Annotated in this window: 25 protein-coding genes and 1 pseudogene; 14 read left to right on the top strand and 12 right to left on the bottom strand. The window is 61.5% G+C overall.

The window, feature by feature from the left end; all coding sequences use genetic code 11:
* Positions 1-139: 139 nt before the first annotated feature.
* A complete protein-coding gene (locus U9J41_RS27420; protein ID WP_425261218.1) occupies positions 140-1,165 on the top strand; it encodes an ABC transporter permease in 1,026 nt (341 codons plus the stop codon).
* On the top strand, positions 1,162-2,517 hold the full coding sequence (locus U9J41_RS27415) for an FGGY-family carbohydrate kinase (protein WP_322405336.1): 1,356 nt from the start codon (positions 1,162-1,164) through the stop codon (positions 2,515-2,517). The genes U9J41_RS27420 and U9J41_RS27415 overlap by 4 nt, the downstream gene beginning before the upstream one ends.
* A gap of 203 nt (positions 2,518-2,720) precedes the next feature.
* Here U9J41_RS27415 and U9J41_RS27410 read toward each other — a convergent pair whose 3' ends face one another.
* A complete protein-coding gene (locus U9J41_RS27410) occupies positions 2,721-4,016 on the bottom strand; it encodes a sugar MFS transporter (RefSeq protein WP_425261215.1) in 1,296 nt (431 codons plus the stop codon).
* 615 nt (positions 4,017-4,631) lie between these two features.
* Between U9J41_RS27410 and U9J41_RS27405 the strand changes: the two genes are divergently transcribed.
* The 5 genes from U9J41_RS27405 (at position 4,632) to U9J41_RS27385 (ending at position 11,226) form a co-directional block, all read left to right on the top strand.
* Positions 4,632-5,495, top strand: coding sequence for a DeoR/GlpR family DNA-binding transcription regulator (locus U9J41_RS27405; protein ID WP_322405335.1), 864 nt, complete (start codon positions 4,632-4,634; stop codon positions 5,493-5,495).
* A 142-nt stretch (positions 5,496-5,637) separates the two neighbouring features.
* On the top strand, positions 5,638-6,330 hold the full coding sequence (locus U9J41_RS27400; RefSeq protein ID WP_322405334.1) for a TetR/AcrR family transcriptional regulator: 693 nt from the start codon (positions 5,638-5,640) through the stop codon (positions 6,328-6,330).
* A gap of 547 nt (positions 6,331-6,877) precedes the next feature.
* Positions 6,878-7,255, top strand: a complete 378-nt coding sequence (locus tag U9J41_RS27395; protein ID WP_322405333.1) for a hypothetical protein — start codon at positions 6,878-6,880, stop codon at positions 7,253-7,255.
* Between the two features lie 143 nt (positions 7,256-7,398).
* On the top strand, positions 7,399-9,744 hold the full coding sequence (locus U9J41_RS27390) for a TonB-dependent receptor (protein WP_322405332.1): 2,346 nt from the start codon (positions 7,399-7,401) through the stop codon (positions 9,742-9,744).
* A gap of 192 nt (positions 9,745-9,936) precedes the next feature.
* On the top strand, positions 9,937-11,226 hold the full coding sequence (locus U9J41_RS27385) for an alpha/beta hydrolase (protein ID WP_322405331.1): 1,290 nt from the start codon (positions 9,937-9,939) through the stop codon (positions 11,224-11,226).
* Positions 11,227-11,319: 93 nt separating this feature from the next.
* Here U9J41_RS27385 and U9J41_RS27380 read toward each other — a convergent pair whose 3' ends face one another.
* Positions 11,320-11,928: a TetR/AcrR family transcriptional regulator gene (locus tag U9J41_RS27380; protein ID WP_322405330.1), complete on the bottom strand. Its 609-nt coding sequence runs from the start codon at positions 11,926-11,928 to the stop codon at positions 11,320-11,322.
* 120 nt (positions 11,929-12,048) lie between these two features.
* Here U9J41_RS27380 and U9J41_RS27375 point away from each other — a divergent pair, with 120 nt between their 5' ends.
* The 4 genes from U9J41_RS27375 to U9J41_RS27360 all read left to right on the top strand — a co-directional run bounded on the left by U9J41_RS27375 (position 12,049) and on the right by U9J41_RS27360 (position 19,290).
* Positions 12,049-13,527, top strand: coding sequence for an efflux transporter outer membrane subunit (locus U9J41_RS27375; RefSeq protein ID WP_322405329.1), 1,479 nt, complete (start codon positions 12,049-12,051; stop codon positions 13,525-13,527).
* A complete protein-coding gene (locus tag U9J41_RS27370; RefSeq protein WP_322405328.1) occupies positions 13,524-14,636 on the top strand; it encodes an efflux RND transporter periplasmic adaptor subunit in 1,113 nt (370 codons plus the stop codon). The genes U9J41_RS27375 and U9J41_RS27370 overlap by 4 nt, the downstream gene beginning before the upstream one ends.
* Positions 14,633-17,728 carry an efflux RND transporter permease subunit gene (locus U9J41_RS27365; RefSeq protein ID WP_322405327.1) on the top strand — a complete coding sequence of 1,032 codons (3,096 nt, stop codon included), beginning with the start codon at positions 14,633-14,635 and terminating at the stop codon, positions 17,726-17,728. Before U9J41_RS27370 ends, U9J41_RS27365 begins: the two co-directional genes overlap by 4 nt.
* Before the next feature lie 128 nt (positions 17,729-17,856).
* The gene (locus U9J41_RS27360) at positions 17,857-19,290 is read left to right on the top strand and encodes a family 43 glycosylhydrolase (RefSeq protein WP_322405326.1); all 1,434 of its coding nucleotides are present in this window, start codon (positions 17,857-17,859) and stop codon (positions 19,288-19,290) included.
* Positions 19,291-19,367: 77 nt separating this feature from the next.
* On the opposite strand, the gene U9J41_RS27355 is transcribed toward U9J41_RS27360, so the two are convergent.
* From U9J41_RS27355 to U9J41_RS27330, 6 genes are all read right to left on the bottom strand, one after another.
* Positions 19,368-21,767 carry an alpha-L-rhamnosidase-related protein gene (locus tag U9J41_RS27355; protein WP_322405325.1) on the bottom strand — a complete coding sequence of 800 codons (2,400 nt, stop codon included), beginning with the start codon at positions 21,765-21,767 and terminating at the stop codon, positions 19,368-19,370.
* Positions 21,764-26,224 carry a glycosyl hydrolase gene (locus U9J41_RS27350; RefSeq protein ID WP_322405324.1) on the bottom strand — a complete coding sequence of 1,487 codons (4,461 nt, stop codon included), beginning with the start codon at positions 26,222-26,224 and terminating at the stop codon, positions 21,764-21,766. The genes U9J41_RS27355 and U9J41_RS27350 overlap by 4 nt, the downstream gene beginning before the upstream one ends.
* Before the next feature lie 290 nt (positions 26,225-26,514).
* The gene (locus U9J41_RS27345) at positions 26,515-28,740 is read right to left on the bottom strand and encodes a beta-glucosidase family protein (RefSeq protein ID WP_322405323.1); all 2,226 of its coding nucleotides are present in this window, start codon (positions 28,738-28,740) and stop codon (positions 26,515-26,517) included.
* Entirely contained in the window at positions 28,737-31,598 is a 2,862-nt protein-coding gene (locus tag U9J41_RS27340; RefSeq protein WP_322405322.1) for a glycosyl hydrolase, read from the bottom strand. Before U9J41_RS27340 ends, U9J41_RS27345 begins: the two co-directional genes overlap by 4 nt.
* Before the next feature lie 309 nt (positions 31,599-31,907).
* Entirely contained in the window at positions 31,908-34,253 is a 2,346-nt protein-coding gene (locus U9J41_RS27335) for a TonB-dependent receptor (protein WP_322405321.1), read from the bottom strand.
* A gap of 152 nt (positions 34,254-34,405) precedes the next feature.
* Positions 34,406-34,774: a hypothetical protein gene (locus tag U9J41_RS27330; RefSeq protein ID WP_322405320.1), complete on the bottom strand. Its 369-nt coding sequence runs from the start codon at positions 34,772-34,774 to the stop codon at positions 34,406-34,408.
* Positions 34,775-35,549: 775 nt separating this feature from the next.
* Here U9J41_RS27330 and U9J41_RS27325 point away from each other — a divergent pair.
* Entirely contained in the window at positions 35,550-36,191 is a 642-nt protein-coding gene (locus U9J41_RS27325) for a TetR/AcrR family transcriptional regulator (protein ID WP_322405319.1), read from the top strand.
* A 34-nt stretch (positions 36,192-36,225) separates the two neighbouring features.
* Here the strand turns inward: U9J41_RS27325 and U9J41_RS27320 are convergent, their stop codons facing one another.
* Both U9J41_RS27320 and U9J41_RS27315 read right to left on the bottom strand, forming a co-directional pair.
* A complete protein-coding gene (locus U9J41_RS27320; protein WP_322405337.1) occupies positions 36,226-36,498 on the bottom strand; it encodes a DUF2164 domain-containing protein in 273 nt (90 codons plus the stop codon).
* A gap of 385 nt (positions 36,499-36,883) precedes the next feature.
* The gene (locus U9J41_RS27315) at positions 36,884-38,605 is read right to left on the bottom strand and encodes a family 43 glycosylhydrolase (RefSeq protein WP_322405318.1); all 1,722 of its coding nucleotides are present in this window, start codon (positions 38,603-38,605) and stop codon (positions 36,884-36,886) included.
* 249 nt (positions 38,606-38,854) lie between these two features.
* Between U9J41_RS27315 and U9J41_RS27310 the strand changes: the two genes are divergently transcribed.
* Positions 38,855-39,946, top strand: coding sequence for a glucokinase (locus U9J41_RS27310; RefSeq protein WP_322405317.1), 1,092 nt, complete (start codon positions 38,855-38,857; stop codon positions 39,944-39,946).
* Between the two features lie 240 nt (positions 39,947-40,186).
* A complete protein-coding gene (bglX, locus tag U9J41_RS27305; protein ID WP_322405315.1) occupies positions 40,187-42,658 on the top strand; it encodes a beta-glucosidase BglX in 2,472 nt (823 codons plus the stop codon).
* A 57-nt stretch (positions 42,659-42,715) separates the two neighbouring features.
* Here the strand turns inward: bglX and U9J41_RS27300 are convergent, their stop codons facing one another.
* Both U9J41_RS27300 and U9J41_RS27295 read right to left on the bottom strand, forming a co-directional pair.
* Entirely contained in the window at positions 42,716-43,705 is a 990-nt protein-coding gene (locus U9J41_RS27300) for a flavin reductase (RefSeq protein WP_322405314.1), read from the bottom strand.
* 117 nt (positions 43,706-43,822) lie between these two features.
* Positions 43,823-43,928: pseudogene (locus tag U9J41_RS27295) on the bottom strand (IS5-like element ISDge16 family transposase); the annotation flags it as partial.

The following is a 43,928-nucleotide window of genomic DNA, read 5'->3' as shown; positions in this document are numbered from 1 at the left end:
TGTCGCCGTTCTGGCAGAGCGCCCTCACGGGCCTCGTCATCCTCGTCGCCGTCCTGATCAACGCCCGCGGCGCCGGCCGCCGCAGCCGCCAGATCCTGCCGCTGCACGGCACCGCCGCCCCAACCCACCGGAGTGCCGCGTGAACCCGACCACCACGATGCAAACTGAAAAAACCCCGGCCGCGACCTCGCGCTACACGATCCTCGACCGCGAAACGCCGCGCCTGAAGACCCTCCTTGGGCGCTGGGAAAGCCTGCTGGCGATGCTGTTCGTCGCCGTGTTCGTCGTCGACAGCATCGCGCTGCCGAACTTCCTCGACCTGTACAACCTGCTGGACGGCACCCAGAACTTCAGCGAAAAGGCGCTGATCGCGCTGCCGATGGCGCTGTTGATCATCTGCCGCGAGATCGACATCTCCGTCGCCGGCACGCTCGCGCTGTCGTCGGTCGCGATGGGTCTCGCGCAAGGCGCCGGCTTCCCGCCCGCAAGCCTGGCACTCGTCGCGCTGGCCACGGGCACGGCATGCGGCTTCCTGAACGGCGTGCTCGTCACGCGCTTCGCGCTGCCGTCGATCGTCGTCACCATCGGCACGGTGTCGCTGTTCCGCGGCCTCGCCAGCGTCGTCCTCGGCGACAAGGCGTTCACCGGCTATCCGCAATTGATGGCCGACTGGGGCCAGGGTTACTTCTTCGGCATCGTGCCGCGCGAATTCGTCGTGCTGCTCGTGTGCGCCGCGCTGTTCGCCGTGCTGCTGCACACGACGAGCTGGGGCCGCCGCATCTACGCCATCGGCAACAACCCGGAAGCGGCGCGCTTTTCCGGCATCGCCGTCGACCGCTACCGCCTCGCGCTGTTCATGCTGACCGGCGCGATGGCCGGCCTGGCCGCCTTCCTGCTGACGGGCCGCATCGGCAGCACGCGCCCGAACATCGCCACCGGCTGGGAGCTGGAAGTGATCACGATGGTGATCCTCGGCGGCGTGTCCATCGCCGGCGGCGCCGGCACGATCGCGGGCGTGATGCTGGCCGTGCTCACGATGGGCACCGTCACGTACGGACTGTCGCTCGCCAACATCCCCGGCATCTACATGACGATCGTCGTCGGCGTGCTGCTGCTGGTGACGATCGCGCTGCCGAAACTGCTGCGCATGCGGCGCGCGCGATGAGCGCCATGCACGACGCCCTGCTCGTCCTCGACATCGGCAAGACCAACGCCAAGCTGGCACTGATCGACGCGTACGGCACCGTCCTCGCCGAACGGCGCCGGCCGAACGCCGTGCTGGCGGACGGACCTTACGCCCACCACGACACCGACGGCCTGTGGGACTGGATGCTGGCCGCGTGCCGCGACTTCGCGACGCTGGCGCACGTCTCGGCCATCGTGCCGGTCACGCACGGCGCGACGGCCGCGCTGGTCGACGACGACGGCCTCGTGCTGCCCGTGCTCGACTACGAGGCGGCGCTGCCGGGCCTGGACTACGCCGCGCTGCGGCCGCCGTATGACGAGACGCTGTCGCCCGGCCTGCCGGCGGGCCTGAACCTGGGCCGCCAGCTCGCGTGGCTGCAGGCCCGCTTCCCGGCCGAATTCGGGCGCGCGCGCCACATCCTCATGTATCCGCAGTACTGGGCCTGGCGCCTGTGCGGCACGGCCGCGTCGGAAGCGACGTCGCTCGGCTGCCACACCGACCTGTGGAATCCGCGTCAGCAAACGTATTCGAGCCTCGTCGAGCGCATGGGCTGGACGGCCTTGATGCCGCCGCTGGCGCCGGCGCATGCGGCGCTCGGCCGGCTCCGTCCCGACATCGCGGCCGCCACCGGGCTGCCGGCCGACTGCGAGGTCTTGTGCGGCATCCACGACAGCAACGCGTCGCTGCTGCGCTACCTCGGCAACGAGACGGGCACCGTGCTGTCGACCGGCACGTGGCTGATCGCCGCCGCATTCGGCGCGCCCCTTGCCGGCTTGCGCGAGCAGGCCGACATGCTGGCCAACACGAACGCGCTGGGCCGGCCCGTGGCCTGCATGCGCTTCATGGGCGGGCGCGAATTCGGCGAGCTCGCCGGCGCGGCACCCGTGCCGTGCGGCTTCGACGACATCGAACGCCTCGTCGCGCAGGGCACGCTGGCGCTGCCCTGCTTCGCGGCGACGGGCGGTCCGTTCGCCGGCCGCGCGGGCACCATCGACGGCCCGCCGCCGGTCGACGCGCGCGAACGCTATGCGCTGGCCACGCTGTACTGCGTGCTGATGACGGATTACTGTCTCGATGCGCTGGGCGCCGCGGGGCCGCTCGCGGTCGAAGGCAGCTTCACGGCGAACCCGTGGTTCGGGCCCCTGCTGGCGGCGCTGCGGCCGCGGCAGCCCGTGTCGTATTCGGACGATGCGAGCGGCACCACGTGCGGCGGCTGGATGCTGCGCTACCGGAACGCGCTGCCGCCGGGAAGCGCCTCATCGATTGTCGCACAGGCCCCGGCGGGGTTCAGCGCCTACCGGGCGCGCTGGCTCGGCGCGCTCGATCGATAACCGTCCTGTCGTGCCCCGACCCGAGCGGCTTCATATGGCCGCTCGTTGCTTTTTATGGCGACCAACACAGCGTCTTCCCGGCCGCCTCGTGACCTGCAGAGGCATCCGGCGACCACGCGCGACGTTACGCTGGTCGGCAAGAATACGCGGCGGGGCCGGCTTGCCAAACCCGCGCCAACGTGGTGGAACGGCCGGTCGGCGCGTCAAGCCTCTCCGGTTTTGTCGGCATACAGGTTGGCATACTTCAGCCCGAAATAAAGGATGAACAGATAGCAGCCCGCAGGCACCAGGAACGACAGCTGCACGCCGGCGAAATCGGCCAACAGGCCCTGAACGAATGGCAGGACGGCCCCACCTACGATCGCCATACAGAGCAGCCCGGACCCCTGGCCGGTCGCAGGCCCCAACTTGTGCAGCGCCATGCTGAAAACGGTCGGGAACATGATCGAGTTGCACAGGCCGACAGCAAGCAGTGCCCACATCGCGAGGTGACCGTGGCCGGCGATCGCGGCAAGAATCAGCGTCATCGAACAGACGGCGTTGAATGCCAGCGCCCGCCCCGGGCTGACACGGCGCATCACGCCAAACCCGATAAATCGGCCCAGCATGGCGCCGCCCCAGTAATAGCTGACATAGGGCGCCGCCTCCGCGGGGTTCAGACCCGCGATTCGCCCATCGCCCATGAAGTTGATCAGGAAACTACCGATGCTGACCTCCCCGCCCACGTAGGCGAAGATACCGACTGCCCCAAGTACCAGGTGCCGATGAACGAATAGCGACCCCGTGGCGCCAGCGCTGTCCGGGACGCGCCGCGCAATTCGTGGCAACTTTGCGAGCGCGAAAAACAGGGCGAGCGCGAACAATGCGGCGCCCAGCGCCAGATAGGGTCCCTGCACCGCCGCGGCCTCGTTTACGCGGTATGCCAACTGTTCGGCTTCCGACAGACGTACGAGGTCGGCGGCCGCAGGCGTCGCGCCGGAGAGGATCAGCATGCCGCCCAACGCCGGTGCGACCGTCGTACCGAGTGAGTTAAAGGCTTGCGTCAGCGTGAGCCGGCTCGATGCGGTTGCCGGACTCCCAAGGACAGTGACATACGGGTTCGCCGCCACCTGCAGTACGGTAATGCCTGCCGCCAGAACGAAAAAAGCGAACAGGAACATCCCGTAGCCGCTGGTGGAGGCCGGGTAAAACAACAGGCATCCCAGCGCCGCGATGACGAGTCCCGTCACGACGCCCGATTGATAGCCGATACGCTTGATGAGCATCCCGGCCGGGATCGATACCAGAAAATAAGCGCCGAAAAAGCAAAACTGCACGAGCATCGCCTGGACATAGGTCAAGGTATATACCGCCTTGAGATGCGGGATCAGGACATCGTTCAGTGAGGTCAGCAATCCCCACATGAAGAAAAGAATCGTAATGATCACGAGCGCGCCGTTATTCTTGTCGGCTACGTCGGGAGTTCCGCTCACGTCCAGGGTTGGAGAAAAATTTGCCACGATTGTCCTTGCGCTAATAATTACAGTTGGCGTCGACGTGCCACAGCGTGCAACGCCGTCGCACGAACGTTAAATAGAAAGTGTAGTCAAGTAACTGGTCCATCATCCCGCCGTGGTTGGGAACCGCCGGTGGCGACTACGCGGATCTTGTTAATGCATGGCCGCTATCCGAACAGGAAACACTCAGATTGGCCCGACCAATTTGAAAAAACACAGCAGAAAATCAGTTGGATAACCGTGGCGTCAAGTCAATCATTCCTGTGAAAAATGTTTTCTTTTACGCCATTTTTACTCTGATTGTGTAATTGATCAAATTCTCCGGTTTTACATTGATTCGCTGCCGTTCGATCTGCCAGGCGTACATCCAAAGGTGCGGCCGCAGCCTCGGCATCGTGCGAATGAGGACCTCTGCCAGTGTCGAACGCTTCGGCTTCCGATGGTTAACAAGCAGCGAAATAATCATCGGCTTGCGACGAGTGATCGGCAAACTGAAATATCAGTTTGGAATAATCAAATTTTTGATTAGACCGATGATTGACGTAAGTTAAACGCTTGTTTAATCTCCACCTGACTACCCAACTATTCCAAAAACGACGGGCAAGTAAGGAGACAAAAATGGTCAGCCACAAGCGCCGTAAAGAACTGTTAAAAATGGTTATCGAGTGTGAAAAATTAACCATCAAGCAACTATCTGTTTTGCTAGACGCATCTCCAGCGACAGTCCGCCGCGACATCGATTGGTTGGCGGAGCGCAGCCTGCTCGTCAAAATGAAAGGCGGCGCACAAAATCCATCGCTCAGGATGCAACACCCGCTATCGGGTGAAACTTTTCAGAATGCGCTGCAATGCCACGCGACTAGCAAGCGGGCAATTGCGCGGCAGGCAGCGTCGATGTGTACCGACGGTGAAACAATCATCATTAATGGTGGCACAACCACCTTCATGATGGCCGATTTTCTCGCCGATCGACGCATGACGGTGCTGACCAATTCCTTTCTCATGGCCCAAAAATTACAGGTTTCAAGCGAGAACGAAATCTTCATACCCGGCGGCCGGGTCTATCGCGAACAGAATGTCATCCTGTCCCCTTTTGATAACGATATTACCCAGAGTCACTACGCATCCAAGATGTTCATGAGCGTACAGGGGCTTTCCACACTAGGCTTAATGGAATCAGATCCACTGTTGATTCAGGCCGAACAGCGTCTGATCAACCAGGCGGAAGAATTGGTTGTCTTGGCCGACAGTTCGAAATTTACGCGTAAAGCTGGCTTGATACTTTGCGGTCTCGAGCGCGTTTCCTGCGTAATCACCGATACGGACGTTTCCGAAACCGCAGTAAATATCCTGGAACAACACGGCATAAAGGTCATAACGGTGCAGGCAAACGAAGAACGGGCGCACGGCTACAACTCGTCACTCAATCGCCAATACACGATGGACGTGCCGGAATTCGGTCGGCTTACGCCGGCTCATTGATCCCGGGTTTGGCGGGAGGCACGGTTCAGTCGCGAATGTCTGCGCCCCGACGATCGGCCGAAAATCCGGTTTTTTGGCATAATGCGCTCTCCGACGCAAAACGGTCTTCCAAACCAGATCCTCCAGGCGCACGTCCGCACTCATGAACACCGACAATGAATCGCTTTCCAACAAACGTAAGCCGCGTACCGACGGCGCTCAGGCGCGTGCGCGAATACTGGACGTCGCCCTGCGCCTGTTCGTCGAAAAGGGGTTCAACGGTACGTCGGTCAGGGACATCGCCCAGGCCGCGGATGTCAACGTCGCTTCGATCGCATATTACTTTGGTGATAAGGCCGGCCTCTACCGTACAGTATTGTTCGAACCTCTCCATGGCAAAGGCGAAGGCAAGGATATTTTGCCTCCGGATGTCACGGATCTCGAATTCAAGACCGCGCTTTCGCGCTACATGGAACTTTATCTGACACCACTCGGACAAGGGAAGGCCGCACTGCAGAGCGTTCGTTTGCGCTTGCGGGAAGTCTTCGAGCCGACCGGAATGCTCGACGATGAAGATGCGACCCGCAAACTGATGCAGCGTCGTTTGGTCGATCTGCTTGCGCTCGAACTCGGGGTCTGCCCGCCAGACGTCGAAATCGAAAGGCTTGCGTATTCGATTTGGGCCCTGATTGTCCACGCCTACATCGGTCACGACGAAATGCAGCAGACTACGCCCGCTCTGTTCGATGTTCCCAACGCGGTCGAAACTTGGATCACACGCCTCACGGCCTTTGCGCTTGCGATGGTGGAGGCCGAGCGTATGCGGCGCGGCATGACGCCGTCCAACGTTAATTGACATCGTTCACCGGAGTAATAACCTCGGATCGACGCGCAGAAATCAGGATTGCCACGTGGGCGCTGAACCCGCCGCATCGACCACGCACGCCGGTATACCTGAGCAATCAGGGCAGTCCATCCAGGTAGCGCCGGAAGCATATCGATCCGGTTGAATCAACGGCAAACGCGCACGCTTCATATTATCGGCGTCCGTGGATGCCGATTCATCATCTCTGCATCCCGGCTTTACGCCAGATCAATGTCTCGGGCAGGCGTCCGCGCTGACGTCCACCGTTATCTCCGCACTTAAATGTGAACAATGTCGCGACCTCTGGCATTTCTGCAACAGCCGTTCCCATTGGTGTGACGTTTATCCGATTTATCCACGCTTTTTTTGCAAACCAGTGATTATTTACGCCATTTCTGAATGGCCTACGATTCGCATATTGACACCGAATGGCCAGTCCGTTTTACTTGAGCTGTAGCATTGCAGCAGAGATAAATAGACCAATTCGACTGGTTCGCCATCTCCGCGCAGACTCATAAATCCACGAACGGAGACAGAAATGGTAAGCGTTAAATTCGGCGCAGCGATCATTATTGCTGGCAGCTTGGTAATGGGCCACACATCGGCCCAGACTTCCAATTCGGAGAAAAATCCACCCGCCTCCGCGGCACCGGCACAAGCGAAACTGTCAAGCGACTCGACGGTTGGAGAGATCCTCGACAATCCCGCCGCAAAGGCAGTCCTTATAAAACATATTCCCGCGCTCGCACAGGATGACCAAATCGAGCTGGCGCGCAGTATGTCATTACGCTCGCTGCAACAGTATGCGCCCGATGATTTTAGCGATCAGGTATTGGCGGCACTGGATGCCGACCTGGCCAAACTCCCGGCAAATACGCCGCATACGCCGGCAAACGAAAACAGCACCACAAAATAATCTGCAGCAAACGGGGTGGTTGTATTTTCGTCGCCAGATCCGCTGGCGGCTTCGTACAGCACCGCAATATATAAAAAGACACGCACAGTTGGCCGAATAATCCACATGTCAACTGATAATGTCTGAATTGGAGATATAGCGTCATGAACAGGTTCAGCGGTTTCAGTCACAACTCCGGAATCAAGTTATCCCTCTGCGCAGCTGCCCTGGCTGTCGCGTTTCCGATCAAGGCGCAGGAAGTCGTAGCAAAACCCGGCGACATCCAGGAAGTTGTCATCACTGCGTCCAAGCGCAGAGAAAGCATCCAGTCCGTGGCGATGTCGGTGGATGCCGTGACGGCATCGGCGCTCCAGAAAATGAACGTTAACCAATTCGCTGACGTCGAGAAGTTGAGCCCCGGCCTGGTCCTGGACCCGGCGGACGGCAGGGGTCAAAACGTCTCGTTACGCGGTGTGTCATTTGATCCTGATACGGGGGCAAGCCCGACCGTACAGGTATATTGGAACGAAACGCCGATCGCCACCTCGGATGCCTTCCGCAGTCTTTTCGATATCGGCAGAATCGAAGTGCTACGCGGGCCGCAAGGAACGTTGCGGGGCCAGACCTCGCCTGCCGGTGCGATTACCGTCGCAACCCAACTGCCGAACGTCGACTCTGTCGAAGGAATGGTGAGCCAGACATGGGGAACGCATGACTTGTGGAACACACAGGCTGCCGTCAACGTTCCCTTAATCAAGGGCAAACTTGCCATTCGTGTCGCCGGCGTGTACGACCGCAACTCGAACGACGTGCACAATGTGGTGAACGGCAAGGACAATATCGACCGCGCACGCGGCGGTCGCGTATCGGTCCTCTATCGCCCATCCGAAAACCTCGAGCTTCAACTGGTTCACCAGGATCTTAGCGATAACAACCTGAATTATCCCGTAACGATAGGCGCGCCCGTGCCCGGACAGGCGAACGGTCCGGCACTGACCGCTGCCGACCGGAGTTCGGTAACCGAGGGAAATTATCAATTCCATAACCGCGCAAAACTGACGTCGCTGAACCTGTCCTGGAATCTCGGCTCCCACAAGCTGAGCTATATCGGCGGATTCCAGCAAAGCAAAGAGACGGACGATCGTGACCTCGACATCACCAATGTCATTGCGGGCTTCAGCTATCAACAGCTTGTGGAAATCAGTACCAGGCAGGTCACCCACGAACTGCGTTTCGAATCGACTGACAACGGTTTCTGGAATTACATGGTCGGCGCCTACTATGCCAAGAACGACGGCCCTTCGCATTTCACCCAGCCATTTGCGTACTTTTATCCCGCGCCATATGCGGCACCGATGACGGTCACGATCGAAGGATATAGTTCGCCGAACAGCTATAGTCGCGATACCGCCGTCTTCACCGACCACCGCTTTGCACTGAGCAAAAAAGACGACCTCGAGGTTGGCTTGCGGCTGCAGAAAAATCAGTCCTACTCCCAGCAGTTCCTCAACGTTTTCGGCGCTGTCACCGCGTCGTTACCGGAGGACATGGCGAATCTCGATACGAAACACTGGACCGGTTCGGCGAGCTACAAGCACAGTTTTACAAAAGATGTCATGGCTTACGCCAGCTATGCCGGTGGCTATCGCGCCGGTGGCGCCGTGGGATTTGTCACGGCCCCCGGACTCGACGCGCGCTACATCGCCTACAAGCCCGAAAAGACGAACTCGATCGAACTCGGCATCAAGTCCGCGCTCCTCGGCCACACGTTGACGTTGAACGCCGATATTTTTCAGCAAAATATGAAGGACTATATCGCACGCGCCAACGGCATCTACGTAAGAACCGCCGCAGTGCAAGGCGAACCGGCAGGTCCTGGCCCCGGAGGCACCTACCCGTCCGACGCCGGCACCGGCGCAATCAACCTCAACACCAATGGCGACGTCATCGCAAGAGGTGCGGAAGCCACGGCAATTTGGCGGATTCTGCCGGAATGGCGCGCGCAGCTTTCGGTCAGCTATGTCAATGCGCATTACAAGAATGCCATGCTCTACTGCAACGACAGCAATAACGACGGCATTCCGGATATTGACGCCACATCTGTGCAGCCCGGACGACAGATTTCGTTGTGCCGCAGTAGCCGTCCGCTAGCCGATGGCAATGGCAATGAAGCCGGAAAGCTCAGCATGACATTGCAGTCCGAGTACGCACGAGGCATCGGGAATATGGAAGGGTTCGTACGTGGCCTGATGCGTTATGCCGCGCCGGGTCGTAATCAGATCCTGAACAGAGATATCGCGTCGTTCACACCTGTCGACGTTTATGTCGGCGTCAGGGATCCGGAACAGCGATGGGAACTGAGCCTGTGGAGCCAGAACATCTTCGATCGTTCGCTTGATCGCGGCAGCTTCGTCATCTACCAGGGCGACCTGCGCGGCGGTTATCGATACATGCGTGCGCCGGAAGAACGCAAGGTCGGCGTCACGTTGCGGTACCACTTTGACGGCTGACGTCAGGCGCCAACGGTCGCCGGCCGGCATGGCCGGCGACGTTATCTGGACATGGTAGCGGCAACGATGCGCGGCGACCGATATGAGCCAGCAAGGAGTGAGGCACTGCGGCCATGTCCGTCGTACATGACAGCCTGGGCCATGTTTTAACCTCAGCGGCGAACCATCGCCCGCTTATTCGACCATTCCGAGATGAATCTGAAGTCTCTTCGACGAAATCGCATTTACACGCCACCGCAAGCGGGAACGACATCTGCGCGCCGTGGCACCCATGCGGCGCTTCTCGCCGCGGCCATCGCCGTGACGAAAAGCGCCGGGGTCGCGCTGTTCATCGCTTCCGCAGCCGTGAGCACATCCGTCATGGCCGCGCCGGAGCATGTCGCGCCGCGCACCGGCCCGCTCACCGTGGATGCCACCGTCGGCGAACTGCTCGGCAACGTGCCCGCACGCTCGGTGCTCGCTCGACAACTGCCGATCCTGGTCAAAAGCCCGGAGATTTCTCAGGCGAATTCGCTTAGTCTGCGCTCGCTGGCCCGATACATGCCGACGCTGCTGACCCCGGACAAGCTTCGCGACATCGACGCCGAACTGGCGCGCACCCCTGGTGCAGTCGCCTCGGCTAGCTCACCGCGTCCGATCGCGGCGATGGCGGATCCGCGCATCGCGCTCGACTTGCGCACCGTCCGCCTCTGGGAAGGCCGCGCGCCCGGCGCGACCGGCGATCGCCCCCAGGACGTGCCGACACTTACGATCGTCGGCACCGATGGCGTGCCCTCGTTCGGCACCGCCGTGATCGTTGCGCCTGGCGGCGGCTACAAGGGGCTTGCGACTGGACTCGAGGGGCGACAAGTCGCGGACTGGTTCGCCGCCCAGGGCGTGACGGCCTTTGTGCTCACCTATCGGCTGACGCCATTCGGCTATCGTTATCCATCCCAGCTCCTGGACGCACAACGAGCCATCCGATGGGTGCGCGCACATGCGGCTGACTATGGCGTCGATCCGCACCGTATCGGCATGATCGGCTTTTCGGCCGGCGGCCATTTGACCGCAATGGCCGAGACCCTGTTCGACGCCGGCGATCCGAACGCCGTCGACCCGATCGATCGAGAAAGCAGCCGCCCGGATTTCGCCGTATTGGGTTATGCCGTCACCGATCTGGACAGCATGGGAACGGACATGGACGTCGCGGGGCCCCACCCTGATGCGGCGACGCTGCGGGCGCTCGCACCGATCCGCAACGTGCGGCGCGATACGCCGCCCACTTTCATTTTCCATACGAGCACCGACGAGGTGGTCGACCCATCCAATGCGATTCGCTTTTATGAGGCGCTGCGCAAGGCCGACGTGCCGGCAGAGATGCACATCTTTGCCGAAGGCCGGCACGGGCTGGGACTGGGCGGGAGCAACGCGGCGCTCAGCGTCTGGCCCGGGCTGTTACGCACCTGGCTGCAAGGGCGTCGGCTGATCGAAATGGCGCATTGAGCGGGCCCACGAAGATGGGCGCTGCACCGGCGGCGGCGATCGCCGCCGGCCGAAGGCGGAACAGGCGGTACCGGGACGACCTGTGCCCGGGATCTAACGCGAACCATACATTCGCAAGAAGGCGCGAACCGCATACGTCACGATCCGTGTAATGTATTCACGGGTGAACGTCTGGCCTCCTGCAAAGAGCCCGCCACTGCTCGTTTCCGCATCGTAGAGCGCAGCCAGTTGCTGCGCCGCGAGCTTCGGATCGTCGACGTCGAGCCGCCCCGCGCCGGTCGCGGCGACCATGTACTTTTCGAGCGCATCCAGGTAACGCCGTGGCCCGAGCTCCCAGAATCTTCTGGCGAGCTCCGGATCACTCATCTGGGCGATGATCAGCCGCTTCATGGCGATCGCGTCCGGCGCCAGCGTGACGACGAGATAACGTTCGCCAAAGCGCCGCAATACCGTTTCAGGCGCATCCCCGGCAGACGCGAACAACTCGTCCAGCAAGGGGTCCACGGCGCTTCCCACACCGTGGGCGATCACGCCAAGGAACAGTTCCTCCTTCGATGCGAAATAGCCGTAAAGCGTCGCCTTCGAGCAGTCGACACGCGCAGCGATCTCCGCCATCGACGTTCCTTCATAGCCCAACTCCATGAATGCGGTGCCTGCGGTCTTCAGGATTAACTCGCGCTTGGCTTCCGTTCGCACTCTCATGTGGCTCCAATCTTTTCTAAACCAATAAGTACAGTATTGCTTGACGCGCTTCCAAAGTCAATCGCATAATTATACCGATTGGTTTAGTTATCCATTGCATGAAGGTTCCGTGTCGTTCCTATGAAAGATTTCCTCTACAGTAAGCTTGTCCGAAGCCTGGTGCTGGCGGGTGGCGCCTCGGCCCTCATGTGTCTGGCAGGTTGTGCAACGGTCGGGCCGGACTACGTGCCGCCGTCATTGAAGGTCCCTGCCGATTGGCATGCGGCGCTGCCGCACGAGGGCAGCACGACCAATCTTCTTCACTGGTGGGCCGGATTCAATGATCCGGCACTCGACCTGTTGCTGCGCTCGGCGGAAAGCGAGAGTCCGACGCTCGGCCAGGCGGCCGGCGCCATCGCGGCAGCGAGGGCGAGCCGCGAACAGGCCGCAGCAGATCTGTTGCCCAAAGCCAGCGCTGGCGCGGGGCTGACCCGTAGCGGGACGTCCCGGCTCGACAACCCCAACCTGCCGGCCGGCTCGACCAGCCTGCCCGCGAGCGCCACGACCCGATCTGGCGGCCTCGACGCGAGTTGGGAGGTGGATCTGTTCGGATCGATACGGCGCAGCGAACAGGCCGCGATGGCCAGGCTGCAGGCGCGTCAAGCGGAATGGCACGACGCACGTATCTCTCTCGCCGCCGAGGTCGGCAGCGAATACATTAACTTCCGTGCTTGCCAGGTACTGCTGCAACTCCAGCAACGCAATCTGGCGTCGCTGCGCAAAACCGCGGACAGCACGAAGGCCGCGGTCGATCAGGAACTGATGGCGCCGGCCGAATCGACGCTGGCCGCCGCGGGCGTCGCCAATGCGCAGGCGAGTCTGCGCGCGCAGCGGGCCGAATGCGACCTCGGCATCAAGGCCCTGGTTGCGCTCACCGGCATCGACGAACCCGGCCTGCGCCAGACGCTGGCCAAAGACCGGCCGGCCATACCGATGCCCCCTGAACTCGATATCCGGAGCGTGCCCGTTCAGTTGCTGAGCCAACGTCCGGACCTGGTGGCCGCGGAGCGCAGCCTTGCGGCGGCGAGCGCGGATATCGGGGTGGCCGAGGCCAACCGTTACCCTCGCCTTTCGCTCCTGGGCTCGATCTCGGTCTCGCACAGCGACACACAGGGCAGCGGCGTTTCCACCGCCCCCTGGTCCTTCGGCCCTTCGCTGTCGTTGCCACTGTTCGACGGCGGCAGGCTGCGCGCCCAGGTCGCGTCGGCGCGCGCGGGCTACCAAACGGCGTTGGCGAACTATCGGGGGCGCGTCCGAACCGCGGTCAGGGAAGCTGAACAAGCCCTCGTCCGGCTGGATGCCGCCACCCGGCGAAGTGAGGACATCGCGAATGCCGCGGCGGGCTATCGACGCTATTTCGACGCCGCCGAGAGAAACTGGACAGCAGGCGGCATCAACCTGCTGTCCCTCGAAGAAGCCCGCCGGAACGCATTACAGGCCGAGCAGGCAGACATTTCGACACGACGCGACCGCGTCCTCGACGGCATTGCGCTGTACAAGGCACTTGGTGGCGGCTGGCAAAGGACTGACAACATGACCGTAGCAGGAGTTTCGCAATGATTCGTAAAAAGCACACCGCACTGATCGCCCTCGCCGTGACCACGGCCATTGCCGGCGCGGCGGGGTTGATGGCCGCGTCGCATCCGGCGCAGGCCCAGGGCGCATTCCACGCAAAGAGCGGCATTGCCGTCGAGACGATACGTCCGACGCAAGTCACCTGGCCTGTCACCCTGTCGGTCAGCGGCCCGCTGGCGGCATGGCAGGAGGCGATCGTCAGTGCCGAAACGGGCGGCCTGCGCATCACCGCCCTGCATGCGGACGTCGGCACGCGCGTGGCGCGCGGCCAGCTGCTGGCCGAACTCGCGAATGATACGGTCAAGGCGGACGTGCACAAGGCCGAAGCCGCGGCGGCAGCTGCGCGGGCCGAATTGCGGCAAGCCGAATCCAATGTTCGCCGCGGCGACGCGGTGCGCGCCAGCGGGTCGCTGTCGGGCCAGCAGATCGAACAGTACGAGATCGCGCAGCAGACCGCCCTCGCCAAAGTGCAATCAGCCGAGGCCGACCTGCAGAGCGCCAAGATACGGCTGAGCCAGACGCGCATTACGGCGCCCGACGACGGCGTCATTTCGGACCGCGAGGCAACGCTCGGGACCGTGGTCGCCAGCGGCACCAAGCTGTTCACGCTGGTACGTCGCGAACGCGTCGAATGGCGGGCCGACGTCGACGCCGGACAACTTGCGCAACTTCGGATCGGCCAGAAAGTCGAAGTCAGGCTACCGAACGGCACCACCGCCAACGGACGCGTCCGTCAGTTGTCGCCCACGCTCGATACCAAGACCCGCACGGCCGTCGCGTATGTCGATCTGCCGCACGAAAGCACGGCCCGCGCCGGGGCTTACGCCAGCGGCACGATCCTGTTGGGCGAGCGCGCAGCGACCGTCCTGCCGAGCAGCGCAATTACCCTGCGCGACGGCCGAAGCTACGTGTTCGAAGTCAACACAACGCAGCAGACCGTGATGCAGCGCGAAGTCGTCACCGGCAGGATGCAGAATGACCGGATCGAAATCGTCGGCGGCCTGACACCCGGCGCGCCCGTCGTCCGCAGCGGCGGCAGCTTCCTCAACGATGGCGACGCAGTGCGTGTCGGCGTCTCCAAGGACAAAGCATGAACGTTTCTGCATGGTCGATTCGCAATCCTGTCCCGGCGGTCCTGCTGTTCGTCATCCTGACCGTTGCCGGGTGCATCGGTTTCAAGAAGCTCGGCATTCAAAACCTGCCGGACATGGAAATGCCCATCATCAACGTCACCGCGGTGCTGGAGGGGGCGGCGCCAAGCCAACTGGAAACCGAGGTTGCCCGCAAGCTCGAGGACAAGGTCGCCACGGTGCCCGGCCTGGAGCACGTGACGACGACGATCACGGACGGCACCGTCACGATCGCCGCGCAGTTCAAGCTCGAAAAGAACGACGAAGAAGCGCTGAATCAGGTACGCAACGTCGTGGACAGCGTTCGTGCGCAACTTCCGGCGGAGATGCAGCAGCCTACCGTCGCCAAGGTTGTCACCAGTGCGGGCGCCATCGTCACTTACACCGTGCAGTCGGACCGCGTGGCGGAAGAATCGCTGTCCTGGTTCGTCGACAACGAAGTCGCCAAGGCGATGCGCGCCGTGCCGGGCGTGGGCGAAGTCACCCGGATCGGCGGCGTTACCCGGGAAGTCGCCATCGAACTGGACCCGGCCCGGCTCGACAGCCTGGGCATCGGCGCCAGCACGGTGTCGGCGCAGCTGAAGTCCGTGCAAACGGATTTGTCCGGCGGCGAAGGGCGCCTCGGCGGCCAGAACCAGTCGCTGCGTACGCTGGGGGCGGTCGGCACGGTTGCCGGGATCGGACAACTCGACATCCCGTTGGGCGACGGCCGCCACGTGCACCTGAACCAGATCGCCACCATCAGGGACTCCCACGCGGAGCGCACTTCCTACGCGCTGGTGGACGGCAAGCCGGCCGTTGCCGTCCAGATCAGCCGTAGCAAGGGGGCGAGCGAGGTTGCCATCCTGGACGGTGTAGAAAAAGCCGTGGCACAACTGCAGGCACGCTACCCGCACATGAAGATCGCCCAGGTCTACGACCAGGTCCAGCCCATCGAGGAAAGCTACGAGGCCTCGATGCACCTGCTCTACGAAGGCGCGGTCCTTGCGGTGCTGGTCGTGTTCTGGTTCCTGCGGGACTGGCGCGCCACGCTGGTTTCCGCGGCGGCCCTGCCGTTGTCGATCATTCCGACGTTCGCGGCAATGTATTTTCTCGGGTTCAGCCTGAATTTGTTGACCCTTCTCGCCCTCGCGCTCGTCATCGGCATTCTGGTCGACGATGCCATCGTGGAGGTGGAGAACATCGTGCGGCACCTAAGAATGGGCAAGTCCCCGATCCAGGCGGCACTCGACGCCTCCGACGAGATCGGCCTGGCCGTCGTCGCGACGACGCTGGCGCTGGTCGCCGTGTTTCTCCCTACGGCCTTCATGAGCGGTCTCGCCGGCATGTTTTTCCGCCAGTTCGGCCTGACCGCGGCGGTATCGGTCCTTGCGTCCTTGCTCGTGGCGCGATTGCTGACGCCCATGATGGCCGCCTATGTGCTCAAAGGCGACCATCCGGAAGAGCACGACGGCTGGTTGATGGTGCGCTACCTGGCTTGCGCACGCTGGTGCCAGGCGCACCGCCGGACAACGACGCTCGCGGCCATCGGATTTTTCCTTGCTTCTCTCGCCCTCGTACCATTGATGCCCACGGGCTTCGTGCCGGCCGGGGACCAAAGCCTGACCCAGGTAAACATCGAACTCGCGCCAGGCAGCCGGCTCGATGCGACGCGTCATGCCGCCGACCTCGCCCTGGAACGGTTAAAGGCCGTGAAGGATGTGCGGCACGTGTTCACGAGCGTGGGCGCCGCCGTCAGTGCGAGCGGCGGCAAAGACAGTGCTTCAGGCAGCGACCCGGGGACGGCCAGCATGATACTGACGCTCACGCCGCGCGCGGAGCGCAGCTACAAGCAATCGGTCATCGAGGACGAGATTCGCCAGGCACTGGCGTCGCTACCGGGCGCACGGGTGACCGTAGGCGGCAACAACACCGGCGAAACGCTGGATGTCGTCCTCGCGAGCGACAATGCCGAAGCACTGGCCACGGCGAGCAAGGCGGTCGAGCGTGAACTGCGTACGCTGCCGGGGATCGGATCCGTCACCTCGGGCGCAAGCCTGCAACGGCCGGAAATCCAGATCAGGCCCGACTACGCACGTGCGGCCGACCTCGGGGTAACGAGCGATGCGTTGGCGACTGCCGTCAGGATGGCTACCTATGGCGACTACTCAGCGGTCATGAACAAGCTGAATCTGCCCGAGCGCCAGGTCGATGTCCGTGTCCGCCTCGCCGGCGCGAGCCGCGAGGACCTCGACGCAATCGGCCAGGTCCGCGTGCCCGGGGCCAACGGCATGGTCACCCTGGCGAATGTGGCGGCGATCCGGATGGGAAGCGGACCGAGCCAGATCGATCGCCGTGACCGCATGCGGCAAACGACCATCAAGGTGGCGCTGAACGGGCGCAGCATCGGGGAAGTCATGGATGAAGCAAACCGCTTGCCGGCGCTGAAGTCCTTGCCCAACGGTGTCCGGCAGATGCAGGCCGGCGATGCCGAGCAGATGGTTGAGCTTTTCTCCAACTTCGGTATCGCAATCTTGACGGGCATCGTGTGCATCTACGTGATCCTGGTCCTGCTGTTCCATGACTTTTTGCAGCCGGTCACCATCCTTGCCGCCCTGCCGCTTTCGATCGGCGGTGCATTGATCGCACTGCTGGTCACGCACAACAGCCTTTCGCTGTCGTCGGTGATCGGATTCCTGATGCTGATGGGTGTCGTCACCAAAAACTCGATCCTCCTCGTGGAATATGCGGTGATGGCGCGCAGAGAACACCAGCTGAGCCGATTCGACGCCCTGATGGACGCCTGCCACAAACGGGCACGCCCGATCCTGATGACGACCATCGCAATGGGCGCCGGCATGCTGCCGATCGCCCTGGGACTGGGCGCCGATCCGAGCTTCCGCTCGCCGATGGCGATCGGCGTCATCGGCGGCCTTCTGACGTCGACCTTCCTCAGTCTGCTCGTCATTCCGGTCGTCTTCACGTACGTGGATGACGGCCTCCAGTGGTTGCAAAAACGCTTTCACCGCACGGTCAAAAAGCGAGTCGCGTACGCAACGCCGGTTCCATCGGAGTGAGTACGGGTGGCCGGCGAGGTAACGGATGACGTTGAAGGCGCGATTCATCGGACAGATGCCGGGATCGCGCCCGAACGGGCCAGACGATCAAGTTTGAGATACACCGTCAAACCGGAGGTTTATTCAATATGACAGCAGTAAATCCCATCCGCCGTTCGCTGCTGGCTTCCGCCGGCATATGGACCCTGGCTGCCGCGCTCCCCGCACAGTCCAGGGCATCGCCGAACGAAAACGCAGATCTGCACACAGGCCGCAATCCCGTTCTACCGCCGGACATGCATATTCCCGATCCGGAGGGGCACGTCATGCCGGACGGACGACTGTATGTCTACGGGTCCTGGGACCAGCTCGACGATACCTACTGCAGTAACGCCTACCGCGTGTTTTCGACTGCAAACTTGCGCGACTGGACGGATCACGGCGTGTCGTTCAAGTCCGTGCAAGTGTCATGGGTGGGCAAGGCGCCGATCTACCCCGGGGTCGACTGGAGCAAGCCGACACCGTTCATGCGCCAAATGATAGCGGACGCAAAAAAGAAAAGGAACGTAAAACCCCCGGCGTTTCGCCCGGACATGCTGTTTGCGCCCGATGCGATCCATTATCGCGGGCGCTACTACCTGTATTTCTGCATGGCCGACGGGAGCGAGGGTGTCGCGGTAAGCGATCGGCCCGAAGGTCCATTCCATCAACCGGTCAAGCTGCCGTGTGGCGGCATCGACCCATCGGTCTTCGTCGACCGCGATGGCAGCGCATATTATTACTGGGGCCAGTTTTTTTCCCACGGCGCCAAACTGGACTCGTCAATGACAGGCTTTATTCGTGGCACGGAGATAAGCAATCTCATCACGGACGCAGATCACTACTTCCACGAGGGAAGCTCGATGCGTAGACGCGGCGACGTCTATTACTATGTCTACGCGAGCGTCGAACGCGGTCGGCCGACGACCTTGAGCTATGCGACTTCGGCATCGCCGCTCGGGCCTTTCACCCACCGCGGCGTCGTGATCGACAACGCGGCATGCGATCCAAAGTGCTGGAACAACCACGGGTCCATCGAAGAGATCAATGGGCAGTGGTACGTGTTCTATCACCGCAGTTCGCGCGCGAGCGAATATCATCGCCGCCTGTGTATCGAACCCATTACGTTTCGCGATGATGGCACCATTGTCGAAGCGAAGATGACTTCGCAAGGCCCCGGCGCCCCGTTCCAGATCGGTGAAGCCATCCCCGCATGGCGCGCATGCGAAGTACATCGCGGCGCCTGGATCGGCCCCGATTCGGACGGCCAGGAAGTCCTGACCATAGTCGGCGACGGGAACGAGGCCTTGTTCCGTTACGTCGCATTCGATCGCCCGCCTGGACATATGTCGTTCAGCGCGGTCGGAGAGGGGCGGATCGAGGTCTATCTGGACGACACGTCGGCACCGATTGCCCACTGCCATGTCGCGAACGGCACCGTCACGGTAGCGCTGAAGGAAAAAATAGCGCCTGGACGATATACGCTACGGCTGGTTTTCCGTTTGCCACGCGGTCTTCAGTTATCCGCCTTGCAGTTCATTTGAGTCTGCCAAATGCCGTCGTTGCCGGCGCCAATGGAAATGACGAACGGCTCGCCTGTGGCGAGCCGTTTTGCTTCACGCTACTTTGCGGGCAGGCGTAGCGACGTCGATTTCTCCTTCAACGGATAGTCACGACCCCGCCAGGAAAATACGGCTGGCAGGGTCTCTGGTCGGTTGATCGTCGCCATGAGCTTGCCGCGGGCGACCCGATATGACACGGAAACCGGACCTGCCGGCGTTTGCACGACGGCGTCCAGCTGGGTGAGCGTGCCGAGATGAGGCGTGATCCGGGCGCGTTTGTAGCCGGGTGCCGCAGGACCGACGCCGGCGACGACCTCGAGCAGATCCGCGGTCGGATGGGCACTCCACGCATGGGTATCGGACCGGGTGTCGCCACGCTCCTCGGGCCATGTCGAAAAGTTCAACGACAACAGGTCGCGCCAGGTCTGCAGCAACGTCAAGTACTGGTCGCCGAGCCCCGCGTGCACACTTGCCTGCGCAAGATACCAGGCAAAATAATAACTGGTCGGGATGACACCTTCAGGCGCGGCAATCCCTTGTCCAGTGGTGATGCGCGGCATGATCGCGCGCGCTTCCTCGGGCGTGGCCACGTCGTAGATAATCGCCAGTGCATTGCCGTGTTGCGAGAACTTCGTGAGCGAAGGATCGTCGGCGAACAACCCACGGGAAGGACTCCAGCATTTGGCACGTAGGGAAGCCTTGATCTCCGCGGCGCGGGAAGCGTCGTCAACACCGGCCTGCGGATCGCCGACGTCGCGCTCCATGCGCGCCATCTGCTGCAATGCGCCGAGATAAAACAACGTGGTCAGGCAGGACTCATCGTTGCCATCGTAGCTCGGGAATACGTCGCGTTGTGTGGCTGTCTGCCCGATCCAGTCAACGAAATTCCAGGTGGGATTCTTGCCAAGCAAATTTGACGGATGCAAGTACTTGGCATACCAGTCCAGCACCCGGCGGGCCCGCGGCAAATTGCGCGTCACGACCGACACATCGGGTTGGCGCAGATAGTAGTCGTCGATCATGCCAATCCAGAGGAGCGAGAACGGGGCGATCACGTTGCGGCCACGGCTGGGATAAGCGCCTTCGGTGAGGCCGCCCTCACGGTCGGGCCACCCTAACGCGTCGATCGCATTGATCGCCAGCCTGGCATCGCCGGATACCGCATACGAAATCAGTGCCTGCAGACGGGTGTCGCCGACGTATTGCAACTGCTCCCAATACGCCGAATCCATGTACGTCTCGTGCGCGTCGATCCGTGCCGTACGCCAGCCGATGTTCCAGATCCTGTCCAAGGCCGGATCGTTCGAACGGAAACTTGCATGCTGCTGGAACGGATAACCTGTTTCGCAGGTCCGCAGCGATTGCAATGTCAACGGCGCTTCCATGGTCTGCACATCGACTTCGACGAAACGCCAGACCCGCCAGCGCAGGGTTTCGAAAGTGCGCGCCTCGCCATCCGCGACGAACGTATCGTAGATTCCCTTGATGACCCGATCGCCCACCTCGTCGCGAACGCCTTTTTTGTTGTTGGCGTCATATAGCGCCTCGGCGTAAGTGAGCTTGATGACGGCGCCCTGCCCGCCCGCGACCGACAACACCGGATAAGCAGCCACCATGTCGCCGCGATCGATCAGGATCTTGACGTGACGCCGGGCCGGTATCGTAACCGGACGCTGCGGGAAGACTTGCGCCGCGGCGAGGTCGGTGCGAACCACCTGTCCGCTGTCGACATTGGCGTATGCCATCTCGGGCAGTGGATCGGCAGTGAGCGTCCATGGCACCGGCCGCGCCGGATCGATCGCCGCGACCGCGTCGCGCCAGCCGCCATCCGGCAATAGCGATCCAGTCGCCCAGTTCCAATCCGCAGTGGCCGCGTTGATCGTTTCGGGCGCGCTCGCGACGTAATACCGACCTTTGAGCTGCTTATTTATCTGCCCGAAGCCCGATTCCGATCGATGGCCACGATCCAGCCTGACCTTCCATCCGGGGCCGCTGTTCAGTGCGGCATATGTATCGTCCTCTGCCTTGAAATAGAAGCCCGTGCGCGCACTGATTTGCGACAACGGCCCCGACGGCGTCGAGAAATTCCAGACCACCGCGGCGATCTCATTGCTGCCAACCCGTAGAAAAGGGGCGAGGTCGATGCGCTCGTAACGCCAGTGTGCCAGGTCGCTGGTGGCAGGGCCGCTCGCCACACGCTCTCCGTTGACGTACAAGATAAAACGGTTGTCGGCACTGACCTGAGCCATGAGTGAATTCGGCTTCGCCGCCAGATCCAGACTACGGCGCAAGTGCAGGACCACCGACGACTTGCCGTCCACGTCAGGATGGCTGATCCAGACAGGGTCCGGGACGGCGGCCCTCGCGCAAGGCAGGAGAAACAAAAGAACGAGAGCGGCGGTAAGCGAGCCTGCTGCCAAGCTTACCGCGCGTCGCAGCACGGTGAAAATTCTGATCATTTTTTCTCCGGGTGATCAGCATTAGTAATGGACAACGCGGCTGAAGGCAGTGGGCGCAGTACGCCGCGTGCCTGCAGCCACCAAAGAAATTCATCCTTCCAGTGGTCGGAAGTGGTGCCATGTTCACGCATGCCGAAACCATGGCCGCCGCGCTCGTAACGGTGCAGTTCTACCGGCCGCTTCGCGGCACGCCATGCTTCAACGAGGCCGCTGTTCTTCCCGTACAGAGGATCGTCGTTGGCGATGGCCAGAAAAGCCGGCGGCGCGTTTTCCGGGACAGCAACCGCCCGCATGGCGCCATACATCAAGCCGACGAACCTTGGCCGGCCAGCGACGTCATCCGCGATCGCGGCGGCCAGCGTAATCCGGGCGCCTGCCGAAAAGCCGAGCATACCGACACGTTCAGGATCGACGCCAAAGCTGCCGGCATGCGCCTTGACGTAGCGAAGCGCGGCCTGCGCATCCTCGACGGCAGGGGCAAGCTCGGCATTGTCGCCGGACGACGCGCCGGTTTTGCTCGATACAATGATCGCTACCATCTTGGCTGCCATCTCGCGGTCGAACGATTTCGGATCGGCCGACGTGGGAACGAGACGATACTTCAGGACAAACGCGGCGACGCCACGCTCGGCGAGCCAACGTGCTACGTCGTAGCCTTCGTTATCGATCGATAACATCATCAAGCCGCCACCGGGCACGACGATCACGGCGGCGCCGGAAGCGCGCCCGGGCGGCGGCAGCACCGGCGTCAGGGTTCCCCGGGTCACGTTGCGAACCCTCCGCCCGCCGCCGTCGGCGCCCTCCCAGACCTCCTGGACCGGCCCCGGCGGTGGCGCCGGCAGGCGAATCGCCGCGGCGTCGCCCTGACCCGCATCGACCGGCGCTGCTGGAACAGGCACCTGCAACGCGTGTACCTGACGCGTCCCGGCGGCGGCGACCGTCAACGGAGCCGCGCCCGCAACGACCTTGTCGACATAAGGTCTCACGACGACCGGGCCCATGAGGCCATTCGATGTCCGGGTCCTGGGGTCGCCATTCGTCGCTTTTACAACCGCATTGCGAAGAGGCGTCGCGACGCGCACTTCCAGTTCATTCTTCCCGGCGCGCAGGTAGGGCCCCACATCGATTTTCGAAGGATCCTGGTAATTGAGACCAGCGATCAACTTCCCATTCATCGAAACCTGGAACGTATCCACCACCTTGCCCAGGTCGAGATAGGCGCCCGTTCCCGGTTGCCCGGGAAAGTCAAACGACGCGCGATACACGCCCAGGCCAGCGACGTCCGCCAGGCCGAGTTCGGCCCAGTCGGACAGGGTGCCGTCCTGGTGCCGCATGACCGGAATCGCAGACGTCGACACCCGCTTCGTATGCTCGACGCCAGCCTCGCCGGTACCGTCGGGAAGCCAGCTCTCGACTGTCACGGTCCAATGGTCCGGCGTGACCGATTCCTTGAACGGCGGCACCTCGCTGTCCACACGATGACCATCTGCGAGAAGCGTACTAAAATTCCCCGGCTTTTGTGTCCTCAGCACCAACCCTTTTGCTGAAGACAACACCTCGCCACCATCGGTGCTGACCGCATGCGCCGCCATGGCGGCCGAGGCAGCCACATCGTTCCCTAAAGCGATCACCTTGATGTCGTTCGGCCCGATCTCGACAGGGACGTCAACTCGACCATTTGCCGCCTTGAACATCCCGAGCGGCACCATCTCACCCGACCAGGTTCGCAGTTCCAGCGGTCTGCCATTACCTTCCAGGGAAATGGTCTGCGATACCCGGGTCGTTCCCTGGTTGAAGAGGACGTAATAGTCCGTGCCCCGGGCGCGACGGCGGAGGCTGATGATTGCGCTGGAATCGGGATCGGAAAGATGCGCGGCAGCCGGTTTTATTGATAAGCGTTCGAGCAAGGACGCAAGATCGGTGTCGTTCTCCACGAAGAATACGGTCGGGCCAGGCTGCTTGGCAAGGCCGTCGAATTCCCGCATCAGCCTGTGAACATCGGTATCGGTATTCTTGTTGGCCAGGCCAGGCGACCGTCCCGGCCGGGTGCCAACGAAAATTACCGGAACTCGCCGTGATGTCGTCAATCGCAGCACGTTCTTCAGACTGGTGGCCGGCATCACCGACTGGCGATTCACGACCAGTACTTTGAAGCCGAGCGATTTCCAGTTGCCTGGTGTTGCGCCTTGTCCTGCCAAATCGCTCATATAGGCCGGCGAGACATACTGGTACGTGAAGCCAGCACCAGCCAGGCGCGAGGTGGTTGAAAGCATGTTGCTCAAACCCGGATACCCGGTGTAAGGCGTCACGTTTGGCGCGATGCCCTTTACGCCAAAATCGTGCCAGAAGATCGCTACGTCGTACTGCGGCCTCCCCTGGCGCAAAATCAACTGAAGCCGGGCGAGGTGGTCATTGACGTGGGCAAGATCCTGCCACTGCGGCATGCGCGGCCCGAATGCTTCGGAAAACTGTGTATTCCCGTCGAACGTATTGCCGGGCCAGACCGATCTCTCGCCGGTTCCTTTCGGCGTTTCCTTGTACGGAAAGCCGTGCCACACGAGCTGGTTGACGCCACCCAGGAACGCCTTGTACACCCAGTTCAGATTCGCGTTGTTTCCCGCGCCGCCGAAGGACGCTCCCGTCCCTTGAGATATGGTAAAAGGGGGTCCGCCCATCGTCGTCGCCCAGGTTCCCCCGGCGATCGGACAGCATTCACTGCTGACCACACCTTCGATGTCACGCAGCTGCGCGCCCACGGCGATCACTTTGAAGAGCTCAGTATTGTTGAGGAAATTTCTGTTCTCGCCTTCGGGAATGTCTACGATCCGGGCGAGATCGGCAACTTCCATCGGCCCGCCTTCGATCTGCACACGCGATTTCAGCCCGAGTCCATGTGCCATGGCATGGAATGGCTTGAGGTGATTGTCACGGTAGAGATCAGACCAGGTCTGCCGATAATCTTCCCGGATCCGGTCGGATACACCCGCCAGTTCGAAATAGCCTTGTTGTGCGCCCATCCCGCCGCCGGCCAGCACAGGCAGATATGGCGTCAGGGAATAGCCCCGGCGCTTCTCGAATTCGCCGAGGAAGTTCCAGGTCCACTTCACGGTGTTCGATGGCTCATAAGAGTCTTCGAAGAGCGCCCCGCCGCTCTTGCGGATTTTTCCGCTGAGCGCAGGCGTGAGAATCGCGTCATGGTAGAAGCGGTTCAGCGCGTCCATACCCTGTCGACCTATATAGTCGATGACGTAATCCGGCGAGGAAGGCGTCAGTCCGGCGACGGTTTGCCCATCCGCCGTTTGATAGAACGCGATGAGCCACCAGGGCGCCTTGCCAGCCGGGGCCGTCCAGGTCAATTCGCCGCCCGAACCAACCTGCCTGGTCAGGTCTATCGCCGATGCCGGATCAAGGATGCGCTTGCCGCCGGTGCTGGGGCAATCGGTGGATGCGCATTCCGCGGCCACTACCGCGACGAGCGTCGTCCTGGCCTCATTGGTGACGACATCCGTTGGCAAGCTGTCGCTTGCCAGGGCCTTGTCCAGAACCATTTTGGCAGGCGTCCTGGAGACGATGGTACCGGCGGTAACAGCGCGGCGCAAAGCGCGCGCGAGCGTGATTCTGCTACCTTTTTTCTCCGCGGTGACCGAGGCGATCGTGGCGGCTTCCTTTTCGTCGCCGTACCCGACGGTTATGTCAGCGCCGGGCAGGAGATTCCCGAGAGAATCCGCGACAAAAATTTCCGTGCTTCCAGCTGACGCGGGCAGCAACAAAGGCGTGCAGGCCGCCGTCAGCGAAGGCGAGATCGAGCGGATCGTCGTCGTCGGGCCGCTTCCGGCGGGCCCGACCCTGACCACGTCGCCCGGCGCAAACCCGACAGTCGAGCCAACCGCAAGGGCGTTGTCCCCCTTCAACGCCGGTGCGCAGATTTGCGCAGACACGCTGGGCGCCGCCTGGCTGGCCATCGGTAACAAACCGGTGCGCGAAGCGCCTGCCTGCAGCTGTTCGGCCCCGAATATCAGCTGTTGGCCAAGGGACGGATCGTTCATGCCCCGGTTGGTGGGAAGCGCAATCGGATACATCGGCGATACCAGCATATCGACGCCGAGGCCCAGTCGCGGCGCATGGGAATAGACGGTTTGAAGGGTTCGCGTCCATTCGGCGCTCCCCCAGCCATATTTCGCCAGGAACGGCCCACTCAACCCCAGCGGGCCCGGAACCGGCATCGGATCGACTTCGACACCACCGGCGCCAGCCAGAGACATCTGTTCCAGTTCGAGCCTGAGCTCCGCATCATCGGTGGCCCCTAGCGGCAACCACCAACGATAGAGCGGACGAACGGAGTGCGGCGGGTTGATAAAAAGTGCCTGCGACAGCGAGGGCGCATTGCCGGCGTTCCGCGCATTTTGCACCGGCTTTGCATCGGACACCGGGTACACGAGCGCGAGCGTCGAAAGCACGCAAAAAAATAACCTTGGCTTGCGCACTGCGGCATGCCCTGTTCGCATTGGCTTTATGTTTGACAAAACTACCTCCTGAGACGGCAGATCGGGATCCGAGACAGGCCGGACATGACGAGAGCGCCGATGGCGACCTGGTTCTAGCGCCCAACGAAACGGGCCAGCGCATGTTCATGTGCCTGGCCCGATCCGATAGTGCGCCTGCATCCAAAGTCATCGTTTCCGGTCAAAACCCCACCGGGTTGATCGCATACAAGTGGACTTGCGTGTCAGCCCAATATCGTCAACAGTCAGGGCGACATGGTCAGCGGCTTCAAACCAAGGGTGACTTGCGACAGCGGCGAAGCGGAAGAGCGAGACAACGAGACCTGATAACGTCCTCCCTTGATCACCCATTTGTGCAGTTCCTTGTCCAAATTGGCCAACACCCTAGGTTCCAAGCGTACCTTCACCACTCGAGACTCGCCCGGTTCGAGAGCGACACGGGCCCATCCAGCCAGGCGAGATACCGTTTTTCCTTCCCGGTTCGGCACCGCCACATAGACTTGTGGCGTATCGATGCCAGTCCTGCGGCCCACGTTTTTAACGGAAAACGTCAGGGTCAGCCCATCCTCGCCACCCAACGTCGGCCGTCCATACGTAAACCGCGTGTACGAAAGGCCGAATCCGAAGGGAAACAGCGGCTTGATTTTTTCGCGCTCGAACCAGCGATAGCCAACATCCGAACCTTCGATGTCATAATCCACATCGAAACTTTTCAGTCCGGCGGTCAACCCGTATGTCGTTTCGCCCTTGCTATTGGTCTTTGCCGCAAGTCCGGGAATCGTAGGCCGCGGCAATTGGGCTTCGCTCTTCGGGAACGTCACCGGAAGACGTCCGGATGCGTCGACGTCGCCGGCCAGGACGCCAGCGATCGCTTTTCCGCCTTCCGACCCCGGATACCATGCCTCCAGAATCGCCGGCACACTATCGATCCAGGGCATCAACACGGGTCCGCCCGTTTCCAGAACAACCACCGTCTTCTTATTCGCCGACGCGACTGCCTGAATCAATTCGTTCTGCTTTCCTGGCAGATTCAGGGTTGGCACATCTTCGCTTTCTGCGGTCCACTGATCGGCGAACACGATGGCGAGCTCGGAACCTTTGGCGAGGTCCGTTGCCGCATCAATATCGTCCCCGCTGATATACGTGATTTTCGCTGCCGGGAAACGCTGAACCAAGGCCTTGAGCGGCGACGACGGAAAATATGTGATTCTCGAAAACGCTGCGACGGCGCCGGCCGGCTTGATTTCCAAGGCCGGCCCACCGACCGGGCGCACTTGCGATGACCCGCCACCCGACAGCACACCAATGTCCGCATGCGCTCCAATCACGGCAATGGATTTCACTTGATCGGTGATCGGCAGGATGTCTTTCTCGTTCCTCAGGAGGACCATGCCCGCAGCGGCGGTCCGACCGCTGACGGCCGCATTCGCGCTATAGTCGATCGGCTGGGCCGTGGGCGCCACGGGATGATCCAGCAGCCCTGTCGCCACCACGCTACGTACGATCCGGAAGCTCATGTCGCGAATACGTTGCGCAGGCACCTGGCCGTTCGCCACCGCTTCCTTGAGTAGCGGACCAAAGAAGGGCTTTGGATCCAGGATATAGCCGGATTGGTGATCGAGGCCGGCCAAGGCGGCCGGCGCGCTGCTGTGCACCGCGCCCCAATCGGACTGCACCCAGCCCGGATATTTCCAGTCCCCTTTGAGAACCTGATTTATCAGAAAATCGTTCTCGCAGGCATAAACGCCATTGACCTTGTTATATCCGCACATCACTGCCGCTGGCTTGCCCGTTTCGATCGCAATCTGAAAGGCCAGCAGATCCGATTCGCGCATCGCATCTTCGCTGATCTTCGCGCTCAGCACGTTTCGCCCTGTCTCCTGATTGTTCACGGCAAAATGCTTGATCGTCGAAAGAATATGATTGCTTTGTATCCCGGCGATGGCGTTCCCGACTATTACTCCCGACAGCAGCGGATCTTCACCCGCATATTCGAAGTTCCTTCCATTACGTGGATCGCGTACGAGATTCGCGCCGCCGGCCAGTAATACGTTGAATCCTTTTGCCCGCGCTTCGGAACCGATCATCGCGCCGCCTTGAAAGGCAAGCGCCGGGTCCCAGGTCGACGCGGTCGACAACCCGGAAGGCAATGCGGTCGCGCCGTCATTGGGCCTCATGTTGAGCAGGTTTGCCACGCCGAGGCCGGCATCCGACTCGCGCAGCGAGGGCATGCCGACACGTTCGATTCCCGGCACATAACCCGCGCTGATCAGTGCATCGGCTGGCAAGTCCTTTCGTTGGAATGCAGGAAACAGTCCTCGCAACAGGCTCAGTTGCTCGTCCAGCGTCAGCCGATCGACGATCGACATGGCGCGGGCATCCACGCTCTGAACCGGCGCTTGCGCGTTCGACATGTTCGACACGACGACGGCCACGGCGGCCGAAACCAGTTTTAGCTTACGTTGACTCATGATGCTTTCCGCTTTTGTTTGAGAACAAGTTTTACCGGCCCCAGCAAGCCTGCCGGTTGCGGCTTCAGATTCTTCAATCCCGGCAGCTTGGAATCGATCATTGCGTTGGTCGGGCTATTGAAAACAGTGATCGCGAGAGTGTTGCGCCCCGCCCGAAACAGTGTCGACAGACTGGCGTTGAACGGGGGCGAAATCAGCGTCGCCGCCTTTCGATCATTGACAGAAACTGTCGCCATGTCGTGAACGATGCCAAGCTCGAGGTCGATCTCATGCCCCGCCTGCAGCCAGGCCGGCGGTAGCGTCACGTCCACGCGGTAGGTGCCCTGGCCGGAAAAGTCGCCAAGGTCGGCAATTGCACCCCAGTCGTTCAGCTGGCCCAATGCCACCGTCTTGCTGAACTGCTTACCGCCATGCTTATGCCCTTGCACGTCGAGCGTCCAGCCGTGTCCGCTCAGGTCGATCGTTGCGGCAGCCGTCCAGACCGGTGGGGCCTTGAGAGGCTCGTCGGTAAATGCGACCAGTGCGCCCGCCCCGGCGCCGATGTCGAGCTTGACGACCGTCTCCCCTCGGGCGCGGGCGACGTTCAGGCCTTCGCGAGTGCCGTCGAATGCATTCCACAATTCTGGATACCCTTTTGCCCGCGTGGTAAAACTGAGGCTGATGGGTTGATCTTTGGGGTTGTGAAAAAAGTAGGCCGCGTGGCCGTCGAGGTCTTTCTCGATAAACAGGCAGGGAGCGCTGTTAAATTGCAGGTTCGCGCGAATTCCAGCCTGGCGCAGCGCCAGCGGGAGCGGGCCTTTAACGATGTGCGCGCCGGCGTCGAGGCTCGACTGAACGGCCTGTCGCACGAGCTGGTCCTGCTGCTCCTGTTCGCGATACCCTTCGTCGCGCAGTGGCGGCAAGTCGACGAAAAAGATCGGCAACCCTGCCTTGGCGAGCCGCGCCAGCTGCGCGGCCGTGGCTGCACGCAACCCGGTGCGGGCGGGGAGAACGAGGGCGGCATACTGGCCGCCACCCTCGGTCCGCAGGACCCTGCCGGTCACCCTGCTTTTCAGAATGCTGTCGTCATTGATCCGGTCGTAGTCATATCCGTCGTTGAGCAGGCTTTCAAGCAGTTCATCCGTCGTAGTCGGCTCGATGCCATGGAAATAACCGATCTCGCCGAAATAGACGGCCACCGGGACCACGTTGCGACCACTCTGCAGCAGCCCTTGAATGCGGGCGATATAGCCGTTGAGACTAGCGATCGCATTCCATAAGGGATTCGCCTCATTGATCATGCTGCTGAAACCGGCCAGGAAGGGGCTGGGGGCGAAGGGATACCAGCCAGGCCAGGAATCCTTGTGCAATGCGTAGGGAAAGCCATGCATGACGATGGCATTGACCCCACTGGCAAACAGCAGATTGACCCGTGCAAGCCATTTCGCCGGCGTGATTTCGAACGACTGGCCGGGCCAGCACAAACTCTCGCAACCGACCAGTTTGCGGCCATACAGGTTTGCCGCGGCCCGGGCAAGGCGCATGAAATGGGTATTTCCCCCGCCCTCGAGATCTTCGGTTTCGGGAATGTCCGCGAGGCCGTAGGCGTGCAAGATATCGCTTGGTCCGCCGTGGGCCTGTACACGTGCCGTTAATCCGTGGTGGTGGTTCCACTCGACGAACGGACGCCAAAAATTTTCAATCAGCAATTCCGAAACAGTCAACCGATAATCGGCGCGAATTCGCTCACCGGTGTCGCCGCCATCGAAGTACGGCAAGGAGGCGTGGGCGTTCCATGCTTCCATCCACCCCGGCTGTAGAAGATGCGGCAGGAAAGGCGTCAGGTCATACCCACGCCGCGACATGAACTGCGCCAGCAGGTCTTCACACCAGTATATGTCGGGCATGAGTTCCAGGCTGTCGACGAATGTACCGCGTAACGCTCGTGCGGCGCTCCCGCCCCTGGCCAGCGGCTCGCCGACGCGCCGCGCGTGGGCATCGAAGGCGGCTTTCTTGAAATGGTCCAGCACCAGTTGCGGTCCTTCGCCCACACCTGCCATCACGGAGCTATCGACAACGAATTGCTTGAATACGATGATCTGCCAGTCGCCCTGGCTTGGCGGCGTCCAGTCGAGCACCCCGTCTGGTCCCAGCTTATCGGTCAGGACGATACCGACAGGCTCTTCCAGGCTGCCGGCGGCCTTGACGACCGCGGTGCGATAGTTTTTGTCGTTCGCCAATACAGGAGCAGTTCCTTTGACGGCCACGACCGCGATCAGCTTCTGGCGCGCCAGGATGCGGCCCCGCCAATCCTTCGCCCGTGGATCATTGTTTCTCGAGTCCAGCGACGACATGCTTCCGAACTTGCGCGTGTGATCCGGAATCTTTACACGGATCGCTTGAGCCGACGGGACACGGATGCTCGTCAACGCGGGCGTGAGTTCAAGCAAAGCGAGCTCAGGCGTAATAGCGAAGCCGCCCCCGGAAGGCCAGGCCGAGCCAAACGTACAATCGATTTGCAGGCCATTTTCCTGTGCCGCGTCGGTACAGGTTTTCACGTGAGAAAAGAAGTTCTCGTTGGCGTAGTCGTTGACCCGTGTCCGTTCTTCTTTCGTCAGTTTCGGGATTGCTGGGTTGAACGCCTGGATCTCCGCCCCGCCAAATCCTGTTTGGCTCAGCAGTTGGATTTCGCGGCGCAGCTCGCCATCGCTGACCGCGCCACCAGGCCACCACCACCGGACCCACGGCCTGGCGCCGTTGGGAGGATTGACGAATACACGCCGATAGGTACCCGTATTGTTGGCCGCGCCGGCAGGCATCGCGGCGAGGCCCGCCAGCGACGCCATCGAGGACAGGAAGCCTCTCCGATTGAAACGCATCTCTTCTCCGATATTATTGTGTTCTTCGATTGTCAGCGGCGGTAATGCGATGCCGCGACGATCGATCTCATGCGGCCCAAGCCGCGGTGCAAAAGCGTCATGAAGGTCGCAGCGCTTTCCCGGATAGCCGAGGCATGCTGGACGTTCCTGGCGATTTCCATTACTGGGATTTGTCCGGGGTCCCTCCCTGCCCGGACCGCTGACCGGCCCTCATCGAAAGTACTTCTGCTCTGACAGCGCGTCCGATACGGCCCGGAGCGGCGCTACCGTCGGGCCAGGTTGGACCCGACCGGCGCTTCCCGCCATTTTTTAACTATCAAAGTTGTAACGGAACGTCACACCGACTTTTCGTTGCTCCGGCGTTGCGATCCGCTGATAACCGCCGCCGAAGCCGCCTTGATACGTCACGGCGCCGCCCCGATCGAGCGATCGGTTGAAAACGTTCTGGCTCCACAGGCTCAGTTCCCATTGCTGTCCTGGATCCCTGACGCCAACGTAAAGATCGACAGGCGTAAACGAGGCAATATCCCGGTTCAAGATCTGATTGTGTCCGGGCGAAGCGTAGCGCATCAGACCGCGAACGAAACCTTCCATATTTCCGATATCGCGGGCATATTCCGACTGCAATGTCATCCCAAGCTTTCCCGCTTCGTTGCCATTGCCGTCGGCTAGCGGACGGCTGCTACGGCATAAGGAAATCTGTCTTCCTGGCTGAACAAACGCGGCGGTGTTATCCGGCGTGCCATCGTTATTACTATCATTGCAGTACAGCATCGCATTTTTGTAATGCGCATCGACATAACTGACCGAGAGCTGTGCACGCCACTCAGGCATGATTCGCCAGATTGCGGTCGCCTCGGCGCCGCGTGTGACGACATCGCCATTCGTGTTCAGGTTGATTGCACCGGTGCCCGCGTCCGCCGCGTAGGTCCCGCCCAGGCCAGGTCCCGATGGTTCTCCTTGCGCTGCAGCCGTTCGCACATAAATCCCATTGGCACGTGCGATGTAATCCTTGATATTTTGTTGGAAAACGTCGGCGTTCAACGTCAGCCGGCGATCAAGCAGCGACGACTTGATGCCGAGCTCGATCGAATTCGTTTTTTCCGGTCTGTAAGTGATATATCTCGGATCGAGTCCCGGTGCGGTCACGAATCCGACGGCGCCGCCCGCCCGGTAGCCGCCGGCATAGCTGATGTATGCCATCAGGTCTTTTTTGAAATTGTGCTTATAGCTCGCGGATCCAGTCCAGTGTTTATTATCCAGATTGGCCATGTCTTCCGGCAAAGACGCGGACACATTGCCGAAGACGTCAAGAAATTGCTGCGAATAGGATTGATTTCGTTGAAGGCGAGCACCGAATTCGAGATTATCGCGTTGGCTCAGAGCAAAGCGATGGTCGGTGAAGACGGCGGTATCGCGGCTAAACGTGCCAGGTGCGCTGAAACCTTCGATCGTGACCGTCTGAGGTGCGCCGTATGGGCTCGGATAGAAGTAGGCGAATGGCTGGGTGAATCGCGTCGAACTATTGTTTTTCGCATAATATGCTCCGAACATGTAGTTCCAGAAGCCGTTGTCGGTGGACTCGAAACGTAATTCGTGGGTGAGCTGCTTGCTCGAAATATTGACGACTTGCGTATTGCTGTAGTTGGCGATGACGTTGGTGATATCCTGATCGCGATCGTCGGTTTCTCTGCTTTGCTGGAAACCGCCGATATAGCTCAGCTTGTGCGTACCGAGATTCCAGGTAACGTTCAATGAAGTGAGCTTTGCGCGGTTATGGAACTCGTAATCTCCTTCCGTTACTGACGTACGATCGCCCGCGCCGAGAACCGGACCGACGGCCTGCCCCGCAACCGGCGCACCGACGCTCACCGGGTAGTTGACATTCTTATCCGTGAGTTCCTGGTGTACGAACTGGATCTCGACGCTCTTGAGCGGTTGGTAAAGTACAGAGACGCGGCCGCCGTGAGAGCGATCGCCGTTGTCCCTGCCATTCGAAACGTTGTGCACATCGTTCGAACTATGATCGTAGACGCCCGCCACACGTACGGCGAACTTCCCCTTGATTAACGGCAGGTTGACCGCGGCTTGCGTGTTCCACAAGCTGTGCGTTCCCCATGTCTGGGCAATCATTCCCTCGGTACCATCCAGGTTCGGGAGCTGGGTCGCAACAGTGATGGCACCCGCCGGCGAAGTCTGTCCCCGCAAAGTACCCTGGGGACCCCGGAGTACTTCGACGCGAGCGATATCGAACATGCTGCGGAAGGCGTCGGAAGTGGAAATAGGCGTTTCGTTCCAATACACCTGCACCGTCGGGCTCGCGCCAGTATCGGGATCAAACGACACGCCGCGCAACGAGATGTTCTGCCCCCTGCCATCCGCCGGATCCAGTACCAGGCCCGGGCTCAGCTTTTCAAGGTCCGCAAATTGATTGACATTCATTTTTTGAATCGTGGATGCCGTCACGGCATCGACCGACATCGCGACAGACTGAATGCTTTCTTTACGTTTCGATGCAGTAATGACAACCTCTTGTATTTCTCCGGGTTTTGCTGGAACTTCCTGGGCGTGGATCGGAAATGCAACGGCCAGAGCCGCGGCGCAAAGGGACAATTTGAAACTGGAACCCTGACTGAAACGGCGATACCCATTCATTACGTTAAATCTCCGAAAACTGTAACTGTTTGACTCCGCTGGCATTCAGGAAAAACACCAGTAACGCATCTCGCATGTAACGGCGGCCTTCCACCAGCTCGTCCGCCCGCTCGAACAACAGCCGGTCGCAATTGCCGGCGCCTTCTTTCGAATCAGGGTCGATTATTGGCCGAACCCGGCGCCGGGTTCGCAGGCAGTTGCGCCAGGTCCGCATCGATTTTTGCCAGCAGTTGATCGCTTAAGTCATCCGGCGCATATTGCTGCAATGATCGTAACGACATGCTGCGAGCCAGTTCGATTTGGTCATCCTGCGCCAATGCAGGGACGTGCTTGATCAGGACGGCTTTTGCGGCCGGATTGTCGAGAAGCTCTCCGACTTCGGATTCACTGGAAAGTTTGGCGCCTGCTTTTGCAGTCGTGACAACTCCGCCCTGCCCGGCAGTCGTCGCCTGCGCTAAAGACTGTCCTGAAATCAGGCATCCCAACGTCATGATGATCGCGCTGAATTGAATGGGTTGCATTTACGTCTCCGTTGTTAATTATTGTGACCGATCAGCTTTGCTCGCGCGGCATCGCGGTCTTTGGTAAATATGGTCTCCTGTTTGGCGTCGACGCCCCAGAGACACGGCATTTACGAAAATAAAAATAATTTTTTATTTATTGAATTTCCTGAAACGGCTGCGGCACTTCTTGATCCTGGCGTCGGTATCAGTCGGCATATTGCGAGCGCTACACGACAAAACCGAAAAATCGGCCTTGACCAGTGTTGCAGCCCTCAGGCGTGGATGAATCGTTTTTCAACATATGTACCAAAACATCGCTACCAAAGAGACTCCGGTCGCCTGCAAACATCTGAACTGACGTCGACCGCAACATCCGCGAAGATGACAAGGAACACCCGGCGATCGCTTTATTGAACGTATTAGTTCATTTTACGTCGCTACAGCTGACTGCTGTCAATAAGCTCTGTTGTATTTTTGCCTTGAGCATCGCAAAACCATCTACTAATCACAGGAATGAAACGCTGCGACCGCATCACCGTAGAAATAATGGCAATACGGCAACCCCTGAGCAGATGAAAACCGTATTTTCATGCCGGGATGAAGGACGTGAACCTGAGCCGCCATCGACTTTCGGCGGAAAAATCCTGATAAAATGAACGAGAACGTTCAACTTAGCGTCCGCACGAGAGGACGCCGACGTCTCAAGAGGCGCCGATAAGCCGCCGCTTCGCATCGTATTGACGCACGTGGCGACATCAACAACGACTCCCTGTCGGATAAAATATCGGGATTTATGGATCAGCAAACAGTCCGGGGGGCTACCAGACGAGGACGCCCATCAATCGCGCGTGCCAACGCACTGGACAGCGACATCCTGAAAGCAGCCAGTGAAATGTTCCTGCGAGATGGCTTCGATGCGGTGTCGATGGAAGCGATCGCTGGAGCAGTACCTTTGTCCAAAACGACGCTGTATGCCCGCTTTCCGTCCAAGCAGGTTCTGCTCGAAGCTGTGATCAAAGACCAGATACAGCAGTGGTCGGCCGACACGTCGAACAAGATCCCCCCTCTTCCCGAGGACATCGGCATTCGACTTCGCGTGCACATGCGCGCGATGGCAGTCGCGATGCGCTCGCCCGCGGTCCAGGGATTCATGAAGCTTGGATTCGTTCTTGCCGACCGTCTCCCGACACTGGCCCGGCTCATGCACGAGCAAGGGCACATGTATAACGTGGCATCGATACGCGCCGAGATTGAAGCCGCTGCCGCACGCGACAAGATTCCCGTGCGGGACGCCGAGGCGGTAGCTCGACACTTGGTCAACTCAGTCGCGGGATGGAATATTCAGGAGGCAGGTCGCGGCCCGAGCGAGGAAGAAGCATTGGCGGCCGCCGACGACGTCGTCATGCTGTTCATGGCGGCCCGCTGGGCCTGGTGATCCCTTCGTGCGATGGCGTGTCGAGGCCAGCGAATCAACGAACTTTGCGCGACCGCCCCTGCTTTCGCCAGTACTGAAATTCGTCTTCGTGAATCTCGATGTCGACTTCCATGACCTGCGCTTGCAGGCGTTCCTGGACGTCGCGTACCGCCTGGTTATAGATCAGCGGACCGATTTCTTCAATGACGTAGTCGAGCAGCGATCCAGCGGCCAAATTGCCCAGCCTGTCGTCCAGGTACTCGTCCGCATATCGCTGGAGCGAAGCGATTGCTTCGTCCCGCCGATCCTTTGAAATCACGATGGCCATTCGCGCAGTCTCCACGATAAATTCGCTCGGTTGTCCGGTCGTCCAGCACGACTCGATCCGGCAGAGGTCGTCGCGCATTCTCGACGCGCAGGATAACTAAACCAATAAGTATAATTATGAGCCGGCGCCCGGCACACGTCAAGCAATACTGAACCTGCGAGTTTAGAAAAAGGCGGATCCCGGCCATGCTGCGAACACGATCCAACCCGCCAAGGACCGGCATCTCCAACAGTCCGGACGAGACGATGATCGGCCTGAAAAAGCCTGCCCTGACGACCCTCATACCTCAACTTGCCGATTTGCCGCGTGCGGTCGGGCCGGTGCCGAACCTCGGCGCACCACGCCGGCGATCTGGCCGGACACGGGCATGCCGGAGCGCGCCGTGTCACGGAATGATGACGCTCGCCTTCCCCTTCGTCACCCCGCGTTCGTTGACGGCATCGACTGCCACGTAATACTTCTGCCCGACGTTCAGGCTGCCCACATTCGCGGCGTGCGCGCCGTCGTAGACCTGGAAATTCTGGTTCATCAGATCCGGCCGCACACCCAACCGAACGACATAGAAATCGGCCTTGCCGGCGGGCTTCCACGAGATCGTCGCGCGGCGCGCATCGCCGCGCTGCCGCGTTGCGCTCACGGCCGTCACCATGTCCGGTCGCGCGCCGTCGCCGTGCCCGAACACGCGCAAGTCGTAGAGGGAGAACTTGCCGTTGTCCGGCATGTGGACGTTCCGGACACGGAGATAACGGGCACGTTCGGGCTTCGTGAGCACCCGGTAATCGTGCGGCGCATCACGGCCGCCCGTCGACTGGTCGATAAAGGTTCGCCACGTAGCCCCGTCGTCCGACCCTTCCACGACGTACCGATAGACGTCATGGCTGATGCCCCGGCCCGCGCTATCCTGGTCAGCGAAATTGAGCTGGACGGCTTCGATGGTTTTCATGGCGCCCAGGTCCATCTTCAGCCACTCCGTCGCATCGCCGGATCCGGCCGACCACCACGTGCGGATATCTTCGTCGGCCGCGTTCTCCGCGGGGTAACCGGGCAGCGTCGACGAGACGGTGACGGGCTTGTGGCGCGACAGGAGCATCCAGCCGGTCAGCTCGCGCTTGCCGTCGATGTAGCGCGGATAATCGCCCAGGTAAGTGTCCACGGTGAGTTCGCCCCGCTCCGAAAAAGCGGCAGGAAACAGGCCCAGGCGTCGCTCGAACTTGAAGCGCTTCGAGATCGTCATCGTCCCGATATGCCACCATTGTCCGTCGGTTCCCTGGAACGTACTGCTGTGTCCTACGCCGGCGGCAAAGCCGGTCGGCTTGAACGAGAACGGGCTGTAGGGTTCGTACTTGAAAGGCCCCAACGGGCTCGTCGAGGTCAGGACGCCGTCCGCGTAGGTCTTGTATTCCGTGCCCGGGGCGGCGTATTGCAGGTAGTAGGTGCCCTTGTATTTCGTCATCCATGCGCCTTCGACGAAACTCGGCGCGCTCTCGATCTCGTTGTTGTCGCCAACGACTTCCCAACCGCGCGCCGCCTTGTCGCGGGAGGCGGGAACGTCGGCTTTCCGCACGGGCTGGAACGTCGTCCGATCGAGTTCATAGACACGGAGCGTGTCGGTGCCGCTCAAACCCTCGTACATGTAGAGCCGGCCATCGTCGTCGAGAAAGAGGCAGGGGTCGTTATAACCCGGCCTGATGTCGGCGACTTTCGTCCAGGTCCCGGTCAGCGGGTCGTCGGTGACCCAGATATCCGGGGTGTTCTCGCTCGCGGTCATGAACAACTTGCCGTCCATGACGACGGCAGTGGGCGCGTAGCGGTTGACGGGAAAACCGGTCGGTTCCACGAACTCCCAGTGCCGCAGGTCGTAGGACCACCAATACCCTTTGGAATGGGAAGCGAACAGCCAAAAGCGGTCCTTGAACCGCACGACGGTCGGATCCGCCGCCTCCCTCAAGGAACGAAACTGATATCGATACGGCAGGTCGACGGGATTGGCGTACGTGGCGAACCGATCGGCAGCGAAGGCCCGGGGACACGCTCCGATATCGAGAACGGAAGCCAGTCCGACTGCGACGATGACGGTGAAGCGAAAAGCTGCTTTGGTGCGAAACATATTTACTTCCTAATCGGTGGGAATTTGTTCTGGGCGCGCGGATCGACATCCTGATGACGACGAGGCCCCCTGTGCCGCTTCGACCAACCCGCCGCCGCCGTGGATCCTCCACTTGCGGACGGTCGGGGAGATGTCATCGGGTTCCTTGGAGGAAGTATGACGCGTTACCAGCGACAGGGGACCGTCTGAACGGACGATGCGACCGCACCCGATAACGCGCAACCTGCTCACCGTCCAGTCGTCGGTGGATTGCCCGAAACGAGCCAACCGATGCGATCAAACACAACGCCATCGGAAGCCATGACAAGCAGGTCCATCTCATCCACACAATCCCTGGCAGCGCCTCGTCACGACAGTCCTCGCCTCCTGGCCGACATCGGCGGCACCAACGCCCGCTTCTCGCTGGAAACCGGTCCCGGACGTACCGAGCATATCGAAGTATTGCCCTGCGCCGGCAACCGCTCGCTGGCCGATGCACTCACGGCCTATCTATCCCTGCCGCACGTTGCGTCGGCGGGGGCGGTGCGCCATGCGGCGATCGCCATCGCCACCCCGGTCGTGGGCGACATCGTACGCATGACCAATCACCATTGGGAATTCTCGATCGCCGAACTGGGCCGCAGGATGGGCTTCGACACATTTGTCGTCGTCAATGACTTCTCTGCACTCGCAATGGCGCTGCCGTATCTCGGGGATGAGGGCAAACGGCGGATCGGCGGCGGCGAGCCGATACCGGACGCGCCGCTCGGCCTCATCGGCGCCGGCACCGGCCTTGGCGTGTCCGGCCTGATCCCCGGCTATGGTATCGATGGTGGGCCGGCGCGCTGGGCTGCGCTGCGCGGCGAAGGCGGCCACGCCACGTTCGCCCCGGTCGACGAGACGGAAGTCGACATTCTCCGATTCGCGCGGCGCCAGTTCGCGCACGTGTCGGCCGAACGCCTGTTGTCCGGTGCGGGTATCGAACTCATCCACCGTGCGCTGTCCCAGCGCTACGGTCGCGCGGTCGAACCGCTCGCCGCGGCACAGATCACGCAGCGTGGCTTGTCCGGCGCATGTGCCGTCTGCGATGAAGCCCTGGACGTCTTTTGCGGCGTGATGGGCGCCGTGGCAGGCAACCTGGCGTTGACACTAGGCGCCCAGGGCGGCATCTACATCGGCGGCGGCATCGTCCCCCGCCTGGGCGAACGGTTCGACCGGTCCCGCTTCCGCGCACGATTCGAAGGCAAGGGCCGCCTCGCCGCCTACCTGGCGCAGATCCCGTGTTACGTCATCACGGCCGCATACCCGGCATTCGGAGGTGTCGCCGCGATTCTTGCCCGACAAATCGATGCAAGATCCTGATTCCAGGGCGCGTTCGGCGCGCGCGGGACGGAAGACACTGTCCTGGAATGCGACAGGCTGCCTCGTGGCGGCGATCGATATGGTCCCGCTGCGCGGCCGGCTCGAGCGGACGCCCGGACTTCGCTCGCTCCCGTTGCCGGTAACCGCGGGGTTCACAGGCTCTGCCGTGCTTTGCGGTCCGTCGCCATCACGAGGGACGACGATGGCCGGTCGCGTGGCCGGCGTCGTAACGGCGGCGCCATGATCCCGACCGCACGGACGATCATCGCCACGCGACTGCCGCGCAGCCGGCAACCGATCGGCGGCTGGCATTGCACGACGCGCCGGGCCGTGGCTCGACCGGCCGGTAACGCGTGCCATTCTCACCTTGAAGACTTCACCATCATGATGAACCTCGCGAAAAACAACTTTGCACACCCGCATCGACACCCGTTCCTGCGGCATGTCGCGTGCGCTATCGCGGCATACGGCCTCGCCACAGCCGGCGCGGCGCCGGCAGCGCCCGTCCTCTTTTCGGACGTGACGCTCGCGAGAACCGATGCGTTGCTGGGCAAGATGAGCAGCGCCGAAAAGCTGGGCCAGTTGAATCAACTGTTCGAGTTCCGGCGCTCGTCGAAGCTCGACCGCCAAGTACAAGAAGGGAAACTGGGAGCTGTGCTATTCGTGACAGATCCGGCGGAAATCAACCGGCTGCAGCATCTTGCCGTCGAGGGATCGCGCTGGGGCATCCCCCTGCTGTTCGGCAGCGACGTGGTTCATGGCTACCGGACGATCTTTCCCGTGCCGATCGCCATGGCCGCGTCGTGGGATCCGGCGCTCGTCGAACAAGCGTGCGCGATCGCCGCGGCCGAGGCACGTGCGGGCGGCGTTCAATGGACCTTCGCACCGATGGTCGACATCGCACGCGACCCGCGCTGGGGGCGTATCGTCGAAGGCGCCGGCGAGGATCCCTATCTCAACGCGGTACTGGCGGCGGCGCAGGTGCGTGGTATTCAGGGACCACGCCTGGGCACGCCCGACCGGCTCCTCGCGACGGCCAAGCACTTCGCGGGCTATGGCGCCAGCGAAGGCGGCCGCGATCATGATGCCGTGAACCTGTCGGAAAGCCAGCTTCAAAACGTTTACCTGCCGCCGTTTCGCGCCGCGGTCCAGGCGGGAGTGGGTTCGCTCATGAGCGCGTACATGGACTTGAACGACGTGCCGGCGACGGCAAACCGCTGGCTGTTGCGTGACGTACTGCGCGGCCAATGGGGCTTCGGCGGCTTCGTCGTCAGCGACAACAACGCGGTGAACGATCTCGTCCCGCACGGCTATGCGCGCGACAACCGGGACGCCGCGGTCCGTGCGTTCCAGGCGGGGGTCAACATGGAAATGGCCAGCTATACGAGTGCGTACACGCACCTGAGCGGGGCGCTCGATACGCGAACCATCAGCGCAGCGGAGGTCGATGCGGCGGTGCGCCCCATCCTGGCGACGAAGATCCAGCTCGGCCTGTTCGAGCACCCGTACATCGACGAAGCGAAAGCCCGCGACGTTGCCGGACACAAGGCGGAGAACGAGACTGCGGCGCGCATCGCGGCGGAACGCGCGGCGGTACTGTTACGGAACGAAGGCAATCTGCTGCCGCTGTCCCCGTCGGCGTACCGGCGCATCGCGCTCATCGGTCCGTTGGCGGACTCGCGCCAGGACACGCTCGGGCCATGGGTTTTTGCGCACGACCCGAACGATACGGTGACGGTGGCGCAAGGGCTGCGCGCCAGGCTCGGCGCCGGCGCGCGTCTCGACGTTGCTCCCGGCGTGCAGATCAGAAGAACGACACCGTCTCCGTTCGAATCGATATTCAAGGAAAAGACGCCGCCGGCCTGGAGCCCGCAGCGCGCCGCCGAAGAATTTGACAAGGCGATGGCGCTGGCAAGCGATGCCGATCTCGTGATCCTCGTCCTGGGCGAGAAACAAGACATGATCGGCGAGTCCGCATCGCGTTCGTCGCTCTCCCTGCCGGGCGACCAGCAGCGGCTCATGGAGCGTGTGGCCAACCTCGGGAAGCCGATCGTGCTGCTGTTGATGAACGGGCGCCCCCTCGACATCGGCTGGGCCAATGCCCATGTTCCGGCGATCCTGGAACTGTGGTACCCGGGTGTGCAGGGCGGCTCCGCCGCGGCGAACCTGCTGTTCGGCGATGCCAGTCCCGGCGGCAAGTTGCCATTCACCTGGCCACGCAACGTCGGCCAGGTTCCGCTCTACTACGACCACAACCTGACCCAGGATCCGTCCGAACAGGCGCGTCGCTACTGGAACGAGCCCAGCAGCCCACTGTTCCCGTTTGGCTATGGTCTGAGCTATTCGACATTCAAGCTGACGGACCTGCGGCTGGACAAATCGACGATGCGCGTCGGCGATTCGCTCGAGGCGACGGTCGAGGTCGAAAACACCGGTCAAGTGCCAGCCGATCAGGTAATCCAGTTGTACCTGCACCAGCGCTACGGCAGCGCATCGCGGCCCGCGCGCGCGCTGAAGGGTTTCGAACGCATCGGCCTGCGCCCAGGGGAGAAAAAGACCGTGCGGTTCACGATCGGCCCCGATGCGTTGCGCTACTGGAGCAGCGCCGGTCATGGCTGGGTCAACGAAGCCAGCACATTCGATGTATGGATCGGGACGGACTCGACGGCAAGGCTGGGAACCACGTTCACCCAGACGCCCCTCAATCCTTGAGGCGTGCCGGGCATGGCATGTCAACCATGCCTGGCACGCCCCGCGAGCGGGTATCCGCTACAACCAGGCCACGGGCCCGCCGTCGATCTTGCCTGCAAACCGGCTAAGCAGCGCGCGCAACGCCACTGCCTCCGGCAGGCCCAGCAGGTCTTCCATATCCGACTGCACGTGCTGCCCCGCTTGCCTGAACCGCTCGAAGATTTCCGTTCCCGCGGGCGTAAGAAAGAATGTCGTGTCGGAGACCACGCTATTCGCCGCCTCGCGCGACACGATCAGCCCGCTCGCCTCCAAATCGTCCATTGCGTCGAGGCCGGTAGGGTGGGCACTGTAGGCCAGCAGGGTTTCGATTTCCTGGCGGGTGCGCCCTCCCCGCTCACCCAACGCGGTCAACACGAACATCTCGATATTGTCGAAACCAAGGCGCCCACCGACATCGCGCATCTTGCCGTAGAGGTAAAAGAAGGCGGATCCAAGCAGGTAAGCGAGCGATGTCGCGGTCGTCGACTGCTGACCTGGCGTGTGGCCTCCGATGTCGATCGCCACGGCCTCGGCGCCATCGTGCCGAATCAGCGGTGGCACACCGTGGCGCGCGAAGCCGACCACGCGGCCGACGACGATCAAGCTGTTTTCGCATACGAACGACGTGACGTGCCGGCACGACAGGCTGGCCGCGCAGCCCTCGAGAACGGGAACGCCGTCCACGGCCGTTTTCACGCGTGCATCGCCCATGCCGTCGCCCTGCCCCGACGCCGATTGCGTGGCCAGGTCCGCCTGATTGTAGCCAAGCACGTGCGCAGCCCATCGGGTGGCGTACCTCAGCGCGCTCGCGCCCGGTGCGTTCAGGTCGGACGTCCAGGCGACGAGCGCCGATGCCGGCGACAGCACGGCGAAACTCCGAACCAGCACGCCGATCCGTCCTTCGTCCTGTTCGCAGGTGGCCAGCACGACGCCGGCCGGGAAGCAGGCCAGCGGATCCCGCAGGTCCGAAGGTACGCCAGCCGCCAGTGGCAGCCCGTCTTCCCGTCCGCCCGCCTCATATTTGTTCATAGATGTCCTCGTCGAACCCGTTCACGGCACGGCGGATGCGCCGCGCCTGTGACAGCATTATGAAGACGAGGGCATTGATGTCATCGTTAGAGCGGACTAGGGCGTGTCTGACTGATCTCAGAGGAGCCATAAAATAATTGTCGCGACAAGCACGGCCGTAGAGAAGTTATGGCCGCGTTTGTCGTATCGCGTTGCGACGGCGCGGAAGTCTTTTAATCGGTTG

Origin of the sequence: Massilia luteola (assembly GCF_034420155.1) — a bacterium.
Taxonomy (GTDB): domain Bacteria; phylum Pseudomonadota; class Gammaproteobacteria; order Burkholderiales; family Burkholderiaceae_D; genus Telluria; species Telluria luteola.
Note: the sequence above shows the minus strand (reverse complement) of the source record. Positions and strands in the feature narration are given on the sequence as shown.

What these genes read in the sequence shown, in the direction of transcription:
- U9J41_RS27415 (WP_322405336.1), top strand. Translation starts at nt 1,162, where the DNA reads ATGAGCGCCATGCACGACGCCCTGCTCGTCCTCGACATCGGCAAGACC.
- U9J41_RS27405 (WP_322405335.1), top strand. Translation starts at nt 4,632, where the DNA reads ATGGTCAGCCACAAGCGCCGTAAAGAACTGTTAAAAATGGTTATCGAG.
- U9J41_RS27400 (WP_322405334.1), top strand. Translation starts at nt 5,638, where the DNA reads ATGAACACCGACAATGAATCGCTTTCCAACAAACGTAAGCCGCGTACC.
- U9J41_RS27395 (WP_322405333.1), top strand. Translation starts at nt 6,878, where the DNA reads ATGGTAAGCGTTAAATTCGGCGCAGCGATCATTATTGCTGGCAGCTTG.
- U9J41_RS27390 (WP_322405332.1), top strand. Translation starts at nt 7,399, where the DNA reads ATGAACAGGTTCAGCGGTTTCAGTCACAACTCCGGAATCAAGTTATCC.
- U9J41_RS27385 (WP_322405331.1), top strand. Translation starts at nt 9,937, where the DNA reads ATGAATCTGAAGTCTCTTCGACGAAATCGCATTTACACGCCACCGCAA.
- U9J41_RS27380 (WP_322405330.1), bottom strand. Translation starts at nt 11,928, where the DNA reads ATGAGAGTGCGAACGGAAGCCAAGCGCGAGTTAATCCTGAAGACCGCA.
- U9J41_RS27375 (WP_322405329.1), top strand. Translation starts at nt 12,049, where the DNA reads ATGAAAGATTTCCTCTACAGTAAGCTTGTCCGAAGCCTGGTGCTGGCG.
- U9J41_RS27370 (WP_322405328.1), top strand. Translation starts at nt 13,524, where the DNA reads ATGATTCGTAAAAAGCACACCGCACTGATCGCCCTCGCCGTGACCACG.
- U9J41_RS27365 (WP_322405327.1), top strand. Translation starts at nt 14,633, where the DNA reads ATGAACGTTTCTGCATGGTCGATTCGCAATCCTGTCCCGGCGGTCCTG.
- U9J41_RS27360 (WP_322405326.1), top strand. Translation starts at nt 17,857, where the DNA reads ATGACAGCAGTAAATCCCATCCGCCGTTCGCTGCTGGCTTCCGCCGGC.
- U9J41_RS27355 (WP_322405325.1), bottom strand. Translation starts at nt 21,767, where the DNA reads ATGATCAGAATTTTCACCGTGCTGCGACGCGCGGTAAGCTTGGCAGCA.
- U9J41_RS27345 (WP_322405323.1), bottom strand. Translation starts at nt 28,740, where the DNA reads ATGAGTCAACGTAAGCTAAAACTGGTTTCGGCCGCCGTGGCCGTCGTC.
- U9J41_RS27340 (WP_322405322.1), bottom strand. Translation starts at nt 31,598, where the DNA reads ATGCGTTTCAATCGGAGAGGCTTCCTGTCCTCGATGGCGTCGCTGGCG.
- U9J41_RS27335 (WP_322405321.1), bottom strand. Translation starts at nt 34,253, where the DNA reads ATGAATGGGTATCGCCGTTTCAGTCAGGGTTCCAGTTTCAAATTGTCC.
- U9J41_RS27330 (WP_322405320.1), bottom strand. Translation starts at nt 34,774, where the DNA reads ATGCAACCCATTCAATTCAGCGCGATCATCATGACGTTGGGATGCCTG.
- U9J41_RS27325 (WP_322405319.1), top strand. Translation starts at nt 35,550, where the DNA reads ATGGATCAGCAAACAGTCCGGGGGGCTACCAGACGAGGACGCCCATCA.
- U9J41_RS27320 (WP_322405337.1), bottom strand. Translation starts at nt 36,498, where the DNA reads ATGGCCATCGTGATTTCAAAGGATCGGCGGGACGAAGCAATCGCTTCG.
- U9J41_RS27315 (WP_322405318.1), bottom strand. Translation starts at nt 38,605, where the DNA reads ATGTTTCGCACCAAAGCAGCTTTTCGCTTCACCGTCATCGTCGCAGTC.
- bglX (WP_322405315.1), top strand. Translation starts at nt 40,187, where the DNA reads ATGATCCCGACCGCACGGACGATCATCGCCACGCGACTGCCGCGCAGC.
- U9J41_RS27300 (WP_322405314.1), bottom strand. Translation starts at nt 43,705, where the DNA reads ATGAACAAATATGAGGCGGGCGGACGGGAAGACGGGCTGCCACTGGCG.